Origin of the sequence: Comamonas aquatilis, from assembly GCF_965139575.1 — a bacterium.
GTDB lineage: Bacteria > Pseudomonadota > Gammaproteobacteria > Burkholderiales > Burkholderiaceae_C > Comamonas > Comamonas aquatilis.
In genome coordinates this window covers 19440-75088 of sequence record NZ_CBCSIW010000003.1, presented here as the reverse complement: position 1 = coordinate 75088, position 55649 = coordinate 19440, and the positions used below count along the sequence as shown (strand labels likewise).

General features: G+C 61.3%; 56 protein-coding genes and 1 tRNA gene (1 of these 57 only partly in view). 19 read left to right on the top strand and 38 right to left on the bottom strand.

Going from position 1 to position 55649, the window contains the following annotated elements; translation table 11 throughout:
• The 3 genes in view from ACNAZA_RS05405 to ACNAZA_RS05395 are tightly spaced (at most 22 nt apart) and all read right to left on the bottom strand, a layout consistent with a single transcriptional unit that may run on beyond the window.
• On the bottom strand, window positions 1-3084 hold the 5' portion of the coding sequence (locus tag ACNAZA_RS05405; RefSeq protein ID WP_415795430.1) for an efflux RND transporter permease subunit. Its footprint begins 39 nt before the window's first position; only the first 3084 of its 3123 coding nucleotides appear in the window; it begins with the start codon at window positions 3082-3084; its stop codon lies off the left edge, out of view.
• 14 nt (window positions 3085-3098) lie between these two features.
• A complete protein-coding gene (locus ACNAZA_RS05400; RefSeq protein ID WP_415795429.1) occupies window positions 3099-4430 on the bottom strand; it encodes an efflux RND transporter periplasmic adaptor subunit in 1332 nt (443 codons plus the stop codon).
• A 22-nt stretch (window positions 4431-4452) separates the two neighbouring features.
• Complete coding sequence (locus ACNAZA_RS05395) at window positions 4453-5706, bottom strand: TolC family protein (protein WP_415795427.1); 1254 nt, start codon at window positions 5704-5706, stop codon at window positions 4453-4455.
• 148 nt (window positions 5707-5854) lie between these two features.
• Here ACNAZA_RS05395 and ACNAZA_RS05390 point away from each other — a divergent pair, with 148 nt between their 5' ends.
• The 4 genes from ACNAZA_RS05390 (at window position 5855) to ACNAZA_RS05375 (ending at window position 8949) form a co-directional block, all read left to right on the top strand.
• Window positions 5855-6550, top strand: a complete 696-nt coding sequence (locus ACNAZA_RS05390; RefSeq protein ID WP_415795425.1) for a heavy metal response regulator transcription factor — start codon at window positions 5855-5857, stop codon at window positions 6548-6550.
• Window positions 6551-6553: 3 nt separating this feature from the next.
• Entirely contained in the window at window positions 6554-7918 is a 1365-nt protein-coding gene (locus tag ACNAZA_RS05385; protein WP_415795423.1) for a heavy metal sensor histidine kinase, read from the top strand.
• 116 nt (window positions 7919-8034) lie between these two features.
• Window positions 8035-8460, top strand: coding sequence for a hypothetical protein (locus ACNAZA_RS05380; protein ID WP_415795422.1), 426 nt, complete (start codon window positions 8035-8037; stop codon window positions 8458-8460).
• 45 nt (window positions 8461-8505) lie between these two features.
• Window positions 8506-8949: a hypothetical protein gene (locus ACNAZA_RS05375; RefSeq protein WP_415795421.1), complete on the top strand. Its 444-nt coding sequence runs from the start codon at window positions 8506-8508 to the stop codon at window positions 8947-8949.
• 102 nt (window positions 8950-9051) lie between these two features.
• On the opposite strand, the gene ACNAZA_RS05370 is transcribed toward ACNAZA_RS05375, so the two are convergent.
• Window positions 9052-10365 carry a DUF445 domain-containing protein gene (locus tag ACNAZA_RS05370; protein WP_415795420.1) on the bottom strand — a complete coding sequence of 438 codons (1314 nt, stop codon included), beginning with the start codon at window positions 10363-10365 and terminating at the stop codon, window positions 9052-9054.
• A 142-nt stretch (window positions 10366-10507) separates the two neighbouring features.
• On the opposite strand from ACNAZA_RS05370, the gene ACNAZA_RS05365 reads away from it, so the two are divergent.
• Window positions 10508-10753: a DUF3297 family protein gene (locus tag ACNAZA_RS05365; protein WP_120971931.1), complete on the top strand. Its 246-nt coding sequence runs from the start codon at window positions 10508-10510 to the stop codon at window positions 10751-10753.
• A gap of 56 nt (window positions 10754-10809) precedes the next feature.
• Here ACNAZA_RS05365 and hmpA read toward each other — a convergent pair whose 3' ends face one another.
• Complete coding sequence (gene hmpA, locus ACNAZA_RS05360; protein WP_415795419.1) at window positions 10810-11988, bottom strand: NO-inducible flavohemoprotein; 1179 nt, start codon at window positions 11986-11988, stop codon at window positions 10810-10812.
• 149 nt (window positions 11989-12137) lie between these two features.
• Here hmpA and norR point away from each other — a divergent pair, with 149 nt between their 5' ends.
• A complete protein-coding gene (norR, locus tag ACNAZA_RS05355; protein ID WP_415795418.1) occupies window positions 12138-13730 on the top strand; it encodes a nitric oxide reductase transcriptional regulator NorR in 1593 nt (530 codons plus the stop codon).
• A gap of 31 nt (window positions 13731-13761) precedes the next feature.
• On the opposite strand, the gene ACNAZA_RS05350 is transcribed toward norR, so the two are convergent.
• The 5 genes from ACNAZA_RS05350 to ACNAZA_RS05330 form a co-directional block, all read right to left on the bottom strand.
• Window positions 13762-14172 (bottom strand): FKBP-type peptidyl-prolyl cis-trans isomerase, encoded by a 411-nt coding sequence (locus ACNAZA_RS05350; RefSeq protein WP_415795417.1) that lies wholly within the window; start codon window positions 14170-14172, stop codon window positions 13762-13764.
• Window positions 14173-14233: 61 nt separating this feature from the next.
• Complete coding sequence (locus ACNAZA_RS05345; protein ID WP_415795416.1) at window positions 14234-14671, bottom strand: hypothetical protein; 438 nt, start codon at window positions 14669-14671, stop codon at window positions 14234-14236.
• Between the two features lie 2 nt (window positions 14672-14673).
• The gene (locus ACNAZA_RS05340) at window positions 14674-15822 is read right to left on the bottom strand and encodes an aminotransferase class V-fold PLP-dependent enzyme (protein WP_415795415.1); all 1149 of its coding nucleotides are present in this window, start codon (window positions 15820-15822) and stop codon (window positions 14674-14676) included.
• A 219-nt stretch (window positions 15823-16041) separates the two neighbouring features.
• Entirely contained in the window at window positions 16042-19338 is a 3297-nt protein-coding gene (locus tag ACNAZA_RS05335) for an acetyl-CoA carboxylase family protein (protein WP_415795414.1), read from the bottom strand.
• A 55-nt stretch (window positions 19339-19393) separates the two neighbouring features.
• The gene (locus ACNAZA_RS05330) at window positions 19394-20992 is read right to left on the bottom strand and encodes an AMP-binding protein (RefSeq protein WP_415795413.1); all 1599 of its coding nucleotides are present in this window, start codon (window positions 20990-20992) and stop codon (window positions 19394-19396) included.
• 183 nt (window positions 20993-21175) lie between these two features.
• Between ACNAZA_RS05330 and ACNAZA_RS05325 the strand changes: the two genes are divergently transcribed.
• Window positions 21176-21925, top strand: coding sequence for a TetR/AcrR family transcriptional regulator (locus ACNAZA_RS05325; RefSeq protein ID WP_415795412.1), 750 nt, complete (start codon window positions 21176-21178; stop codon window positions 21923-21925).
• A 96-nt stretch (window positions 21926-22021) separates the two neighbouring features.
• On the top strand, window positions 22022-23269 hold the full coding sequence (locus ACNAZA_RS05320; protein ID WP_415795411.1) for a branched-chain amino acid ABC transporter substrate-binding protein: 1248 nt from the start codon (window positions 22022-22024) through the stop codon (window positions 23267-23269).
• 132 nt (window positions 23270-23401) lie between these two features.
• On the opposite strand, the gene ACNAZA_RS05315 is transcribed toward ACNAZA_RS05320, so the two are convergent.
• The gene (locus ACNAZA_RS05315) at window positions 23402-24133 is read right to left on the bottom strand and encodes a YggS family pyridoxal phosphate-dependent enzyme (protein ID WP_415795410.1); all 732 of its coding nucleotides are present in this window, start codon (window positions 24131-24133) and stop codon (window positions 23402-23404) included.
• 37 nt (window positions 24134-24170) lie between these two features.
• On the opposite strand from ACNAZA_RS05315, the gene ACNAZA_RS05310 reads away from it, so the two are divergent.
• The 3 genes from ACNAZA_RS05310 (at window position 24171) to ACNAZA_RS05300 (ending at window position 27451) form a co-directional block, all read left to right on the top strand.
• Window positions 24171-25214, top strand: coding sequence for a type IV pilus twitching motility protein PilT (locus tag ACNAZA_RS05310; RefSeq protein ID WP_120971745.1), 1044 nt, complete (start codon window positions 24171-24173; stop codon window positions 25212-25214).
• 168 nt (window positions 25215-25382) lie between these two features.
• Window positions 25383-26519 carry a PilT/PilU family type 4a pilus ATPase gene (locus ACNAZA_RS05305; protein WP_120971746.1) on the top strand — a complete coding sequence of 379 codons (1137 nt, stop codon included), beginning with the start codon at window positions 25383-25385 and terminating at the stop codon, window positions 26517-26519.
• A 20-nt stretch (window positions 26520-26539) separates the two neighbouring features.
• On the top strand, window positions 26540-27451 hold the full coding sequence (locus ACNAZA_RS05300; RefSeq protein WP_415795409.1) for an NAD(P)-dependent oxidoreductase: 912 nt from the start codon (window positions 26540-26542) through the stop codon (window positions 27449-27451).
• A gap of 58 nt (window positions 27452-27509) precedes the next feature.
• Here ACNAZA_RS05300 and ACNAZA_RS05295 read toward each other — a convergent pair whose 3' ends face one another.
• The 3 genes from ACNAZA_RS05295 to ACNAZA_RS05285 all read right to left on the bottom strand — a co-directional run bounded on the left by ACNAZA_RS05295 (window position 27510) and on the right by ACNAZA_RS05285 (window position 29277).
• Window positions 27510-28163, bottom strand: a complete 654-nt coding sequence (locus tag ACNAZA_RS05295; RefSeq protein ID WP_415795407.1) for a BON domain-containing protein — start codon at window positions 28161-28163, stop codon at window positions 27510-27512.
• A complete protein-coding gene (locus ACNAZA_RS05290) occupies window positions 28160-28768 on the bottom strand; it encodes an SIS domain-containing protein (protein ID WP_120971749.1) in 609 nt (202 codons plus the stop codon). Before ACNAZA_RS05290 ends, ACNAZA_RS05295 begins: the two co-directional genes overlap by 4 nt.
• Before the next feature lie 104 nt (window positions 28769-28872).
• Entirely contained in the window at window positions 28873-29277 is a 405-nt protein-coding gene (locus tag ACNAZA_RS05285) for a YraN family protein (RefSeq protein WP_415795404.1), read from the bottom strand.
• Here ACNAZA_RS05285 and rsmI point away from each other — a divergent pair.
• Complete coding sequence (rsmI, locus tag ACNAZA_RS05280) at window positions 29277-30200, top strand: 16S rRNA (cytidine(1402)-2'-O)-methyltransferase (protein WP_415795403.1); 924 nt, start codon at window positions 29277-29279, stop codon at window positions 30198-30200. The two genes, ACNAZA_RS05285 and rsmI, sit on opposite strands and share 1 nt — an antisense overlap.
• Window positions 30201-30305: 105 nt before the next feature.
• Here rsmI and ACNAZA_RS05275 read toward each other — a convergent pair whose 3' ends face one another.
• The 20 genes from ACNAZA_RS05275 to ACNAZA_RS05180 form a co-directional block, all read right to left on the bottom strand.
• A complete protein-coding gene (locus tag ACNAZA_RS05275; protein WP_415795402.1) occupies window positions 30306-31559 on the bottom strand; it encodes an Hsp70 family protein in 1254 nt (417 codons plus the stop codon).
• A 197-nt stretch (window positions 31560-31756) separates the two neighbouring features.
• Window positions 31757-31833: transfer RNA gene (locus ACNAZA_RS05270), tRNA-Met, on the bottom strand.
• A 39-nt stretch (window positions 31834-31872) separates the two neighbouring features.
• Window positions 31873-32259 carry a 50S ribosomal protein L17 gene (gene rplQ, locus ACNAZA_RS05265; RefSeq protein ID WP_415795401.1) on the bottom strand — a complete coding sequence of 129 codons (387 nt, stop codon included), beginning with the start codon at window positions 32257-32259 and terminating at the stop codon, window positions 31873-31875.
• Between the two features lie 107 nt (window positions 32260-32366).
• Window positions 32367-33365 carry a DNA-directed RNA polymerase subunit alpha gene (locus tag ACNAZA_RS05260; RefSeq protein WP_120971754.1) on the bottom strand — a complete coding sequence of 333 codons (999 nt, stop codon included), beginning with the start codon at window positions 33363-33365 and terminating at the stop codon, window positions 32367-32369.
• 112 nt (window positions 33366-33477) lie between these two features.
• A complete protein-coding gene (rpsD, locus tag ACNAZA_RS05255; protein ID WP_120971755.1) occupies window positions 33478-34101 on the bottom strand; it encodes a 30S ribosomal protein S4 in 624 nt (207 codons plus the stop codon).
• An 88-nt stretch (window positions 34102-34189) separates the two neighbouring features.
• On the bottom strand, window positions 34190-34594 hold the full coding sequence (gene rpsK / locus ACNAZA_RS05250) for a 30S ribosomal protein S11 (RefSeq protein WP_120971756.1): 405 nt from the start codon (window positions 34592-34594) through the stop codon (window positions 34190-34192).
• Between the two features lie 17 nt (window positions 34595-34611).
• Window positions 34612-34977 carry a 30S ribosomal protein S13 gene (gene rpsM / locus ACNAZA_RS05245; protein WP_120971757.1) on the bottom strand — a complete coding sequence of 122 codons (366 nt, stop codon included), beginning with the start codon at window positions 34975-34977 and terminating at the stop codon, window positions 34612-34614.
• A gap of 22 nt (window positions 34978-34999) precedes the next feature.
• Window positions 35000-35113: a 50S ribosomal protein L36 gene (gene rpmJ / locus ACNAZA_RS05240; protein ID WP_003050535.1), complete on the bottom strand. Its 114-nt coding sequence runs from the start codon at window positions 35111-35113 to the stop codon at window positions 35000-35002.
• A 134-nt stretch (window positions 35114-35247) separates the two neighbouring features.
• Window positions 35248-36561, bottom strand: a complete 1314-nt coding sequence (gene secY, locus ACNAZA_RS05235) for a preprotein translocase subunit SecY (RefSeq protein ID WP_120971758.1) — start codon at window positions 36559-36561, stop codon at window positions 35248-35250.
• 24 nt (window positions 36562-36585) lie between these two features.
• Entirely contained in the window at window positions 36586-37017 is a 432-nt protein-coding gene (gene rplO, locus ACNAZA_RS05230) for a 50S ribosomal protein L15 (protein WP_120971933.1), read from the bottom strand.
• An 11-nt stretch (window positions 37018-37028) separates the two neighbouring features.
• Window positions 37029-37211, bottom strand: a complete 183-nt coding sequence (gene rpmD, locus ACNAZA_RS05225; RefSeq protein ID WP_120971759.1) for a 50S ribosomal protein L30 — start codon at window positions 37209-37211, stop codon at window positions 37029-37031.
• Between the two features lie 14 nt (window positions 37212-37225).
• Complete coding sequence (rpsE, locus tag ACNAZA_RS05220) at window positions 37226-37747, bottom strand: 30S ribosomal protein S5 (protein WP_415795399.1); 522 nt, start codon at window positions 37745-37747, stop codon at window positions 37226-37228.
• A 16-nt stretch (window positions 37748-37763) separates the two neighbouring features.
• Window positions 37764-38129, bottom strand: a complete 366-nt coding sequence (gene rplR, locus ACNAZA_RS05215; RefSeq protein ID WP_099735459.1) for a 50S ribosomal protein L18 — start codon at window positions 38127-38129, stop codon at window positions 37764-37766.
• Between the two features lie 11 nt (window positions 38130-38140).
• Entirely contained in the window at window positions 38141-38674 is a 534-nt protein-coding gene (gene rplF, locus ACNAZA_RS05210; RefSeq protein WP_120971761.1) for a 50S ribosomal protein L6, read from the bottom strand.
• A gap of 24 nt (window positions 38675-38698) precedes the next feature.
• On the bottom strand, window positions 38699-39094 hold the full coding sequence (gene rpsH, locus ACNAZA_RS05205) for a 30S ribosomal protein S8 (protein WP_120971762.1): 396 nt from the start codon (window positions 39092-39094) through the stop codon (window positions 38699-38701).
• 20 nt (window positions 39095-39114) lie between these two features.
• Window positions 39115-39420 (bottom strand): 30S ribosomal protein S14, encoded by a 306-nt coding sequence (gene rpsN / locus ACNAZA_RS05200; protein WP_120971763.1) that lies wholly within the window; start codon window positions 39418-39420, stop codon window positions 39115-39117.
• An 8-nt stretch (window positions 39421-39428) separates the two neighbouring features.
• Window positions 39429-39968, bottom strand: a complete 540-nt coding sequence (gene rplE, locus ACNAZA_RS05195; protein WP_066541321.1) for a 50S ribosomal protein L5 — start codon at window positions 39966-39968, stop codon at window positions 39429-39431.
• A gap of 10 nt (window positions 39969-39978) precedes the next feature.
• Entirely contained in the window at window positions 39979-40296 is a 318-nt protein-coding gene (gene rplX / locus ACNAZA_RS05190; protein WP_120971764.1) for a 50S ribosomal protein L24, read from the bottom strand.
• A 12-nt stretch (window positions 40297-40308) separates the two neighbouring features.
• A complete protein-coding gene (gene rplN / locus ACNAZA_RS05185) occupies window positions 40309-40677 on the bottom strand; it encodes a 50S ribosomal protein L14 (RefSeq protein ID WP_120971765.1) in 369 nt (122 codons plus the stop codon).
• 455 nt (window positions 40678-41132) lie between these two features.
• Window positions 41133-42725 carry a glycerol-3-phosphate dehydrogenase/oxidase gene (locus ACNAZA_RS05180; RefSeq protein ID WP_415795398.1) on the bottom strand — a complete coding sequence of 531 codons (1593 nt, stop codon included), beginning with the start codon at window positions 42723-42725 and terminating at the stop codon, window positions 41133-41135.
• A 488-nt stretch (window positions 42726-43213) separates the two neighbouring features.
• Here ACNAZA_RS05180 and ACNAZA_RS05175 point away from each other — a divergent pair, with 488 nt between their 5' ends.
• From ACNAZA_RS05175 to glpK, 3 genes are read left to right on the top strand one after another with little or no spacing between them, the layout of a single operon-like run.
• Window positions 43214-43978, top strand: coding sequence for a DeoR/GlpR family DNA-binding transcription regulator (locus tag ACNAZA_RS05175; protein ID WP_120971767.1), 765 nt, complete (start codon window positions 43214-43216; stop codon window positions 43976-43978).
• Window positions 43975-44442: a GNAT family N-acetyltransferase gene (locus tag ACNAZA_RS05170; RefSeq protein WP_415795397.1), complete on the top strand. Its 468-nt coding sequence runs from the start codon at window positions 43975-43977 to the stop codon at window positions 44440-44442. Before ACNAZA_RS05175 ends, ACNAZA_RS05170 begins: the two co-directional genes overlap by 4 nt.
• Before the next feature lie 18 nt (window positions 44443-44460).
• Window positions 44461-45957 (top strand): glycerol kinase GlpK, encoded by a 1497-nt coding sequence (gene glpK, locus ACNAZA_RS05165; RefSeq protein ID WP_415795396.1) that lies wholly within the window; start codon window positions 44461-44463, stop codon window positions 45955-45957.
• A 128-nt stretch (window positions 45958-46085) separates the two neighbouring features.
• Here glpK and aqpZ read toward each other — a convergent pair whose 3' ends face one another.
• Complete coding sequence (aqpZ, locus tag ACNAZA_RS05160) at window positions 46086-46784, bottom strand: aquaporin Z (protein ID WP_120971770.1); 699 nt, start codon at window positions 46782-46784, stop codon at window positions 46086-46088.
• Window positions 46785-47016: 232 nt separating this feature from the next.
• Between aqpZ and proC the strand changes: the two genes are divergently transcribed.
• Window positions 47017-47850: a pyrroline-5-carboxylate reductase gene (gene proC / locus ACNAZA_RS05155; protein ID WP_415795395.1), complete on the top strand. Its 834-nt coding sequence runs from the start codon at window positions 47017-47019 to the stop codon at window positions 47848-47850.
• Window positions 47851-47949: 99 nt separating this feature from the next.
• Here the strand turns inward: proC and ubiA are convergent, their stop codons facing one another.
• The 3 genes from ubiA to recG form a co-directional block, all read right to left on the bottom strand.
• A complete protein-coding gene (gene ubiA, locus ACNAZA_RS05150; RefSeq protein ID WP_415795393.1) occupies window positions 47950-48843 on the bottom strand; it encodes a 4-hydroxybenzoate octaprenyltransferase in 894 nt (297 codons plus the stop codon).
• Between the two features lie 101 nt (window positions 48844-48944).
• Entirely contained in the window at window positions 48945-49910 is a 966-nt protein-coding gene (locus ACNAZA_RS05145; RefSeq protein WP_120971772.1) for a LysR substrate-binding domain-containing protein, read from the bottom strand.
• Between the two features lie 284 nt (window positions 49911-50194).
• Window positions 50195-52477 (bottom strand): ATP-dependent DNA helicase RecG, encoded by a 2283-nt coding sequence (gene recG / locus ACNAZA_RS05140; RefSeq protein ID WP_415795392.1) that lies wholly within the window; start codon window positions 52475-52477, stop codon window positions 50195-50197.
• 250 nt (window positions 52478-52727) lie between these two features.
• Between recG and queA the strand changes: the two genes are divergently transcribed.
• The 3 genes from queA to ACNAZA_RS05125 form a co-directional block, all read left to right on the top strand.
• Complete coding sequence (gene queA / locus ACNAZA_RS05135) at window positions 52728-53828, top strand: tRNA preQ1(34) S-adenosylmethionine ribosyltransferase-isomerase QueA (RefSeq protein ID WP_415795391.1); 1101 nt, start codon at window positions 52728-52730, stop codon at window positions 53826-53828.
• 84 nt (window positions 53829-53912) lie between these two features.
• Window positions 53913-54812 carry a Wzz/FepE/Etk N-terminal domain-containing protein gene (locus tag ACNAZA_RS05130; RefSeq protein ID WP_415795389.1) on the top strand — a complete coding sequence of 300 codons (900 nt, stop codon included), beginning with the start codon at window positions 53913-53915 and terminating at the stop codon, window positions 54810-54812.
• A gap of 270 nt (window positions 54813-55082) precedes the next feature.
• On the top strand, window positions 55083-55649 hold a 567-nt coding region (locus ACNAZA_RS05125; protein WP_415795387.1), incomplete at its 3' end, for a DMT family transporter.

Genomic DNA, 55649 nt, shown 5'->3' with positions numbered 1-55649 from the left:
CAGCACCAGAAGCGTCAGCACCGTAGACGACAAAATGCCGCCAATCACCACCGTGGCCAGAGGGCGCTGCACCTCGGCCCCGGTGCCCGTGGCAATCGCCATGGGTACAAAGCCCAGCGAGGCCACCAGCGCCGTCATCAGCACGGGGCGCAAGCGGGTCAGCGCACCTTCGGTCACGGCCTGCTCCAGGCCCATGCCCTGCTCGCGCAGCGAGCGGATATAGGAAATCATCACCAGACCGTTGAGCACGGCCACGCCGCATAACGCAATAAAGCCAATGGCTGCCGAGATGGACAGCGGAATGCCCCGCAGCCATAGCGCCACAATCCCGCCGGTCAAGGCGAACGGAATGCCGGTAAAGACAATCAGCCCGTCCTTGATGTTTCCGAACATGGCAAACAACAACGTGAACACCAAAGCCAGCGCCACGGGTACGACGATTTGCAGGCGCTTGCGAGCCGACTCCAGGTTCTCGAAGGTACCGCCCCAGCGCGTCCAGTAGCCGGCGGGCAGACTCAGGCCTTCCAGCTCTTTTTGCGCCTGCGCCACAAACGAGCCCATGTCGCGCCCGCGCACATTGGCGCTGACGACGATGCGGCGCTTGCCATCCTCGCGGCTGACCTGATTCGGGCCGGGCGCCAGCGCCATCGTGGCAATCGACGACAGCGGCACAAAGCCCAGGCGCCCATCAACGCCGCGCGGCAGGGCAATCGGCAGACGTCCTATGGACTCCATGTCGTTGCGAATCGCTTCAGGCAGGCGCACCTGAATCTCGAAGCGCCTGTCGCCCTCAAACACCGTGCCTGCTTGGCGCCCGCCCAAGGCCGTGCCAATGGCGTCCTGCACATCGCCCATGTTCAGCCCGTAGCGCGACGCCTTCTCGCGGTCTATCTGTATGGTGAGCATGGGCAGGCCCGTGGTCTGTTCTACCTTGACTTCCGAAGCCCCGGCAATGTTTTGCAGCATGGCCGCCACACTTTGTGCCGATTTTTCCAGCACCTGCATGTCGTCGCCAAAAATTTTGATCGCCACATCGCTGCGCACGCCCGAGATCAGCTCGTTGAAACGCAGCTGGATCGGTTGCGAGAACTCATAGTTGCTGCCCGGAATCTTTTCCACCACCGCCTGTACCGCAGCCAGAAGATCGTCGCGCGAGCGGGCCTGGTCAGGCCATTGATCGCGGGGCTTGAGCATGATGTAGCCGTCCGAGATATTGGGCGGCATGGGGTCAGAGGCAATCTCGGCAGTGCCCGTGCGCGCGAACACGCGCTCGATCTCGGGGAACTGCGCCTTCAGCGCCCGCTCCAGCTGCATCTGCATCTCCAGCGACTGCGTGAGGCTGGTTCCGGGAATACGCAGTGCCTGAATCGCAAAGTCCCCTTCATTGAGATTGGGCGCAAACTCACTGCCCATGCGCGTGGCCAGCAACAAGCTCAACGCCACCACCACGCCGGCGGCAGTCAGCACCACGGCCGGCGCCCGCATGACCTTGGCCAGCACCGGCGCATAAGCGCGGCGTGCCCAGCCCATCAGACGGTTTTCCTTCTCGCCCACCTTGCCGCCCATAAAGAGCGCAATCGCGGCGGGAATGAAGGTGATGGACAGCAGCATGGCCCCCAACAGCGCAATCACCACCGTCAGCGCCATGGGGTGGAACATCTTGCCCTCCACACCGGTCAACGCAAAGATGGGCAGGTAGACCACCATGATGATGAGCTGCCCGAACAGCAGCGGGCGGCGCGCTTCCTTGGCCGCGGAAAACACCTCATCAAAGCGCTCCTTGCGTGTAAGGGCGCGGCCCATGGTCGCCTGCGCATGGGCCAGCCGGCGCACGCAGTTCTCCACAATCACCACCGCACCGTCGATGATGATGCCGAAGTCCAGCGCCCCCAGGCTCATGAGATTGGCACTGACGCGAAACTGCACCATGCCGGTAAAGGTGAACAGCATGGACAGGGGAATGATCATCGCCGTGATCAACGCCGCCCGCAGATTGCCCAGGAACAGAAACAGGATGACGATGACCAGGGCCGCGCCTTCCAGCAGGTTTTTCTTGACGGTGGCAATGGCCTTGTCCACCAGATTCGTGCGGTCGTAAACCGTCACAGCCTTCACGCCGGGCGGCAGGCTTTTGTTGATCTGCTGCATGCGCGCATCCACGGCCTGCGACACGGCGCGGCTGTTCTCGCCAATCAGCATGAAGACGGTGCCCAGCACCACCTCGCGGCCGTTGTCGGTGGCGGCGCCCGTGCGCAACTCCCGACCCAGGCCCACATCGGCCAGATCGCGCACCCGTATGGGTTCGCCTCGCGCCGTGCCCACGATCACTTCACGAATATCGGCCATGCCGTGCACCTGGCCCGGGGCGCGAATCAGATACTGCTCGCCCTGGCGCTCTATATAGCCGGCGCCCACATTGGTGTTGTTGCGCTCCAGCGCCGTGACGATATCGCTCAGCGTAAAACCATAGGCCGCCAGTTTCTCTGGCTGCGGCGCCACCAGATACTCCTTGGCAAAACCGCCAATGGAATTGATCTCGGTCACCCCGGCCACGTTGCGCAGCTGGGGCTTGATGACCCAGTCCTGAATCTCGCGCAAATCCATGGGCGTATAGAGCGAGCCATCGGCCTTGGTCGCACCATCTTCGGCCTCCACGGTCCACAGATAAATCTCGCCCAGGCCGGTGGAAATCGGGCCCAGCGTGGGCGTAACACCGGCGGGCAGGGCATCGCGCGCCTGCTGCATGCGCTCGTTGACCAGCTGGCGGGCAAAGTAGATGTCCGTGCCGTCCTTGAACACCACCGTCACCTGAGACAGGCCGTAGCGCGACAGCGAACGAGTCTGCTCCAGATTCGGCAGACCGGCCATCAGCGTCTCCACCGGAAAGGTCACGCGCTGCTCCGTCTCCAGCGGAGAATATCCGGGTGCCGAGGTATTGATCTGCACCTGGACATTGGTGATGTCGGGCACGGCGTCGATCGGCAGACGCTGGTAGTTGTAGATGCCAAGGCCTATCAGAGCCAGGGTGGCCAGCATGACAAACCAGCGCTGGGCAATGGCTATGCGGATGATGCGCTCAAACATGGTGCTTCAGTCCTTCAATGCACGTGCTCTGCCGTGGCCTTGCCCAGCTCGGACTTGAGCACAAAGCTACCGCCTGCCACATAGCTCTGGCCGGCACTCAGGCCTTGCAGCACCTCGGTGTTTCTGGCATCTGCCTTGCCAAGCTTCACACTCTGGGCCTTGAAGCCACCCTCCACGGGAACAAAAACCACGGGCTTGTCGCCCTCGATTTTCTGGATCGCCGCCGTGGCCACAGCCACAGCCGCCTGTTGAGACGAAGCCGTGAGGTCCACATTCACGAACAGGCCCGGACGCCAGATGCCCTCAGGGTTGTCCAGCGTGATGCGGGCGGGCGCGGTGCGGGTTTCCTGGCCAATCAGCGCGCCCACATAGGCCACGACTCCCGTGGCCTTCGACTCAAAGGCCGTGGCATGCACCACGGCTTTCTCACCCACGCGCACAAAGGGCAGATCGGGAGCAGATACCTTCATCTCGGCCCAGACCGAGCGCAGATCCGAGATGGTGAAAACCGCAGTGCTGTCCTGCACGGCTTCGCCAACGGACAGATGCTTTTCCACGATCACACCATCGAAGGGAGCGCGCAGCTCGAAGCGGTTGAGCGCGCCCGCAGAGCCCGCTCCCGCACCAATGGCTGCCAGTTTCTGCTGGGCATTGGCGGCGGCGATTTCGGCCTCGCGCAAAACCTGCTGGGCCTGCAGATAGTCTTGCTCTGCCGAGATTTTTTCCTGCCACAGCTGTTTCTCACGCTGATAGGTGGTGCGCGCCAGTGCCAGGCGCTTTTGCGCAGCCATCAACTCGCTGCGCTGCTCGGATACGGCCGGACTGGTCAGCGTGGCCAGCAACTGCCCTTTCTTGACCATCTGCCCCAGATTGGCCGCCACGCTCTCGGCCACTCCGGCCACGCGCGGTACCACGTGTGCCGTCTTGTCTTCGTTAAAGCGAATCTCGCCAGGCAGCTGCAGCGTGCTGCCGATGGCAGCAGGCCCGGTAGTGGCCAGCGTCACGCCGGCCGTCTTGGCAGCAGCGGCATCCAGCTTGAGCAGGTCTTGCTGCGGCTCATTCGCTGCATGCGCTCCGCCCTCATGGCTGTGCTCGCCCTGTGGCTCGTCGCCGTGGTCGTCATGGGCTTGCTCCTTGCCATGCGCATGCTGGCCCTCTGGCTTGTCTTCGTGCTGGTGCTCGCTCTTGCCCCCGCTTTTTTCTGCGCCAGCATGGGCATGGCTGTCCGGTTTGGTGGCGGCAGGCTCGGTGCCGCGCAAAATCGCGAAAGCGCCAGCGGCGCCCAGAACAAGAATGACGGCAATCGCAACCGCCGTGCGGCGCGATGAGGTAGTGGGTGGGTTCATGGCGTTCATCGGATTCGCAGATTCATTCAAGACCGGGGACGTCGCCGAGCTGGCGGGTGATATCGGCTGCCGCGCTGTGGGTGGCGACCAGTTGCTCCAGATACAGGCTTCGTGCCTCGGCCAGCGTACGCTGCGCATCCAGCACATCGAGGTAGCTGAACTTGCCCAGGGCAAAGCCCTTGGCTGCCACCTCATAGGCCGACTGGGCTGCAGGCAGCACCTGGCGATTCAGCTGCTCGGCCTGGGCGCGGCTGGTTTGCAGCAGCTCATGGTTTTGCAAAAGCTGGGCCTGCAACTGCTGGCGCGTGGCGGTCAGCTCATCCTCGGCCTTGTCGGCTAGGCGCAGGGCCTGCAGCTGGTTGCCACGGTTGCTGTCCAGAATGGGCAAGGGCACGGAGATACCCATCACCAGCTGGTTGCGCCCCACTTCCTGGGCGCGTTTCATGCCCAGGCTGACGGTGGGATCGGGCAGACGCCGGGCGCGCTCCAGATCCGCAGCTGACTTTGCCTGAAAAACCGCTTGCTGCGCCCGTACCAATTGCGGAGATTGCTCTATTTTTTCTAGCAAAACCGTTTGTTCGGGAACGCTGGGCAGGCGGCCCACTTCGCCGATAGCCGGGCCCAGCGCTGCTGCCGTCCCACCCCACAAAGCCGCCAGTTGCTGGCGCGCCACGCGCTGACCCGATTGCGCCTGAGCCAGCGCCAGCTGGGCACTGGATTCTGCCACCCGCGCCTTGGTCTCCTCCAACGGTGCGATCTTGCCCGCCTGCACCCGCTTGGCCGCCGCATCGCGCGCCTGAGCCGCGATCTCCAGCGTTTTCTCGTTGAGCTGCACACGCTGCTGGGCCGCCAGCAGATTGACAAAAGCAGCACGCACATCGGCACGCAAACTGGCACGCGCGGCATCCAGTTCAGCCTGAGCCAGCTCGCGGCCATGCTCGGCCACCTTGATGCGGGCCGCACGCTTGCCGCCGATCTCCAGGGGCTGGTTCCATTGCAGCGTCATCGAACGCGTCTCGCGCCGCGTGTCCTCCTGCGAGTAAGCCAGCTCGGGATTGGGCCGTGCCTGGCTTTGCAATACCGCGCCTTCACTGGCCGCCAGCGCCTGACTGGCGGCGCGCAGCGTGGCATTGCGCTCCATGGCCAAAGCCAAGGCTGCCGACAAGCTGATGGGCTCTGCGCCATAGGCCACTGTGGGCTGTTGAGCCCAGGTCACCTGCCCTATCCCAGCAGCGCCGACCAGCAGCGCTGCGATCAGCTTCGAGGAAAAATACATAGCCGTCTCCACCCGGCAAGCCGCTGCACGATTGCAAGGCCTATCTGGGGCCTTGGCACTGTAATCAGCGCACAGCGACACGGTTCTGACTTCAAGATGACAAATTCGTCATCTTCGCCAACCCGAGCTTTGCAGGACAATCAATGCCATGAAGCTTTTGGTCATTGAAGATGAAGTCAAGCTGGCCGAGTACCTGCAAAAAGGACTGGGCGAAGAAGGCTTTGTGGTGGACATCACCCACAACGGCATTGACGGTCTGCATCTGGCAACCGAACAGGCTTACGACCTGATCGTGCTCGACGGCATGCTGCCCGGCATTGACGGGCTGGCCGTGCTGGCGGCACTGCGCCAGTCCAGGCAGACGCCGGTGATCATGCTGACGGCCCGCGCCCAGGTGGAAGACCGCGTCAAGGGCCTGCAAGGCGGCGCCGATGACTATCTGGTCAAACCGTTTGCCTTTTCGGAACTGGTGGCCCGCATTCATGTGCTGCTGCGACGCGGATTGCAACAGCAAAACACCCCAGAAGCCACGCTGTTGCGCATGGCCGATCTGGAGCTGGACTTGATACGCAGACGCGCCACCCGCGCCGGCCAGCGCCTGGATCTGACTGCCAAGGAATTCAATCTGCTGAGTCTGCTGCTGCGCCGCCGGGGCGAGGTGCTGTCGCGCACCGATCTGGCATCCCAGGTCTGGGACATGAACTTCGACAGCGAAACCAATGTGGTGGAAGTGGCCGTGCGCCGCCTGCGCCTGAAGCTCGATGCGCCGTTCGACACCGCCTTGCTGCACACGGTACGCGGCATGGGCTATGTGCTGGAGCTGCGTGCTGCTACGCAGGGCTAAAGCATGACACCCAGCATTCCCCATCTGGGCAAGCGCCTCTCGCGCTCTCTGGCGCTGCAGACCATGCTGGGCCTGGGCTTTGTGTGCCTGGCCGTTTACTGGGTCACCGCCATCATGCTCACCCAGCGCCAGCAAGACAGCCTGCTGCACAAGCAGCGAGCAGTAGAGCATTTGCTGCAGGAAGGCCGCGCCGCCCATACGCCAGACATGCTGATGCATATGCTGGACGATTTTCTGACCGGGCACGACGAACTCTCGCTGCGCATCACGGACGCCAGCGGTCAGCTGCTGTTTGAAAAATTGCGCCAGCCCTTGAACGACCCACGCAGCGAGCGTCTGAACTTCAGCGTGGAATTGCCTGGTGTGCTCAGCGGCGCACCCAGCCAGACGGCACAAAGCGTACAGGTCGCGCTAATGCTGGACAAACACCCCGACGACGCGATGCTCAGCAAGCTGGCCTGGACGCTGGGCCTGGCTTCCATCGTCGGCGCTCTGCTGGTCTCGCTGTTCAGCAACTGGCTGGTACGCCGTGGATTGGAGCCTCTGCATTTGCTGCTGGAGCAAACCCGCCAGCTCACCGAGCAGGACCTGACGCGCGAATGGAAAAAACGGCTGGACGACAGCGGGCAACCCCAGGAGCTACGGCCCCTGATTGCACAGTTCAACTCGCTGCTGGCCAGACTGGCCGTGGCCTACCGGCAAATGGAAGCTTTCAATGCCGATGTGGCGCACGAACTCAATACCCCGCTGACCACGCTGATCAGCAGTTGCGAGCTGGCCTTGCGCAAACCACGCAGCGCCGAAGAGCTGCGCGACATTCTGGCCTCCAATCTTGAAGATCTGCAGCGCATGGCTGCCATTGTGGCCGACATGCTGTTTCTCTCGCATGCCGACCGTGGCGAAGGGGCACGCCGCACAGCGGTGGACAGTCTGGCAGCCCTGGCCTGCGAGGTGACGGAGTTTCACGAAGCAGCACTGCAGGAAGCGCAGGTGCAGGTGCGCATCGATGGCGATGTCAGCGCACAGGTCGATGCCCGCCTGCTGCGCCGGGCACTGTCCAATCTGCTGGGCAATGCCACGCGCTATGCAGTCAAGGGTTCGACCATCGTGGTGCAGATCACGCACAGCACGCCGCCTTGCGAGCTGACACTGGCCGTGCACAACACCGGCCCCGAGATCGATGCCGAAAATCTGCCGCGGCTGTTCGATCGCTTCTACCGCTCGGATGCAGCCCGCAGCCAGGCAGACCGCAACCACGGCCTGGGGCTGGCGATCGTGGCGGCCATTGCGCGCATGCATGGCGGTCAGGTGTTTGCCCAATCCGGCAACGGCAGCACCTGCATAGGCCTGCGTTTGCCATTGCAGTAACCGCGCCAGGCCGGTTCGGGCCCACAGGCGCTTGCAAGCCTTGCCGACATGCGTGGCATCTCTCGCAGTTCACCATGAAGGCCGGGCGCATGGGCGCTCTTTGATCGGAGACGCGAATGTACCTATACACCACCCATCCATCGCTGCGCAGCCGCCTTTTGACGGCCTTGCTGGGTGCAGCAAGCTTGACGGCATCGGCCGTCTTTGCTGCAGATGAAGCACCAGCCATGCGCGAGCAAGGCGCGCTGCAATACCGCTGCGGCGGCATAGGCAAGGATGAATCCACCGCCATGCGCTCGGCCATGAAAGACTATCCGCTGTCGCTGCTGTTTGCGGCCAAGGATGGAGAGTATCTGGCCGATCTCACCGTCACCATAGAGGGCGGTAAACAAACCCAGACATTCACGGCCAGCGGCCCGGTTTGCCTGCTCAAACTGCCTGCGGGTAGCTACACCGTGAGCGCCACGACCAAGGACGGTCAGAGCCAAAAGCGGCAGGTTCGCGTGGGCGCCAAACACCAGAGCCTGGACTTGCGCTTCTAGCCCCCCACGCGCACAAGCGGGAAGAATTTTGGCGACAATCGCTGCATGTCCCAAGACAGCAACTCCTCCAGCTACTCCACCCATTTGCAAGCCGGCAATGCCCTGGTCGCGCAGGCCCAGTCGGTGGCAACCCAAGACTTCAACCAGGCACGTGCACTGTGGCAGGCCGCCGGCAAGGAGTTCTACCTTGCCCACAAGGCCGACATGGACCAGCCCGATGCCGCATTCCGCCTGGCCCAGGCCTGGATGGCCGAAGCCCATGCACTGCAAAAAGAAGGCTCGGCCAACGCAGCCGTCATGTGGGCCAATGCCGCCGCCCAGTGCGAACTGGCCTTTGATCTGAACCAGGAAGATGGCCGCGTGGCCATGACGGCCGCCAGCTGCCATCAGTTTGCCGGCGAGCACGATGCCGCCAAGGCTTGGCAGCAGATCGGCATGCATTTGCTGCAACCCGATACCGCGCCAGACCAGGGCTCAGCAGCCAGTTGATAGCGGCTGAATCTTTGGCAGCCTGCGCTCGGCTGCCAAAGGTCGGCAAAACATCCATGCAAGCCGGACGAGAAACGGCATACTGCTACAAAACAAATAGCATTATTTAGCCATCGTACCCAGGCTGCGCACGATGGCGCCTGCATGCGAAATCACAAACAGCAGCAGGCCTATGGCGCCGCCCACCAACGTGCCGTTGATGCGTATGTATTGCAAATCCTTGCCTATATGCGCCTCTATCAGTTCGGACAGCTGTTGCGAATCCCAGCGTTTGACAGTGTCGGCAATATGCAGACCGATGAACTGCGAGACATCGGGCGCCAGCGAGCCGGCCCAGCGCTTGAGACGCTCGTTCATGGAGGTGCGCAGCGCCTCGTCGTGTGCCAGGGAATGGCCCAGCCAGCGGCCCATGGCCGTGGTCTTGCGGGCCAGGGCCGAATGCTCGTCGGCCAGATCTTTTTCCAGCTTGGCGCGCAGGCCCAGCCATAGTTCGCGCAGATAGCTGGCCAGCTTTTCGTCATGCAGCAGATAGTGGCGCAGCTTCTCCACCCGCTGCTCATACTCGGGGTCATGCTGCAGCCGCTCGATCAGGCGATGCACCGAGGCATCAAAGGCCTCGCGCATGCGGTGCTCGGGGTTGGTGGCAATGTCCTGCAGCATGCTGTCCATGGCCGCCGCAAACACGCTGGCGCCTTTTTCGCTGAGCCAGTCGGTGGGCAGCATTTTTTCCTTGAGCGGATGCTCGCGCTTGAGCCAGGAGACTATGGTGTGCGCAATCAGCACATGGGTCTGCTCGGTGCGCAGCACACTGCTCAGGCGGGCCAGCACATCGTCGAGCACGGCCTGATGGCGCCCGCCCTGGGTCAGACCCGTGAGCAGCGAAGCCGCCGTACCCGAGAGATTGAGCTGGGACAGCACCGCCTTGAGAGAGTGGCTGAGAAACTTCTCCACCTGCTTGTCCTGCACCATCTCCAGAGCGGCCAGCGCCATGCGCGCCACCTGTTTGCCCAGCAGCTGACTGTTGGCGGGCGTGGTCAGCCAGTCGCTCAGGGCTTGTGCAGGGTTGTTGCGCTCGATCAGCGCCATCAGCGAGGGAGCATCGAGAAACTTGTCGCGCACGAAGACGGCCAGGTTCTCGCCGATGCGATCCTTGTTGCGCGGAATGATGGCCGTGTGGCGCCCCACCAGGGGCAGCGGTATGGGGCGAAACAGCGCCGTCACAGCAAACCAGTCGGCCAGCGCCCCCACCATGGCGGCCTCGCAAATCGCGCGCAGACAGACCAGCCACAAGGGGACGATCTCCCAGCGTGCACCCGCCACTGCCGTGGCAATGAATCCGGCGGTCACCAGCAGCAAAAGCACCAGAGGCAGGCGCTTGGCCTGCTGCAATGTCAGGCGTTGTTCGGATGTGAGCATGGGCCAAGCATAGGGCAGGCCCAGGGCTGCGCCAAGGCGCAACGGACCCTAAGCCTCTCATCCGGCATTGATGCGGCCCCTGGCAGGCCTTTGCGATTGCGCAGACAATGCCGGTTTTGAGTCTTTTGCAACCCAGAACACCATGACCGACGCCATCCGCCCCGAACTGCCAGACCACCTGTCCATCGACCCCCGCAGCCCCCACCATGTGGCCGCCGTGTTCGAGCACGACATCGGCATCCGCTTCAACGGCAAGGACCGCTTTGACGTGGAGGAATACTGCGTCAGCGAAGGCTGGGTGAAGGTACCAGCCGGCAAGACCCTGGACCGCAAGGGCAAGCCCCTGCTGATCAAGATCAAGGGCACGGTGGAAGCCTACTACCGCTAAAAAACAGCTTGAAGCGCTTGATGAACATGCGCTTCAAGCTATTGATCCGATAGCAATCAGGCCAGCGCTTCGGCGGGGCCGAAGAACTCGTAATGCACCTGCGCCTCGGGCACACCCAGCTCGCGCAGGGATTGCTTGACCGAGCGCATGAAAGCCTTGGGGCCCAGGAAGTACACATCGGCATCGCGCGACTCCGGCAGCCACTGGCCCAGTTGCGCGGCACTCAGATGGCCTTGGGCATCCACACCGTCATCGGCCTGCACCGTCTCATAGCAGTAGTGGCGCGTCAGCTGCGCATGCTCGGCGGCCAGCGTATCGATGGCATCACGGAAAGCATGAACCTTGCGCTCGCGTGCGCAGTGGATGAAGGTGATGGAACGGCCAGTGGGCAGCGCAGCCTGCAACATGGGCAAGGTGGGCGTGATGCCCACGCCGCCACTGATCAGCACCAACGGCTTCTCGCCATCCTTCAGCGTGAAATGGCCTGAGGGTGCGAACAGCTGCAGCACATCGCCCACCTTCACGGCATCGTGCAGGTAGCTGGAAACCTTGCCACCCTCTTCGCGCTTGACGCTGATGCGATAGCTCTTTCCATTGCTGGCCGCAGACAGCGAGTAGTTGCGGCGCTGCTCCACGCCATCGATCACCAGGCGCATGCCTATGTACTGACCGGGTTGATGCGCCATGACGGCGCCGCCATCCACAGGCTCCAGATAGAAGGAGCTGATCTCGGCGCTTTCCGCCACCTTGTGGCTGAGCTTGAAATCGCGCGCACCGCGCCAGCCGCCGGGCGCGGCTGCGGTTTGCTCGTACACGCTGCGCTCGGCTCCGATCAGGATATCGGCCAGCTGCTGATAGGCAGCGCCCCAGGCTGCCAGCACTTCGTCGGTGGCGATTTCGGCACCCAGCACTTCGCGGATGGCACGCAGCAGGCAGGCACCGACCACCGGGTAGTGCTCGGCCTGCACCTGCAGCGCTACGTGCTTGTTGATGATTTGCGCCGGCAGATTGCCCAGACCTTCCAGGCGATCGATATTCTTGGCATACATGAGCACGCTATGGGCCAGCGCGCGCGGCTGGGAGCCGCTTTGCTGATGGGCCTGATTGAACAGCGGACGCACCTCGGGGTGACCGGCCAGCATGATTTGATAGAAATGCGTGGTCAAAGCCTCGCCGCCGGTTTCCAGCAGCGGCACGGTGGAACGAACAATTTCACGTTGGCGATCGGTCAGCATAGAGGTTTCCTTGTTTCTCATGGAGGTTTGACCCCATATCTGCAAAGACCATGCCAGCTAACGCAAGCTGAAAAAACAAGGACTTGCAGCAAGTAGTGTCAAATTGACTCTACAAGAAAGCAGTCTTACTGACTGCATACAATGTCGATATGACCGCAACCAAGATACTTCACGCCGTCATCCCGCTGGTGGCCGATCTGGCACAGGACCTGCCCGAGCGCGAGCGCCTGCGCCGCCTGCTTGCCGCCCTGCGCACCTTGCTGCCGGCCGATGCCGTGGCCCTGCTGCGCCTGGAAGGCGAATGGCTGCGCCCGGTGGCCATAGACGGCCTGGTGCCCGATGCGCTGGGCAGGCGCTTCAGACTGGCCGAACATCCCCGGCTGGCCCAGTTGTTGGCGGCGGGCCAGGCCATGCGCTTTGAACCCGACAGCTCTCTGCCAGACCCTTATGACGGCTTGATCGCCCATCACGGCCCGCTGGACGTGCACGACTGCATGGGCTGCGTGCTGCAAACCGGCGGCCTGAGCTGGGGTCTGCTGACGCTGGATGCACTGGAGCCCGGCCGCTTTGCTGATGCCGCCGCGCTGGACATGCTGCAGGCCTTCAGCAACCTGGCCGCAGCCACCGTGGCCACCGCCGAGCGCGTGCAGCAACTCACCCAGATGGCGCGCGAGGGCGCTCATCCCACTCTTACCGAATCGAACCGCTCCGAGCCCGAGATGCTGGGCCACAGCCCCGCCATGCGCCAGCTCAAAAAAGACATAGGCTTGGTGGCTGCCAGCGATCTGAGCGTGCTCATTACCGGCGAAACCGGCACCGGCAAGGAGCTGGTGGCACAGGCTGTGCATGCCCAGTCCGCCCGCGCAGACAAGCCCCTGGTCAGCATCAATTGCGCGGCCCTGCCGGACAATCTGGTGGAAAGCGAGCTTTTCGGCCATGTACGCGGCGCTTTCACCGGCGCGCAAAGCGAGCGGCGCGGCAAGTTCGAGCAGGCCGATCAGGGCACGCTGTTTCTCGATGAAGTGGGGGAGCTCTCCTTGCCCGTGCAAGCCAAGTTGCTGCGCGTGCTGCAAAGCGGGCAGCTGCAGCGACTGGGATCCGACCGCGAGCACCATGTGGATGTGCGCGTGGTGGCCGCCACCAACCGCGATCTGGCCGAAGAAGTGCGGGCCGGGCGCATGCGGGCCGACTTCTATCACCGGCTCAACGTCTATCCGCTGCAGGTGCCGGCGCTGCGCGAGCGCGATAGCGATGTGCTGCTACTGGCCGGATATTTTCTGGAAGAGAACCGCTCCCGCCTGGGCCTGGGCGGCTTGCGCCTGGATGCGCAAGCACAGTCGGCCCTGCTGCTACAGCCTTGGCCGGGCAATGTGCGCGAACTGGAGCATCTGATCAGCCGCGCCGTGCTCAAGGCCCTGAGCCGTCAGACCACGGCGGCAAGCAGCGACAGCCAGGCAAAGCGGCCGCGCATGGTCAGCATAGGGGTACAGGATTTATGGGAAGAATCGCCGGCCTCCGGGCCTGCGCCAGCGTCCTCTTCGGCCGTACCCAAAGAGCTGCCCGTGCCCGAGGCAGCTGACGATACCGGTCTGCGCGAGAGGCTGCAGAGCTATGAGCGCCAACTGGTAGCCGATGCGCTGACCCGCCACCAGGGCAGCTGGGCCGCCGCAGCGCGCGAGCTGCAGATGGACAGGGCCAATCTGCAGCGCACTGCCAAGCGGCTGGGCATTGAACGCTCCTGAATCAAGAGCATTCAGCCTTTATCAAGTTCTTTTAGCGCCCCTTGACGGCCAGCAGCTCCACATCAAACTTCAGCGTGGCATTGGGCGGAATCGGACCGGTCCCACGGCTGCCATAGGCAATGCTGGCCGGGCAGGTCAGCGTGGCCTTGCCACCGACCTTCATCTTCTGCACGCCTTCGGTCCAGCAGGGAATCACGCCGTTGAGCGGAAAATCGATGGGCTGCTTGCGTGCATAGGAGCTGTCGAATTCCTTGCCCGTCTCGGGAAAATAGCCGCGGTAATGCACCGTGACTTTGTCCGAGGCCTTGGGGCTGGCACCCGTGCCTTCGGTCACGCTCTGGTAGATCAGGCCGCTGGCCGTGGTCACGGGTTCGGCGGCTTGCGCTGCCAAGCCGAAAGCCAGTGCGGATGCGGCCACCAGGGCCTGTGCAATCGTGTTCATTTGCTGATTCGCTTTTCTTCAAACAAAGCGCCATACGCGATGACGCAAATACCGGTGGAAATTAACGCGCCGTCGTATCGCCACGCGATGGACGGCCCGTCCAGGGCCAGCTGTCACCCACCACATTGCTGGCCTGGCCCTTGAGACTGCCATCACTTTGCAGCGTACCCATGTAAACGGCGTAACTGTCGTTAAAGCGCAGGATGAGGTACTTGCCCTTGGCCTCCCAGCGATCGTTGTCGTGGGTTCGGTCATTGGGATCGGTATTGATCATGCGGCCGCCGCCATGCAGCTGCACGTCATACATGCGCTCGCCTTCGCCGGCGTTGTAACTCACGGCCCAGCGCGAGCCTTCAAACAACTTGCCGGCTGCAGCCTCGGCGGGCAGTCTGACCGAAGTGGGCGCACGGCTCACGCTCTCGGCCCGGGCCATGGGCCCAGACAACAGCAGGGCCGCAGCCATCACGACGGGCAGCACGCCCATGCGCGGCAGCTTCATGCTCAGGCCTTGGCAGCCGGAATGCCGATATCGTCCAGCGCCTTGGACAAATGCCCCACGCTGCGATCCACGTCATGCCATTTTTCCAGGCCGAACAAGCCCAGACGGAAGGTCTTGAAATCGGGGCCTTCATCGCATTGCAGCGGCACGCCGGCAGCGGTTTGCAGGCCTACCTTCATGAAGGCGCGGCCGCTTTGAATTTCGGCATCGGTGGTGTAGCTGACCACCACGCCCGGCGACTTGAAACCTTCGGCCGCCACGCTGGGGAAACCGCGCGACTGCAACAGGGATCGCACCTTGGTACCCAGCGCAATCTGCTCCTCGCGCACCTTGGCAAAGCCGTAGGCACGCGTTTCCAGCATCACATCGCGCAGGCGCAGCAGGGCATCGGTGGGCATGGTGGTGTGATAGGCGTGCTGGCCTTTTTCATAGCCCTCGGCAATCTGCATCCACTTCTTCAGATCGCAGGAAAAGCTGGAGCTTTTCGTGTCTTCAATCGCCGTGCGGGCGCGCTCGGACAGCATGACCATGGCGCAGCAAGGCGAGCTGCTCCAGCCTTTTTGCGGCGCAGAAATCAACACATCCACACCGGTGCTTTTCATGTTCACCCACATGGCACCCGAGGCCACGCAATCGAGCACGAACAGCGCGCCGACTTCGTGTGCGGCATCGGCCACGGTACGCAGATATTCATCGGGCAGCAAAATGCCGCTGGCCGTCTCCACATGTGGAGCAAACACCACCTTGGGACGCTCCGTGCGAATGGTCTCGGCCACCTCGGCGGCGGGACATGGTGCCCAGGGGTCCTGAGCGCCCTCTCCCTGTTTGCGCGCCTTGCAGACCACGGAACCGCCGCCCAGGCCGGCATCGGCGTCGAAAATCTGCGTCCAGCGGTAGCTGAACCAGCCGTTGCGCACGATGAGCACCTTCTCGCGATTCGCGAACTGGCGCGCCACGGCTTCCATGCCGAAAGTGCCGCTGCCGGGGATCAGCACGGCCGTGTGGGCGTGATAGACCTCTTTGAGCGTGACCAGAATGTCCTGCATCACGCCCACAAACTTCTTGGACATGTGGTTGAGCGCTCTATCGGTGTAGACCACCGAGAACTCGAGCAGGCCATCGGGATCGATATCGGGAAGCAGTCCGGGCATGAATCATCTCCAGTCAAAAAGGCCGCGCCCCTGCACATCAAGGGCGCGGTCGGCAGCACCGTGCATTGCCGGGCTGCTCATTGGGAACATCCAGCTTAGCATGGGCTGCGGCCATGCACGGGCGGCCCGGCCACCGGTAAAAACACAGGTGACAGCGTTTCAAAACACGCGCTATCCCCGTGCATTCATGGCAGCTTTTTGAAGGCGCGCAGCGCCGGCTCACCAGGTGTCTATGAAGCCCCCCACGCTCTCGCGCACCTGGCTGCCGGCCAGGCCGCGCACCAGCCAGGCCCGCGTGTCTGCGGGGTCGATAACGGCATCGATCTCCAGCGTGGCCGCCATATGCATGGCTTCGCCGTGGGCATAGGCCTTGTCCAGCAGTTTCTGGAACAGAGCATCACGCGCTGCACCCTCGGGCAAGGCTTCAAGCTCCTTGCGAAAGCCCAGGCGCACCGCGCCTTCCAGCCCCATGGCGCCGAACTCGCCCGTGGGCCAGGCCACGTTGAAGATGGGCGCATGAAAGCTGCCCGCTGTCATGCCCATGGCACCCAGCCCATAGCCTTTGCGCAGCACCACGCTGAAATACGGCACGCGCAGCTTGGCGGCGCTTACAAACAAGCGGCTGACATGGCGTACCTGCGCCATTTTTTCCACCTCCGGGCCGACCATAAAGCCCGGCGTATCCACCAGGCTGACGATGGGCAGTCCATGGGCGTTGCACAGCTGCATGAAGCGCGCTGCCTTGTCGGCCGCATCGGCGTCAATGGCTCCGCCCAGATGCAAGGGGTTGTTGGCCATCAGTCCCACGGGCCTGCCCTGGATGCGCGCCAAGGCGGTATGAATGCCCAGACCAAAGCCGGTGCGCAGCATGAGCAAGCTGGCTTCATCCACCAGGCCTTGCATGGCGGTGCGCGTGTCGTAGGCGCGCAGACGATTCTCTGGCACCACATGGCGCAGCATGCGCGTATCGGGCTCCGACCAGGCCTGCGTGCGCCCCTGAAAAAAAGAGAGGTAATGCCTGGCTGCCACCACGGCCTGCGCTTCGTCCTCCACCAGAATATCGATCACGCCATTGGGGTGCTGCACGCCGACCGGGCCTATCTCCTCGGGCTTGAAAACCCCGAGGCCGCCGCCCTCGATCATGGCCGGCCCGCCCATGCCGATATGGCTGCTGCGCGTGGCAATGATCACATCGCTACAGCCCAGCAACGCGGCATTGCCCGCAAAGCAGCGGCCGTGGGTGATGCCCACCACGGGCACCTGGCCCGAGAGCGCGGCATAGGCGGCAAACGTATGGACATGCAGGCCGGCCACCACGGGAATATCGGTATCGCCGGGTCGGCCGCCGCCGCCTTCGGCAAACAGCACCACGGGCAGCTTTTGCTGCAGGGCAATGCCCAGCATGCGATCCGTCTTGGCATGGTTGCGTGCCCCTTGCGTACCGGCCAGCACCGTGGCGTCATAGGCCATGACAACGGCGCGCGATGGCTGCTCGCCAAATTCAGCGGCATTGATGGAGCCAATGCCCGTCACCATGCCGTCCGCCGGTGTGTTGGCCACCAGGTCTTCCAGACTGCGGCGACGGCTTTGCGCTGCAATCGCCAGCGCGCCGTATTCGATAAAGCTGCCGGCATCGCAAAGATCGGCAATGTTCTCGCGGGCACTGCGAGAACCCTGCGCATGGCGCTTGTCCATGGCCTGGGGCCGCGCCGCATCCAGCGTCAAAGCGTGTCTGTCCTTGACCCGCTGCAGGTCGGCACGAATATGCTCCGGGTCCTGCGCCTGTCCGGCCACTTCGGCCTGCGCCGCATCACCGACGGCAGCCTGCAGCACCAGCAGCGGCTGGTCTTGCACCACATAGCTGCCGGACTCGGCCAGCAAGGCCTGGACCGTGCCGGCCTGCTGGGCCAAGAGCACGTGCTGCATCTTCATGGCTTCGAGAATGCCCAGCTCCGCGCCTTTGGCGACCGTCTCACCCGCAGCGACAGACCATTGCACCACTCTGGCCGGCATGGGCGCCAGCACAGCATTTTCAGGAGCATCTTGCGCTTGATTGGATTGGATTTCAGCCGAGTTAAGCGCTGAATTCTTTTGAAAATTAGCGCTGTCTGCTATCTTTTCAGCAGCACCCACCAACTGCGGCAGGACTTCTTCCAGCCAGCGCGTATGCACGGCCTGGCTTTGCATCTCGGGCCGCTCGGCAAGCGCCTGCAGCAGCGGCAGATTGGTGGCGAATCCGGCAATCCGGCACTCGGCCAGAGCGCGCTGCGAGCGGCGCAGCACATCCTCAAAACGCGGCGCGTTGCTGTGCACTATGAGCTTGGCCAGCAAGGTGTCGTAATGCGGCGATGGGCTGGCGCCCTGTTGCGCATGGCTGTCGATGCGAATGCCCGGGCCTTGCGGCCAGCGCAGCTCTGCAATACGGCCGCTTCCCGGACGGGAGTTGCCTTGCCCATCCAGCGTTTCGGCATTGATACGCCATTGCACGGCATAGCCGCGCGGCTGCGGCGGCCGGTTCGCGTCCAGGCCCAGATCGGCAAAGTGATCGCCTGCCGCCAGGCGGATCTGTGCCTGCACCAGATCCACACCAAACACCTCTTCGGTAATCGTGTGCTCCACCTGCAAGCGCGGGTTGGCCTCGATGAACACATAGGGCAAGACCGTGGAATTCAGATCCACCAGAAATTCAAACGTGCCCAGGCCTTCATAGCGGATATCGCCGGCCATGCGCAGCGCGTCCTGGGTGATGCGTGCACGCAGCTCCTGGGTCAGGCTCGGGCTGGGCGCGATTTCCACCAGCTTCTGAAAGCGCCGCTGCAGCGTGCATTCACGCTCGCCCAGCGCCATCGGCCATTCGCTGCCGTCGCCCAGAATCTGCACCTCGATATGGCGTGCACCCGTCATCAGGCGCTCCACATACACGCCGTCCACGCCAAAGGCGGCGCGGGCTTCGCTGCAGCAGCGCTCATAGGCGGCAGCCACCTCGTCGGCCTCCATCACGGCACGCATGCCGCGCCCGCCGCCGCCGCCAATGGCCTTGATCATGATGCCCGTAGCACCGCCGGCTTTCTGGGTTGCAAAAAAATCCTGGGCCTGGGCCAGCGTGACGGCCTTCAGGCTGCCCGGCATCAGCGGCACGCCGCTTTGCTGCGCCAGCGCACGGGCGCGCGCCTTGTCGCCCAGCAAGGCCAGCTGCTCCGGCGTGGGGCCGACAAAGCGCACGCCGGCTGCGGCGCAGGCCTTGGCAAAGTCTGCGCTTTCGCTCAAAAACCCATAGCCCGGATGCAGGGCATCGCAGCCATGGCGCTGCGCAATCTGCAGCAGCCGCGCGCCGTCCAGATAGGCCGACGGTCCGCTGGCATCCAGCGCCACAGCCTCGTCCGCTGCAGCCACATGCGCGGCAGCTGCATCGTCTTGCGCATACACGGCCAGACTGGACACACCCAGCTCCTGCAGCGCGCGCACCACGCGCAAGGCGATCTCGCCGCGATTGGCGATCAGGACTTTTTCAAACATAGAACTCTCAATTCAATAGCTATAAGCGATTGCCATATATGCGTCACGGCCCATTTCAAGCCATATCCCGCAGCAGGCGACGCAAGACCTTGCCCGCGCCCGTGGCCGGCAGTGCGTCAATAAAGCGCACCTCGCGCGGTGCCTTGTAATTGGCCATGTTCGCCTTGGCCCAGCTCAGCAGCTCATCGACCTCCAGGCTTTGCCCCGGCTTGCGCACGATGAAGGCGCGCACGATCTCGCCTTTTTGCGGATCGGGCATGCCAATCACCGCCGCCTGCGCAATCGACGGGTGCTTGATCAGCAGTGTTTCCACCTCCTCCGGAAACACGCTGTAGCCCGAGACCTTGATCATTTCCTTGAAGCGACCTATGAAGGTCAGATAGCCATCGGCATCGATCCTGCCCATGTCGCCCGTGTAGACCCAGCCGTCCTTGAGCGTCTTGGCCGTGGCCTCGGGCTTGTTCCAGTAGCCCTTGAAGTTGCCGGGGCCGCGAATGATGATTTCGCCCACCTCGTCGGCGGCCAGCTGCCGGCCGGTTTCCGGATCGACGATGCGGATCTCGTTGCCCGGCACCGGCTTGCCATGCGTGCCCCAGCGTATGGCGTTGCCGGGCATGGTGGTGTCCATGGTGTGGGTCTCGCTCAAGCCGTAGGCGGCCTCGCTGGAGACGCAGTTCGGCGTGTAGCGCCGCCATTGCTCGGCCAGCTCCTGGGTATAGGTAATGCCGAAGCTGGTGACCGTGTTGCGCCGCAGCGATGTGAGGTCCATCTTCTCCACGCCAGGGACTTGCATCAGCGCCACGTTCATGGGCGCGATGCTGTACCACCAGCTCACGCGATAGCGCTCTATGGCCTGGGCCACGGCCAGCGGATCAAAGCGGTGCAGCAGCACGCAGGGCGCACCGCTGTGCACGGGAATATTCACCCCCATGGACATGCCGGCAATGTGATAGAGCGGCGCCACGGCCAGCAACATGTCCTGGCCCGAGACATCGGAAGACTCGGCCGCTGCAGCCGTCTTGTGTGCGGCACTGCCAAAGCTGAGCATGGCTCCCTTGGGCAGACCGGTGGTGCCCGAGGTATAGGTCATCAGCGCCACATCGTCCATGGCTACCGCCACCGGCTGCGGCCTGGCGCCGCTGTGCATCACATCCCAGAACGAGATCACAGAGTCAGGCAGAGGTTGCATGGGCTGCTGCAGCTCTGGCGGCAGCGGCAAAGTGGCGTGCGATGGCAGCCATTCGGCATAGCGCACGGCCAGCACATGTTGCAAGCGGGTGCTGGCGCGCACCTTGTCCACTATCGGCAGCAAGCTGTCGGCGGCAATGATGATGCGGGCCTGCAAATCGTTGAGCTGGTAGTCCAGCTCATGCTCCTTGTTCAGCGGGCCGCAGGGGCAGACGATGGCGCCGATTTTCTGGATGGCGTAGTGCGCCACGATGTACTGCGGGCAGTTGTTCATGAACAAGGCCACCGGCTCGCCTTTTCTCACTCCCAGGCCTTGCAGATACGCGGCCACGGCATCGCTGCTCTCATCCATCTGTCGCCAGCTGATGTGCTGGCCGTACCAGAGGTAGGCATCACGCTCGGGATGGTTGCGCGCGTTGCGGCGCAAGACCTCATGCAAGGGAATGAGGGACGCAGAATCAGCCATGGTTTGTCTCCTAGGTGTCTGTTGCAAATCAAGCCCTGGCGCGGTGTTTCCCGCGATCTCAGGGATTGTCTTGAGTGAATGCAGGACTTGATGTCTTGCAAATATATACCCGCTGGTAGAACAATACTACCCATCGGTATAACCATCGCGACACGCGAAAACCCGCAGCCAAACGCCCCAGAAATGAAAGAGAAAGCACCTTCTGCACCGGCAGCGCCCAAGGGCCGCCAGCGCCTGCCCACAGCAGGCTCGGACGAGAAACGCGAACGCATACTCAAGGCCGCCGAAGCCCTGTTCGACCGCAATGGCTACGCCAACACCACCATCGAGCAGATCGTGCAGGCGCTGGGGGTGACCAAGCCTTTTGTCTATTACTACTTTCGCAACAAGCAGGAAATTTTCGAGACCCTGTGCTGGTCGCCCACCGAGGCCTGCTTCACGGTGCTGGACTTTGCGGCGGACGATCCGCGCCCGGCCCATGAGAAAGCCGTGGACGGGCTGCAGCGGCTGATTGCGGCCACGATTGCGCATTACCCGGCCGGCTTTTTCCCCTACCGCGAACCGCAGGCTTTCAGCCCCGCCTATCTGAAGGCATCGCGCGCCGTAGCCCAGAAGTTCTACAAGGAGTTCTGCGCCCTGCTGGAGCAAGGCCGGTCCAGCGGGCATTTCGACTTTCGCGAAACCCGCATCACGGCCCAGGCGGCCTGCAGCCTGCCCGGTTTTCTCTACAACTGGTACCGCCCCGATGGACGCCTGGGCACGGCCGAGATGGTGACCGAGCTGACCGAGCTGGCCACCCGCGTGCTGGGGCTGACTCCGGCCGCAACAACCATGGCGGCCGGCAAAGCCGTGAAAAAACATCGTGCGGCAGCGAAGAACAAGGACCGCGCCACACCGCCAGAGACGGTGCCCAAAAAAGCCGCCAAGAGCTAGATACGACCGTTAGAAGTGTCTGTCGGACACCAGTAAGACAGGCCGCAACCGCCGGTGGACGACGGCCGCCCGCTCACCACTCCAGGAGACCCATCCATGCCCCCTCGCTTCACCGCTCTTGCCGCAGCCGCAGCGCTGTGCTCAGCCACGCTTTCAGCCCAGGCTGCAGAGCCTTTCAAGATGGCTTTTATCGATCCGCTCTCCGGCCCGTTTGCCAATGTGGGCGAGGTGATGCGCAACCATGTGCTGTACGCGGTCGACGATGTGAATGCCCAAGGCGGCTTGTACAACGGTGCCAAGTTGCAGCTGCTGCAGTTCGACAGCAAGCTCTCGGCACAGGAAAGCCAGAGTGCGCTGCAAGCGGCCATCGACCAGGGCGCTCGCGTGGTGGTGACGGGTGGCTCGGGCTCTTCCGTGGTCACGGCGCTGGTGCAGGCGGCTGCGCGCTACAACCAGCGCAATCCGGGCAAGGAGGTGCTGATACTCAACCACTCCTCCATCGATCCCGAACTCACGGGCAAGGCCTGCAGCTTCTGGCACTTCATGTTCGATGCCAACACTGCCATGCGCATGCAGGCGATCGCCAACTACATCAAGAGCCAGTCCGAGATACGGAAAGTCTTTCTGCTCAACCAGGACTACGCCCACGGCAAGCAATGGGCCAATTACGGCCGTCAGATGGTGGGCCAGGCCAGACCCGATATCCAGTTTGTAGGCGAGACACTGCACCCCATGGGGCGCATCAAGGACTTTGCCCCCTATGTCTCCAAGATGAAGGAGCTGGGCACGGACTCGGTCATTACCGGCAACTGGGGGCAGGATCTGACGCTGCTGCTCAAATCCGCCGGCGATGCCGGCTACAAACTGCGCTATTTCAACCACAGCGCCGGCGGCTTTCCGGGCACGGTGACTTCCATCTCCCAAGCCAAGATCAGTCAGGTGACCTGGGTGGCCGAATGGCACCCCGGCATGGCGGATCGGACCCAGGCCGATGCCCGCGCCAAGGAGTACAAGGCCAGGATGAATCAGGATTTTCTGGCTCCGCGCATGGATCTCGTGCCGCGCATGCTGGCCGCCGCCATGGCCAAAGCCCAGTCCACCGAACCCGTGAAGATTGCCAAGGCCATGGAAGACATGTCCATGGACACCGTCTTCGGCCCCGTGAAGATGCGCGGCAAGGATCACCAGCTGCTGCTGCCCCAGGTGGTCAACACCATCGCGCCGGTGGACGGCAAGCTGGTCAAGACCGGATGGGAAGGAACGAACTACGGCTTCAGAACCGATGCTATTTATTCAGCCCAACAGGTGGATTTACCAACGGAATGCCAGATGAAGCGGCCTTGAGCGAAGCTGCAACACAGCCGCTAACGCCAACACCGGCGCGGCCCAAGTCAGAAACGCCGAGCAAGGGCCGCCCCGCAGCGAGGGCGTTGTCCCCCTCCCGCTAAGCGAGAGAGGGGGAAGGCGTGCAGCGCCTCAGGGGGTGGGCGTACCGTAGGTACGCCTTCCAAATATCCCGCTACCCACCCGCACCATGGTGCTGCCTGCGGCCACGGCAGCCTCCAGGTCACCCGTCATGCCCATGGACAGGGTGTCGAACTGTTCAAGCCCCGGCAGCGCACTGCTTTTTATGCGCTCGAACAAGACTCTAGCCTTTTCATGTACTGCGCATTGCGCTTCAAAATCAGGAGCATCATCGGGAATACTCATGATGCCGCGCAACACCAGACCGGGCAGCGCGGCGACGGCCTGGGCCAAAGCCAGCGCGTCGGCAGGTGCCACTCCGGACTTGGTTTCGCCGCCATCGACATTGACCTGAATGCAAATCTGCAGCGGCTTCATGCCTGCAGGCCGCTGAGCCGACAGGCGCTCGGCAATCTTGAGCCTGTCCACGGTCTGGGCCCAGTCGAAATGCTCGGCCACCAGCCGCGTCTTGTTGCTCTGGATAGGGCCTATGCAATGCCATTGCAGCTCGGCGCCGCTCGGCAGCTGCATGGCACGCACGGCGGCGATCTTGTCCACCGCCTCCTGAATATAGTTTTCGCCAAAGCTGCGCTGGCCGGCCAGTACGGCCTCGCGCACCGCGTCTGCGCCAAAGGTTTTGGAGACTGCTAGCAGCTGCACATGCTCAGTCTGGCGGCCGGCTTGTGCACAAGCCGTGGCCATACGGGCACGAATCTGCCCCAGATTGTTTTCAATCGTCGTCATAATTACCGCCAGAGTATCAAATACGAGGGGGCTTTCCGTGGACATCACGCAATTGCTGGCTTTCAGCGTAAAGAACAAGGCTTCGGACTTGCATTTGTCCGCCGGCCTGCCGCCCATGATCCGAGTCCACGGCGATGTACGCCGCATCAATGTGGACGCGCTGGATCACAAGACCGTACATGCCATGGTCTACGACATCATGAGCGATGCCCAGCGCAAGGCCTACGAAGAGTTTCTGGAAGTGGACTTTTCCTTCGAGATCGAAGGTCTGGCCCGTTTCCGTGTCAACGCCTTCAACCAGAATCGCGGCGCCGCGGCAGTCTTTCGTACCATCCCCAGCAAGATCCTGACACTGGAGCAGCTCAACGCGCCCAAGATCTTCGGCGATCTGGCACTCAAGCCTCGCGGCCTGGTCCTGGTGACCGGCCCCACAGGTTCGGGCAAATCGACCACGCTGGCCGCCATGGTCAACCACCTCAACGAGACCGAGTACGGTCACATCCTGACGGTGGAAGACCCTATCGAATTCGTGCACGACTCCAAGAAGTGCCTGATCAACCAACGCGAAGTCGGCCCCATGACGCGGTCTTTTGCTGCGGCGCTGAAATCTGCGCTGCGCGAAGACCCGGATGCCATCCTGGTGGGTGAAATGCGCGACCTGGAAACCATTCGCCTGGCCATGACGGCGGCGGAAACCGGTCACTTGGTATTTGGCACCCTGCACACCTCAAGCGCGGCCAAAACCATAGACCGTATCATCGACGTCTTCCCGGCCGAGGAAAAGGAAATGGTGCGGGCCATGCTGTCGGAGTCGCTGCAGGCCGTGATCTCCCAGACGCTGTGCAGAACCAAGGACGGTCAGGGCCGCATTGCGGCACACGAGATCATGCTGGGCACCAGCGCCATCCGCAATCTGATCCGCGAGGCCAAGGTGGCGCAGATGTACTCCACCATCCAGACCAGCCAGAACGTGGGCATGCAGACTCTGGACCAGAATCTGACCGATCTGGTGCGCCGCAACGTCATCACCTCGGCCGAGGCCCGCAGCAAGGCCAAGATCCCAGATAACTTCCCGGGGTGAGATGCCCCCTGAGTCGCTTCGCGCCTTCCCCAAGGGGACGACGGCCTTTGCTGGGGCAGCCCACGCTGCGGGGCGGCCCTTGCTGGCCGTCTCTCGCTTGGATTGCGCCAGTTTTATGCAATGCTGATGCCGCGTAGTGCGATGAATCACTGACACTCAAGGAACATCATGGAAAGAGATCAGGCCAGCAAATTCATCAACGATCTGCTCAAACTCATGGTCAGCCGAAACGGCAGCGACCTGTTCATCACGGCAGAATTTCCGCCTGCCATCAAGATTGACGGCAAGGTCACCAAGGTATCGCCCCAGCCGCTGACGGCGGTGCACACGCTGACACTGGCACGCGCCATCATGAGCGACAAGCAGACCGCCGACTTCGAGCTGACCAAGGAGTGCAACTTCGCCATTTCGCCTGCCGGCGTGGGCCGTTTTCGGGTCAATGCCTTCCTGCAGCAGGGCAAGGTAGGCCTGGTGCTGCGGACGATTCCCACCGTCTTGCCCACCATCGACGGTCTGGGCGTGCCCCAGGTGCTCAAGGAAGTGGCCATGACCAAGCGCGGTCTGTGCATTCTGGTCGGTGCCACCGGCTCGGGCAAATCGACCACGCTGGCTGCCATGGTGGACTGGCGCAATGAAAACTCCTTCGGCCATATCGTGACGGTGGAAGATCCGGTGGAGTTTGTGCATCCGCACAAGAACTGCGTGGTCACCCAGCGCGAGGTGGGCCTGGATACCGACAGCTGGGAAGCGGCACTCAAGAACTCGCTGCGCCAGGCACCCGACGTGATCATGATGGGCGAAATCCGCGACCGCGAGACCATGGAGCATGCGATTGCTTTCTCCGAAACCGGTCACCTGTGTCTGGCCACGCTGCACGCCAACAATGCCAACCAGGCCTTGGATCGCATCGTCAACTTCTTCCCCGAAGAGCGCCGCCCGCAGCTGCTGATGGACTTGTCGCTGAACCTGCGCGGCATGATTTCGCAGCGCCTGATTCCCAAACAAAACAGCAAGGGACGCGTGGCCGCCATCGAGGTGATGCTCAACTCGCCGCTGATTTCCGATCTGATCTTCAAGGGCGAAGTGGCCGAAATCAAGGAGATCATGAAGAAAAGCCGCAATATCGGCATGCAGACCTTTGACCAGGCGCTGTTCGACCTGTTCGAATCCAATCTCATCACCTATGAAGACGGGCTACGCAATGCGGACTCCGTCAACGACTTGCGCCTGCAGATCAAGCTCAACAGCCAGCGCGCCCGCGCACAAGATCTGGCCGCAGGCACCGAACACCTGACCATCGTGTAATTCAATCTGGGTATCGCGCCATGAGCACCACCTCCATCCATCCCCGCAGCTACGCCCCGACCTCCGCCCTGCCCGTGGCATTTCTGGGCCTGGGCGTCATGGGTTCGCCCATGGCCGGACATCTGGCACAGGCCGGCCATCAGGTCACCGTCTACAACCGCAGCCCGGCCAAGGCCCAGAGCTGGCAGGAAGAGTTCCGCTCCGGCCACAGCGCCGTCACGCCCCGCGAAGCTGCAGCCGGTGCACAGATGGTGTTTTGCTGCGTGGGCAATGACGATGATTTGCGCGCCGTGACCCTGGGCGACGACGGCGCTTTCGCCGGCATGCAGCCAGGCGCCATTTTTGTGGACCACACCACAGCCTCCGCCGAAGTGGCGCGCGAGCTGTATGCCGAAGCGCAAAAGCGCGGCCTGCACTTCATCGATGCGCCGGTGTCCGGCGGCCAGGCCGGTGCGGTCAACGGCCAGCTCACGGTGATGTGTGGCGGCGATCAAGCAGCCTTCGAGCGGGTCGCTCCCGTGGCCGAAGCTTTCTCGCGCGCCTTTACCTATATGGGCGAAAGCGGCGCGGGCCAGCTGACCAAGATGGTCAACCAGATCTGCATTGCCGGACTGCTGCAAGGTCTGTCCGAAGCCGTTGCCTTTGGCTTGCGCGCCAACCTGGACATGCCCAAGGTGCTGGACGTGATCGGCAAAGGCGCGGCACAGAGCTGGCAAATGGACAATCGCGCCCAGACCATGGTGGTGGGCAAATTCGACTTCGGCTTTGCCGTGGACTGGATGCGCAAGGATCTGGGCCTGGTTCTGGCAGAGGCCAAGAACAACGGGGCCCGCCTGCCGGTCACGGCCCTGGTCGACCAGTTCTACGCCGATGTGCAGGACATGGGCGGCAACCGCTGGGATACCTCCAGCCTGATCCAGCGCCTGCGCTGATCCGCGAAGGCATGAAAAAAGCCGGACCTATGTCCGGCTTTTTGATGTGTTGGCGCGCTTACTTGTTGGCCGTATCGTCTTCGATGACCGGTGCCGGCTTGGTCTGCATGGCAGCCAGCTCGTCTTCGGAGATCACTTCAAACAGGCGCACCACCTTGGTCACATCATTCACGCCGCGCGCAATTTCGGCAGCACGTTTGGCTTCGCGCGGAGTCACGATGCCCATGAGGTAGACCGCATTGTTCTCGGTCACCACCTTGATGGCCGAGGAACTGATGTCCTTGGCATTCACCAGGCTGGCCTTGACCTGGCCGGTGATCATGGTGTCCTTGGAGCGCTGGCTCAGCGTGGCCGTGAACGGCAGCACCTCCACTTCGTTATAGACCTGGCGCACCGTCGGCTGTTCGCGCACCAGCTTCTCTATGGTTTGCTTGTCCGTGGCATTGCCGGCCTGACCGGTCAGCAACACCACGCGGTTGTAGCTGGTCACGCTGACACGGGCCTTCTCGCCCATCACTTCATTGATGCGGTTATCGGCGCGCAGCTCGATGCCCTGATCTTCGACTTGCGAGCCTGTGGTCCGGCGATCCAGGGCCGACATGCCGGCCACGGCAGCTCCGCCACCCACCAGGGCCACGCAACCGCCCAGAGCAGCACTCAAAGCCGCTGCCGTCAGCGCAGCACATGCCACACGGGTCCACTGAAACTTCATAAAGGCATCTCCTGGTCACCAAGTAGTTGGGCGTCCACACCGTCGGCCAGACAGTGCAGGATCAAGGTATGGGTTTCGCGCACGCGTGCCGCACGGTCGTGGGGCACGCAGATCAGCACATCGGTCTCGCGCACCTGGACGGCCAGATTGCCACCGCTGCGCCCGCTCAGCACCACCACCATCATGTCGCGCTCGTGGGCTGCTTCCACCGCATCTTGCACCGCAGCATCGTTGCCGCTGACCGACATGGCCAGCAGCAGATCGCCGGGCTGACCCAGAGCCCGCACCTGGCGTGCCAGATATTGCGTGGCATTGCCCCCCGAGCCCGTGGCCCCCACGGTGCCCAGCAGGCCGCCATCGGAGACCAGCGCAATGGCTGCCAGCTCGGGGCGGGCACGCTCAAAACCGGTCACACAAAGGGAAGCGAACAATTGCGCATCACTGGCGGAAATACCTGCACCGCAGGCCAGCACCTTGCCACCACCGGTCACGCAAGCCAGCATGGCCTGAACGGCAGATGCAATGGGCTGGCTCAGCGCTTGTGCGGCCTGATACTTCAGGTCGGCGCTGTCGATGAAATGCTGTTGAATTCGTTGCTCTAGCATGGAAGCCCGATGATACCTGCCAGCTGTTATCTCTTTCGTAGCGAACCGTTATTTACGCATCAGTGTTACAGCCGCATTTTGCATATAAGACTATGACGCTGGAACTACAGGGCATCAAAGGCGGCCTTGAGCCATTGCACGCGGTTTTGCGCACCCGATGTATCCACCAGCACCACATCGAAGCGGCACGGCGGCGGCGCGGCAAACTTCAACAGATAGTGGCGGGCGGCCAGCACAATGCGCTGCTGCTTGGACTGGCCTATGCTGGCCGCCGCGCCGCCAAAGCGCCCGGTGTTGCGGCTTCTGACCTCGACAAACACCAGAGACCCGTCGCGATCGCGCACGATTAGATCGATTTCACCCCCGCCGCGGCCCGGCGTTCGATAATTGCGCTCAATCAGCTTCAGGCCTTGCGCCTGTAAATGCCTGAGCGCCTGCTCTTCGGCCCACTGCCCGCGCTGTGTGCTGGTGGTCGCCACTGTGGCGCTTTTGCTTCCAAGGAAATCCATTGACTACCTCTTTCGCCTCTGCACTGACTGCCGCACATGATGCGGCTGCGTCCCAGCATTATCCGCAGGGAGCCCTGTATGTGGTGGCGACGCCGATTGGCAATCTGGCCGACATCAGCCTGCGCGCCCTGCATGTGCTCAAAACCGTGGACTGCATTGCCTGCGAGGACACGCGCCACACGCAAGGTATGCTGCGCAGCTACGGACTGGAGCGCCCGGGCAACCAGATGCTGGCCGTGCACCAGCACAACGAGGCCGAAGCCGCCCAGCAAGTAATAGAGCGCCTGCAGCAAGGCCAGCGCATTGCCTATGTCAGCGATGCCGGCACCCCGGGCGTGAGCGATCCCGGTGCCCGCCTGTGCGCAGCCTTGCAGGCCGTGGGTCTGCGCAGCATTCCCCTGCCCGGAGCCAGCAGCGTGACATCGGCCATCAGCGTGGCGGGAGCCGTCACCCCGGCTCAGGGTGAAAGCGGTTTTGTCTTTGCCGGTTTTCTGCCCACCAAGAATGCAGAGCGCTTGTCCGCCGTGCAAAAGCTGGCCGGCGAATCACGCTGCACGGTGCTACTGGAAGCGCCGCACCGCATCATTGATATGGCGCAGGCCCTGGCCACGCTGGGTGCGCGCCCGGTCACGCTGGCGCGCGAGATCACCAAGCAGTTTGAAGATATTGCCACCATGCCCGCCAGCGAGCTGGCCGCCTGGCTGCAGGCCTCGCCCCAGCGCGTGAAAGGCGAATTCGCCATCGTGCTACACCCCGTTGCCGTGCCACAGGAATCGGGCGAAGCCGAGCGCGTGCTCAAACTGCTGCTGGTCGAGCTACCCACCAAGACCGCCGTCAAACTGGCCGCCGAGATCACGGGCACCGGCCGCAACACGCTCTATGAGCGTGCCCTGGAACTCAAGCGCGAAGCGGACAGCAACTAAGCATCAAACCGGGCACAGGCCAAGCCAGGGCGCCGAGCAAGGGCCGCCCCGCAGCGATGGCGTCGTCCCCCTCCGGGGGAAGCGGCGCAGCCGCTCAGGGGGCATTCACGCATAGGCCAGCCCGGTGGCAACGCCGCCGAACAGATCGCCTTCGACCTGAGGCGTATCCGGGAAGGCCTGCTGCAGCGCATCGCGCAGGGTGCGTAGTGCCGAAGAGCCACCCGTCAGATAGATCGCATCGGGCTTGTCCATGCCGGCCAACTGCACGCATTCCTGAGCGCAAGCCACCACCTGCAGCAGCAGATGCTGCAACTGGCTGTGCAGCACCTCGGGAGAGATCTGGGCCGCCAGACCAGCCTCCAGCCAATCGAGCTCCAGGGCCGCCGCCGCACTGGTGCTGGATGCGGCAATCTTGGCCTGCTCCACGGTGTTGGCCAGCCTGTGGCCTTCGCGCCATTCCAGCACCTTCATCAAGCGCTGGTGGAGTTGCTGATCGCGGTAATCGCTCTTGAGATTGCGCGCCCCGGCCAAGGCCTTGGGCGAATACAGCCACTGAATCAGATGCCAGGTGGACAGATCGAAGAACACACCGCTGGGCACTTCACGCCCGGTGGGGCCTATATGCCTGTAGCCCAGCAGCGGCATGACCTGCTCCACGTTGAGGCGGTGGTCAAAGTCCGTACCGCCGATGTGCACGCCGGTGGTGGCCAGAATGTCCTGCTTGCGATCGGCATGCAGCGCCTGCTGCGGGCCCAGTCGCACCACGGTGAAGTCGGAGGTACCGCCGCCGATGTCGACCACCAGCACCACAGACTCGGCCTGCAGACGCTGCTCGTAATCCAGCGCTGCAGCAATCGGCTCCAGCTGAAAACTCACCTCGCCCAGGCCGGCCGTACGCGCCGCGGCAGCCAGGGATTCCTGGGCCTGGCGATCGCGCTCGGGGTGGGCATCCACAAAATGCACGGGACGGCCCATGACGACGCGCTCCGGCAGGCGGCCGTCGAGCGCCGTGCGGGCTTTTTCAGCCACATGCTTCAAAAAGATGGCAATGATGTCCTCATAGCTCATCAGCTTGTCGTGTACCGCCGTCTTTTCCTGCAGCAAGGCGCTGCCCAGCAGGCTTTTGAGCGAGCGCATCAAGCGGCCCTCTTCACCCTCCAGGTACTGGCCCATGGCGGCACGGCCGAAATAGGTTCGGTGCTCTTCGGTGTTGAAGAACAAGGCCGTGGGCATGCCGGTGGCAGCCCCCTCCAACGGTAGCAGACGCGCAGTCTGGCCGGGCAGACGGTAGGCTGCAGCCGAGTTGGAGGTTCCGAAGTCAATGCCCAGCGTACCGGGAACAGTCAATGCGTCAGCCATGAGAAAAGCAAAAACAGGAGCAACTAGCACCGGTTTAAAAATGACTTCAAAGCATATTCACACTGAAGTTCAAATGAAAAAAGCGCAAGCAGCTCACTTTTTAAGTGATAGGTAGTCAGCAAAAACAGCCATAGCGCACAAGATGTGCGGGCCACAAAAACAAAAACGCCCGCTGTTGTCAGCGGGCGTTTTCAATTTGGTTGCGCGAGAAGGATTTGAACCTCCGACCTTTGGGTTATGAGCCCAACGAGCTACCAGACTGCTCCATCGCGCGGTATTCCAAATTATAGCAGGCTTTGGGGCCTGCTAGAGCTTATTCAGCCTTGGCTGCTGCAGCTTCTTCAGCAACTTCCACCAGTTCCACGAAGGCCATGGGAGCGTTGTCGCCCACGCGGAAGCCCATCTTCAGGATACGGGTGTAGCCGCCAGGACGCTTGGCGTTACGGGGACCCAGCACGTTGAACAGCTTGGTCACGCTGTCGCGGTCGCGCAGACGGTCGAAAGCCAGACGGCGGTTGGCAACGGTGTCAACCTTGGCCAGAGTGATCATGGGCTCGATGACGCGGCGCAGTTCCTTGGCCTTGGGGACCGTGGTCTTGATCGCTTCGTGTTCGATCAGCGAGTTCATCATGTTTTGCAACATCGCCTTGCGGTGAGACGAAGTGCGATTCAGTTTGCGGAGGCCGTGACCGTGACGCATGGTGCTTTCCTTTGATCCGTAGATCTTTTTAAATTAAATCAGGCAGCCGTATCAGGTACTGCCCGAGGCACTGTTCCACCCTAAAGCGGAACTCTCAATTATAGCGATTAACGCTTTTCCAAGCCAGCAGGTGGCCAGTTTTCGAGCTTCATGCCCAGCGTCAGACCGCGGGAAGCCAAAACTTCCTTGATCTCGTTGAGCGACTTGCGACCCAGGTTAGGAGTCTTGAGCAGCTCGTTTTCGGTACGCTGAATCAGGTCGCCGATGTAGTAGATGTTCTCTGCCTTCAGGCAGTTGGCCGAACGCACGGTGAGTTCCAGCTCGTCCACGGGACGCAGCAAGATTGGATCAAAGGCGGTAGCGGCACCACGGTTGCCTGCAGGAGCATCAAACACGCTGGCGATATCGCCGCCGTCGAGCTGAGCAAACACAGCCAGCTGCTCCACCAGAATCTTGGCGGAAGCGCGCACTGCGTCTTCTGCGGTGATGGCACCGTTGGTTTCGATTTCCAGAACCAGCTTGTCCAGGTCGGTACGTTGTTCCACACGAGCGGATTCGACAGCGTAGCTCACGCGCTTGACGGGCGAGAACGAAGCGTCGAGCACGATACGGCCGATCGACTTGGTCGATTCGTCACCGTAGCGGCGCACGTTACCGGGCACATAACCGCGACCCTTTTCCACCTTGATCTGCATGTCCAGCTTGCCGCCTTGCGACAGGTGGGCGATCACATGATCAGGGTTGACGATTTCCACGTCATGGGGAGTCTGGATATCACGAGCCGTGACAACACCTTCACCATCCTTGCGCAAGCTCAGGGTGACTTCGTCACGGTTGTGCAGCTTGAACACCACACCCTTGAGATTCAGCAGAATGTTGACTACATCTTCCTGGACACCATCGATCGAGGAGTACTCATGCAGCACTCCAGCAATCGTTACTTCCGTCGCTGCGTAACCCACCATGGAGGAGAGCAGGACACGGCGCAGGGCATTGCCCAGCGTATGGCCGTAGCCGCGCTCAAACGGCTCCAGAACAACCTTGGCACGATTGTGGCCAAGCTGTTCGACATTGATTGTCTTGGGCTTCAGCAAATTCGTTTGCATGCAGACTTCCTCTCAATACCCTCGGCTCGTTACACCGGTAAGGCTGGTGAAGCACCCACGGCGCGATGCCTCGCGCCGTGGGGACGGTTTACAGAAATGTCGCTGCTAACGATTAACGCGAGTACAACTCAACGATCAGAGATTCGTTGATGTCGGCTGCGAATTCGTCGCGGTCAGGAGACTTCTTGAAAGTGCCTTCAGCCTTGTCGGCAGACACTTCAACCCATGCGGGGAAGCCCACTTGGCCGGCCAGTTGCAGAGCTTCGACAACGCGAGCTTGCTTCTTGGACTTTTCGCGCAGAGCGATCACGTCGCCGTCCTTCACGGAGAAGGAAGGAATGTTCACGGACTGGCCGTTCACGGTGATAGCCTTGTGCGACACCAGCTGGCGTGCTTCAGCGCGTGTGGAGCCAAAGCCCATGCGATACACCACGTTGTCCAGACGGCATTCCAGCAGCGACAGCAGGTTGGCACCAGTGTTGCCACGCTTGCGATCAGCAGCTTCGAAGTAACGGCGGAATTGCTTTTCCAGCACGCCGTACATGCGCTTGACCTTCTGCTTTTCACGCAGTTGCAGACCGTAGTCGGAAGTGCGCTGACCCGAAGTGCGGCCATGTTGACCAGGCTTGGTGTCGAACTTAGCCTTGTCAGCGATGGAGCGACGAGCGCTCTTCAGGAACAGATCGGTGCCTTCACGGCGGGAGAGTTTGGCCTTGGGGCCGATATAGCGTGCCACTTGATTTCCTTTGTGTCATCTACCGTGCGCAAACACGGGAGCCGCCCGCGATGCTAATGCATCTGGGCGGCGGTGGGCTTGATTTGGATTAGATACGACGGCGCTTTTGAGGGCGGCAGCCGTTGTGGGGAACCGGTGTCACGTCCGCGATGGAAGTGATACGGATGCCCAGAGCACCCAGGGCGCGAACCGAAGATTCACGGCCGGGACCGGGACCCTTGATTTCGACGTCCAGGTTCTTGATGCCCTGTTCGATCGCTGCGCGACCAGCCACTTCCGATGCGACCTGAGCTGCAAAAGGAGTCGACTTACGCGAACCCTTGAAGCCTTGGCCACCCGACGAAGCCCACGACAGAGCGTTGCCTTGACGGTCGGTGATAGTGATGATCGTGTTGTTGAACGAAGCGTGCACGTGTGCAATGCCGTCCGAAATGTTCTTACGGACTTTCTTGCGAACGCGAGCAGCTGCGTTGTTTGCGGGAGATTTAGCCATAGTGATCTTTCAATCTCTTATTTCTTCAAAGCCGCTGCACCCTTGCGCGGACCCTTGCGGGTACGGGCATTCGTGCGGGTACGCTGACCACGCATGGGCAGACCACGACGATGACGGAAACCGCGGTAGCAACCAATGTCCATCAAACGCTTGATGTTCATGGTGGTTTCGCGACGCAGATCACCTTCCAAGGTCATTGGATTCAGGAAGTCACGGATCTTTTCCAGATCAGCGTCCGTCAGGTCTTTGACCTTCTTGGAATACTCGATACCGCAAGCTTCGCAAATTTTGCGAGCTGTTGTACGACCGACGCCAAAGATGGCAGTCAGGCCGATTTCAGCATGCTTGTGCGGTGGGATGTTAATGCCAGCAATACGTGCCATATTAGTCCTCTAATGCTTTCAATCAACCTTGGCGCTGTTTGTGGCGCTGGTCCGTGCAGATCACGCGCACAACACCTTTGCGGCGGATGATCTTGCAGTTACGGCAGATTTTCTTGACCGAAGCCGAAACTCTCATTTCATTCTCCTAAAACTCTACATCCATTCGGCCTATCGACCGGGAAACAATGCCCGCGATAGATCGATGGGCGTCTACTAACTATTAGCAGGCAGCCTTCGCGCCACTTCGGCACAGAAGGTCTGCCTTTTTCATCAAATACCAGCTTTGAAGTTCGCCTTTTTCAAGAGCGACTCGTACTGCTGCGACATCACGTAGTTCTGCACTTGGGCCATGAAGTCCATGGTCACCACCACAATAATCAGCAGCGATGTACCACCGAAGTAGAACGGAACGTTGTACTTCACGATCAGGAATTCCGGCAACAAGCACACGAAGGTGATGTAGATCGCGCCAGCCAGGGTCAGGCGAACCAGAATCTTGTCAATGTAGCGTGCGGTCTGATCACCAGGACGGATCCCGGGGATGAACGCGCCGCTCTTCTTCAGGTTGTCGGCAGTTTCCCGGCTGTTGAAGACCAGGGCCGTGTAGAAGAAGCAGAAGAAAATGATCGCGGCAGCATAAAGGATGACATAGATCGGCTGACCAGGGGTCAACGTACTCGCAATATCCTTCAGCCAGCGCATGGATTCCCCTGCACTGAACCAATTCACCACAGTCGCAGGCAGCAAGATGATCGAGGAAGCGAAGATGGGAGGAATCACACCTGCCATGTTCAACTTCAGTGGCAAGTGCGAAGACTGACCACCATACACCTTGTTTCCGACCTGACGACGTGCGTAGTTCACCAAGATCTTGCGCTGGCCTCGTTCAACAAACACGACGAAATACGTCACGGCTGCCACAACGAGGACAATGAAGATCGCAGCCAGGATGCTCATGGCACCGGTGCGCACCAGTTCCAGCAGACCTCCAATAGAGCTTGGCAAGCCTGCAGCGATACCGCCAAAAATCAGTATCGAGATACCGTTGCCCAGACCACGTTCAGTAATCTGTTCACCGAGCCACATCAGGAAGATAGTACCGGCCGTGAGGCTGACCACCGCTGTGAGGCGGAAGCCGAAACCCGGGCTCAGAACCAGACCTGCTTGGCTTTCCAAAGCTACGGCAATACCCAAGGACTGAAAAATCGCCAGTGCCAAAGCACCGTAGCGGGTGAACTGGGTAATCTTGCGACGACCCGATTCACCTTCTTTTTTCAGCTGCTCGAACTGCGGGAGGACATAAGTCATCAGCTGCATGATGATCGATGCCGAGATGTACGGCATGATCCCCAGTGCGAACACTGTGAAGCGCGAAAGCGCTCCACCCGAGAACATATTGAACAGATTGAGAATGCCGCCCTGCTGGCCATTGAACAGCTGCTGCAGCTGCGCTGGGTCGATGCCCGGAACGGGGATATGTGCCCCGATACGGTAAACGACCAGCGCGAGCAACAGAAAAACCAGACGACGACGTAGATCGCCGAACTTACCGGTTTTTGCAATTTGAGCTGCGCTAGTAGCCACGGATGTCTTCTTTCAGAACATTAATCAGGCGATGCTGCCACCGGCAGCTTCGATGGCAGCCTTGGCACCGGCAGTAGCGCCGATACCGCTGAGCTTGACAGCCTTGCTGATTTCACCGCTCTTGATGACCTTGACCACCTTAGCGATTGAACCAACCAGACCGGCTTGCTTCAGAGCAGCCAGATCCACTTCGGCCAGGCCGAGCTGTTCCAGCTCGGACAAGCTCACTTCTGCATTGAACTTCAGCAGATGCGACTTGAAGCCACGCTTGGGCAGGCGACGCTGCAAAGGCATTTGACCGCCTTCGAAGCCTACCTTGTGGTAGCCACCCGAACGCGATTTCTGACCCTTGTGACCACGACCGGCGGTCTTACCCAGACCGGAACCGATACCGCGGCCAACGCGACGCTTGGCGTGCTTGGCGCCGTCTGCAGGCTTGATGCTATTGAGTTCCATCATCAATCCTTTCAGAGGACCTTGACCAGATAGCTGATCTTGTTGATCATGCCGCGCACTTCGGGCGAGTCCTGCAGTTCGCTGATGCTGTTCAGCTTACGCAGGCCCAGGCCACGAACGGTAGCGCGGTGCGATTCTTTGGTGCCAATAGGGCTGCGCACCAGTTGCACCTTGACGGTTTGTTGCGTTGTCATGTTCTTGACTCCGATCAGGCCGCGAAGATGTCTTCGATCGACTTGCCACGCTTTGCTGCCACTTCCGAGGGGGTTGTGGAGTTCTTCAAAGCGTCGAAAGTTGCGCGGACCATGTTGTAGGGGTTCGAGGAACCGTGGCTCTTGGCCACGATGTCGGTGATACCCACCACTTCAAAAACAGCACGCATTGGGCCGCCAGCAATAATGCCGGTACCCTTGGGAGCTGGATGCAACTCCACGAGTGCTGCGCCGTGATGACCCTTCACCGAGTGGTGAATGGTTCCGCTCTTGAGCGAAACCTTCATCAGGTTGCGACGGCATTCTTCCATCGCTTTTTGCACGGCAGCAGGCACTTCCTTGGACTTGCCCTTACCCATGCCAACGCGGCCGTCACCGTCGCCAACCACGGTCAGTGCAGCGAAGCCGAGAATACGACCACCCTTCACAACCTTGGTGACGCGGTTAACCGCGATCATTTTTTCGCGCAGACCGTCGTCATTGCCTTGGTCTTGCACTTTGGGGGAAAACTTTGCCATTTTCAATCCGCTCCGCTTAGAACTGCAGGCCCGCTTCGCGAGCGGCCTCTGCCAAAGCCTTCACGCGGCCGTGGTATGCAAAACCGGCGCGGTCGAAAGCGACTTTCTCAACGCCAGCAGCCTTCGCCTTTTCAGCAATACGCTTGCCGATCAGTGTGGCGGCTGCCACGTTGCCACCCTTGCCAGCGGCGCCGATTTGGGCGCGCACTTCGGCTTCTGCAGTGGAAGCCGAAGCCAGCACCTTGGTGCCGTCTTCCGAAACCACGGAGGCGTAGATGTGGAGGTTCGTGCGGTTCACGCTCAAACGCGCCACGCCTTGCTGTGCAATGCGGATACGTGTTTGACGCGAACGGCGCAGACGCTGCTCTTTCTTGGTCAACATAATGCAGCTCCTTACTTCTTCTTGGTCTCTTTGATCACGACCTTCTCATTCGCATAGCGAATGCCCTTGCCCTTGTAAGGCTCGGGAGGACGAACGGCGCGGATCTCAGCAGCCAGCTGACCCACCACTTGGCGGTCAGCACCCTTGATCACGATTTCAGTCGGAGTGGGGGTAGCAACGGTGATGCCGGCAGGCATCTCGAAGTTAACGGGGTGAGAGTAGCCCACTGCCAGGTTCAGCTTGGAACCCGATGCAGCAGCCTTATAGCCCACGCCAATCAGCGTCAGCTTCTTCTCAAAGCCCTCGGTCACACCCTTGACCATGTTGTTGACCAGCTGGCGGAAAGTACCGGCCAGAGCGTCAGCTTCACGGGAATCATTGGAAGGTGCGAACGACAGCTTGCCGTCGTTGTTGCTGATGGCCACCAGAGCGTTCAGAACCAGGGACAGATCGCCGCCCTTGCCCTTGACCTTGATGGAGTCAGCGTTGATAGACACATCCACGCCAGCGGGGATGGTCACAATAGCTTTTGCTACGCGAGACATTTCAGTATTTCTCCTTAATGTCCGTTAGGCCACATAGCACAGCACTTCGCCGCCGACACCGGTAGCACGTGCTTTGCGATCAGTCATCACACCTTGAGGAGTGGTGACGATGGCCACGCCCAGGCCGTTTTGGACCTGAGGAATTGCGTTACGACCCTTGTAAACGCGCAGGCCGGGGCGGCTAACGCGCTCGATACGTTCGATCACAGCGCGACCGGCGTAGTACTTCAGGGTAATTTCGAGTTCGGACTTGCCGTCTTCGGTCTTCACTTGGAAACCGTCGATATAGCCTTCATCCTTCAGCACTTGTGCGATGGCAACCTTGACCTTAGAGGAAGGAGCCGACACGGTGGCCTTGGAGACCATTTGTGCGTTGCGGATGCGGGTCAGCAAGTCAGCGATGGGATCACTCATGCTCATGTTTAATCTCTCCTGCTTGCTTACCAGCTGGCCTTGGTGATACCGGGGATATCACCTGCAAAGGCCAATTCACGCACTTTGGCGCGGCCCAGACCGAATTGACGGAATGTGCCACGAGGACGACCGGTGATTTCGCAACGGTTGCGTTGGCGAGTGGGGTTCGCGTTACGGGGCAGCTTTTGCAGGCCCAGACGTGCAGCGTCGCGCTCTTCGTCGGAACGCTTTGCGTCGCCGGCGATTGCCTTCAGTTCTGCGTACTTGGCAGCGTACTTGGCTGCCAGCTTTTCGCGCTTCAGTTCGCGCTGGATCAATGCTACTTTAGCCATGCGCTACCTCAGTTCTTGAAGGGGAACTTGAACGCTGCGAGCAGTGCCTTGCACTCTTCGTCGTTCTTTGCCGATGTCGTGATGCTGATGTTCAGACCACGCAGAGCATCCACTTTGTCGTATTCGATTTCAGGGAAGATGATCTGTTCTTTGACGCCAACGTTGTAGTTGCCGCGGCCATCGAACGAACGGCCGGAGATACCACGGAAGTCACGCACGCGGGGCAGAGCCACGGTAACGAAACGGTCCAGGAATTCGTACATCTGAACGCCACGCAGGGTCACCATGCAGCCAATGGCTTGGCCTTCACGGATCTTGAAACCAGCGATAGCCTTCTTGGCCTTGGTCACCACAGGCTTCTGACCAGCAATCTTGGTCAGGTCAGCCACGGCGTTGTCCATCACCTTCTTGTCGGCCACGGCTTCGCTCACACCCATGTTCAGGGTGATCTTGGTCAGGCGGGGCACTTCCATAGCGGAGGTGTAGCCGAACTTTTCCTTCAGTTCAGCCGCGATCTTTTCGCGATAGAGTTTTTGCAGTCGTGCCATGTGTTACTCCTTAGGCGGCGATTTCAGCGCCATTGGACTTGAACACGCGAACACGTGCGCCATCGGCGTTCACCTTGATGCCCACGCGATCGGCCTTGCCAGTCGCTGCATTGAAGATAGCCACGTTGGATTGGTGGATAGGCATAGCCTTTTCCACGATGCCGCCGGTGGTGCCCTTCATGGGGTTTGGCTTGGTGTGCTTCTTGACCAGGTTGATACCGTCCACGATAACGTGGGAGTCATCCTTGCGCAGAGAAACCACGCCACGCTTGCCCTTGTCACGGCCGGTCAGCACGATAACTTCGTCGCCCTTGCGAATCTTGTTCATGGTGCTATTCCTTTAGAGAACTTCAGGGGCCAGCGACACGATCTTCATGAACTTTTCAGTACGCAGTTCACGAGTCACGGGGCCAAAGATGCGGGTGCCGATAGGCTCCAGCTTAGCGTTCAGAAGAACTGCGGCATTGCCGTCGAACTTCACGAGCGAACCGTCTGCACGACGGATGCCCTTAGCGGTACGCACCACCACAGCACTGTAAACCTCGCCTTTTTTGACGCGGCCACGGGGTGCTGCTTCCTTGATGCTCACCTTGATGATGTCGCCAACACTTGCATAGCGGCGATGAGAACCGCCCAGTACCTTAATGCACTGGACAGACTTCGCGCCGGTGTTGTCGGCAACCTCTAACCGAGATTCTGTTTGGATCATTTCAATATTCCCAACTTGCTCCAGCAACGCCCGACAGCCCCAGAGTCTTCTCAAGGGCCGATCAAGAGCAGCCAGTCAGTCTTGGGCCCGTCGTCCACCTCTCGGACCATTCCGAAAGGCTTCCACTGGGCAGAACACTTCACAGTTTTTACATGTGAAGCCATAGATTGTCGCAGGAATCCCGTTTCGCGTCAAGCGCTTAGCCAACAAAGACACCTCAAATGCACGAAGCCAGCGCGCCTTGCAACACAGCCGCCCCAGCAACTCCTAAAACAATAGCTTAAATCGCAATCAAATTATTGATATCAATGGATATTTATCACTTCCAAATCACCCAAACTGATCGCCAAAGTCATCCACGCCCCGCTTATTCCCATGGGCCGCAATGTGGGCTTTTGGCACAAACAAAAACGCCAGAACCTGGGCTCTGGCGTTTTTCTAACGGCTTATCCGCTTCAGACTGCTGGCAGATACTGCTTGGCCAGAACCAGGAAGTCGTCGAGCTGGGCATCGCACTCCAGCTCCTCGTTCAGGATGGCCGCCACGCGCGGCGCCACCTCGGCGGCCTTGCGGGCATCCAGGAAAAGCAGACGGCTGCGGCGCGCCAGCATGTCCTCCACCGTACGGGCGTATTCATAACGGGCGGCAAAGCGCACCATGGCTTCGGACAGACCTTCAGTCAGCCAGACGTCCGCACCCGGCAAGGCCTGGACGGTAGCGCCTTCGGTGCCATAGGAGTGCACGCCCTGGGTCTGATTCATGCGGTGCTTGACTTGCGCTTGCGCCGGAGCACCCATTAGAGGCAGGTGCACGGTCACGCCAGCGGGGCGACTGGGCAGGCGGCCGATGTCGAAGCACTCGGTCAGCACGTCCTCGGCCATGGCACGGTAGGTGGTCCACTTGCCGCCAGTCACCGTCACCAAGCCGGTCTTGCTGGACATAACGGTGTGCTCACGGCTGATCTTCTTGGTGTTCGCGCCATCGTCATCCTGGGGCTTGACCAGGGGACGCAGACCCACCCACATGCTGCGCACATCGGCCAGCGTGGGCTGGCGGTTCAGATATTTGCCGGCCTCGGAAAGAATGAAGTCCAGCTCCTGAGGGAAAGGCAGCGGCTCGCGCGCCAGATCGTGGCGCGGTGTGTCCGTCGTTCCCAAAATGACCTTGCCCAGCCATGGCACGGCAAACAGCACGCGGCCATCGGCGGTCTTGGGTATCAGCAGAGCATGATCCGAAGGCAGGAAATCCCTGTCCACCACCACGTGCACGCCCTGGCTGGGCGCCACCATGGGCTTGACGGGCTTGCCCTGGGCCTGGGCATCCTGCTGGCGAAACAAGTCCACCCAGGGACCCGTGGCATTGACCACACATTTGGCATGTACGGTAAAGCTGCGTCCGCTTTCCGTGTCTTTGCAGATCACGCCGGCGACCTTGTTGTCTTCATAGATCAGCGTTTCGGCCGCGCAGTAATTGACCAGCAAAGCGCCCTTGGCGGCCGCTGTACGGGCTAGGGCCAGAGCCAGGCGCGCGTCGTCGAACTGACCATCCCAGTACTTCACGCCGCCCTTGAGGCTTTTTTGCTGCACCGTCGGCAGGTATTTCACCGTCTTGGCGGCAGACAGAAACTCCGTGGAACCCAGGCCCGCCTTGCCGGCCAGAGCGTCATACATCTTCAGGCCCACGCCATAGAACGGCGTATCGAGCAACTTGTAGGACGGCATCACAAAGGCTAGGGGCTGGGCCAAGTGGGGGGCGTTGTGCAACAGCGTGGTGCGCTCGTGCAGCGCCTCGCGTACCAGCGAGATATTGCCCTGGGCCAGATAGCGAACACCGCCATGCACTAATTTTGTGGCGCGCGACGAGGTTCCCTTTGCAAAGTCCATGGACTCCAGCAGCACAACCTTGAAACCGCGTGCGGCCGCGTCCACAGCCACGCCCAGACCTGTCGCTCCGCCACCAATGATGGCCAGATCATAGGTTTCGAGCTGGGCCAGACGCGTGAGCAGATCTGCGCGTGCAGTGGACAAGGGGGATGGAGCGGCAGACATGGACACCTCTTAAAACATCGACAACACCAGAACCCAGGCGCGAAGACGGCTTCAGCCTCCCTGCGTTCTTATAGCCAGTACCTGCAAACCACGCAATCGAACTGACGAAGCGGCGATTTTCGCTCTTTTTTCAAATTTCTACATAGTTTCTGGTTTTTTCTTTTCGTTTTAGTTCGATACAGACCCACTATCCATGCAAAAACCTGGGCTGCTTCACCTTGCCTGTATCTTGCGGCGCCTTAATGACTAAACACATTTCACGCACAGCAGATGTAGGCCAGATGCAACGAATGCAGACGGCTGCAAGCGACATGAAATTCCAGCACGACCCAGCCGAACACCTGTGAAATAGCTGCGTGCAGCCGGCATCCCAAGCCAAACAGGCGTGGGGCCAATTGCTTCCTTTGTTTTCGGTTTACATTCCACACTGCCGCGCCTGGGCTCTGTATTGCGCCCATGGACTTTTTCACCCTACTCCATCTGACGCCGTGAACTCCAACCCCCGCCAATTGCAGCTTGTCGAAGAAGTCCGCGCCCGCCAGTCCACTTCGGTGGAGCAACTGGCGGAGACGCTGGGAGTCACCCTGCAAACCGTGCGCCGAGACATTCAGAAGCTGGCCGATGCCGGCTTGCTGGTGCGCTTTCACGGCGGGGTGCGGGTGCCCAGCGCCACGGTAGAGAATCTGGCTCATCCTCAGCGTCAGGTCATGCACGCCGAAGGCAAGACCCGCATCGCCCGCGCCGTGGCCGACGCCATTCCCAACAACTGCTCGCTGATTCTCAATATCGGCACCACCACCGAGGCGGTGGCCCAGGCCCTGCTCAAGCATCGCGGCCTGCGCGTGATTACCAACAACCTCAACGTGGCGGCCATCCTCAGCAGCAATGCCGACTGCGAGGTCATCGTGGCCGGTGGTCTGGTGCGCACGCGCGACCGCGGCATCGTGGGCGAGGCCGCCGTGGACTTCATCCGCCAGTTCAAGGTCGATATTGCCTTGATCGGCATTTCGGCCATCGAGCCCGACGGCAGCCTGCGCGACTTTGATCTGCGCGAAGTGAAGGTAGCCCAAACCATCATCGGCCAGTCGCGCGAAGTCTGGCTCGCCGCCGATCACAGCAAATTCAGCCGCCAAGCCATGGTGGAGCTGGCACGCCTGAACCAGATCGACCGCTTGTTCACCGACGCCCCGCCGCCCGCACCCTTCGATGCGCTGCTGCGCGATGCCGAAGTGCAGTGCATAGTCGCGCAATGAGCACCATCACAGTCTTCAGCGCGCAGACGCAGGATGCAGCAGCCATTGCCGCCCTGCTCAAAGGCGTAGGCTGGTTCAAGGCTCACGAGCGAGCTACGGACGAGCAAGCCCTGCAGGCCGTTGCAGCACTGATTGCGGCGCCCCACTCCAGTCTGCTGCTGGTGGCCGAGCATGCCAGCCAAGGCCTTTGCGGCTACTGCGCCGTTCACTGGCTGCCTTCGGCCGTTCTTCTAGGCTGGGAAGCCTATGTCAGCGAGCTGTTTGTGGCCGATAGCGCACGAGGCCTGGGCGCTGGCACCCTCCTGCTCAACGCCGCAACCCAGGCGGCTCGCGAACGCAGCTGCCAGCGTATCTGGCTGGTCAACAACCGAGAGCGCCCGTCGTATCAGCGCGGCTTTTATCAACAACAGGGCTGGACGGAGCAAGCCGAGATGGCGCGCTTTGTTCTGCCTCTGAATAACTGAATAGAAAACGAGTAAGCCATGACGACTTACCTGCTTGCCCTGGACCAAGGCACTTCCAGCTCCCGCAGCATTGTGTTTGACGCCCAGGGCCGCCTGGTGGCCTCGGCACAAATGGAGCTGCCGCAGATTTATCCACAGCCCGGTTGGGTGGAGCATGACCCGCTGGAAATCTGGCGCACCCAGCTGACCACGGCCAAGGAAGCCTTGAGCAAAGCCGGTCTTGGCGCCCGCGACATCCGCGCCGTGGGCATTACCAACCAGCGCGAAACCACCGTGGTCTGGAACCGTGCCACGGGCAAGCCGATTCACCACGCCATCGTCTGGCAGGACCGTCGGGCAGAACCCATTTGCGCCGCCTTGCGCGACGCAGGCCTGGCCGACAGCATCCAGCAAAAAACCGGCCTGCTGATCGACGCTTATTTCTCGGGCACCAAGCTGCAATGGCTGCTGGACCATGTCCCCGGCGCCCGCGCGGCTGCCGAGCGCGGCGAATTGGCTTTCGGCACCGTGGATTGCTGGCTGATCTGGCAGCTGACGGGCGGCAAGCGCCATGTAACCGACGTTTCCAACGCCAGCCGTACCATGCTGTTCAACGTCCACACCAACCAGTGGGACGAAGAGCTGCTGGCTGCCCTGCATATTCCCAAGAGCCTGCTGCCCGAGGTCCTGCCTTCGGCCGCCGACTTCGGCAAGACGGCGGAGCATGTGCTGGGCGGCGAAATTGCCATTGGCGGCGTGGCCGGCGACCAGCAAAGCGCACTCTTCGGTCAGGGCTGTTTTGAAGCCGGCATGGCCAAGAACACCTATGGCACGGGCTGTTTCATGCTCATGCATACGGGCGGACAGTTCCAGACCTCGGCCAACGGCATGCTGACCACCTCGGCAGCACAAGCCTCGACCCAGCCGCAATTCGCGCTCGAAGGCAGCGTCTTCGTCGGTGGCGCCGTGGTGCAGTGGCTGCGCGACGGCCTGCAAGCCATAGAGCACAGCGGTCAGGTGCAACAACTGGCAGAAAGCGTGCCCGATTCGGGCGGCGTGATGATGGTACCCGCCTTTACCGGCCTGGGCGCGCCCTACTGGAAGCCCGATGCCCGCGGCACCATCACCGGCCTGACGCGCGGCACCACGATTGCCCACATCGCCCGCGCGGCGCTGGAATCGATTGCCTACCAAAGCGCGGCCTTGCTGCTGGCCATGAGCCGCGATGCCGTGGCCAATGGCGGCCGCCCGGTCAGCGAGTTGCGCGTGGACGGCGGTGCCTGCGTGAACAATCTGCTGATGCAATTCCAAGCCGATCTGCTGGGCATTCCCGTGGTGCGCCCGGCCTGCGTGGAAACCACGGCCCTGGGCGCCGCCTATCTGGCCGGTTTGGCCACCGGCGTGTACCAGAGCACCGAGGAGCTGTCTGCCCTGTGGAAGGCCGAACGCCGCTTCATGCCCACGCAGGACAAAGCCCGCGCCGACGAGCTGATGCAACGCTGGGAGCTGGCCGTGCGCCAAACCACATCACTATAAATAGATGAGCTATTAGCGCTTATACATAAAGGGCCAAAGCCCAAAAACCCATAAAAAAACGGGATGCGCCACCAGCACGCATCCCGTTTCTTTTTTGCCCCAGCCAAGCCGGGGCAACCGCATTGCGCTTACTCCTCGTCGCCCAGCAAGGCCTTGTGGATCAGCGCGCCGATGATAGCGCCCACGATGGGGGCCAGCCAGAACAACCACAATTGCTCCACTGCAATTGCCGGGCCAAACAGGGCCGGGCCGGTGCTGCGCGCGGGGTTGACCGAGGTATTGGTCACGGGAATCGAGATCAGGTGGATCAGCGTCAGGCACAGGCCTATGCTCATGCCGGCAAAACCGGCCGCCGCCTTCTTGGTGGTCGAACCCAGGATCACCAGCAGGAACACGGCCGTCAGCACCACCTCGGTCACCAGCGCGGCCAACATGTTGAACTTGCCGGGCGAATGCTCGCCAAAACCGTTGGTGGCCAGATCGGTGACATTGGCGCCGGCCTTGCCGGTGGCGATCACATACAGCACGCCGGCAGCAACAATCGCGCCCAGCACCTGGGCAATGATGTAGCCCGGCAACTCGGACGCCTTGAAGCGGCCCGCCACCATCAGCCCCACCGACACCGCCGGGTTGAAATGCCCGCCCGAGACCGGACCAAAGGCATAGGCCCCCGTCAACACGGTCAGTCCGAAGGCCAGAGACACACCCAGCAGGCCGATGCCTACTTCGGGAAACGCTGCGGCCAGTACCGCGCTGCCACAGCCACCGAAGGTGAGCCAAAAAGTCCCCAGAAACTCTGCCGACCATTTTTTGACATTGGATGCCATGATGTTCTCCCGCTCTTGGAGCAATGCAGTCCCTGCCGCACAACGCGGCACAGAGCGCACTGCGCGTGAATCTTAGAAACGCTTGGGTGATGTGCACAAGTCATGAATGTGAACAATCTGCGACACCGCAGTCCATGCCCGTGGCTTCGGCACGAGAAGGACCAAGCCACAGGCCGATGCGCCGCAGGTTTATAGTCATCATCCACTTCCATTCGCCATCCGTGAGCCGACCATGAGCCAGAACGCAAGCACCACCTTTCCTCCCATCGCCTTTATCGGCGGTGGCAATATGGCCAGCGCCATCATTGGCGGCCTGATCGCTCAGGGTGTTCCTGCCGCCAACATCATCGTGGTCGAGCCCTTTGAGGCGGCCCGTACCGCCCTGCACAGCCACTTCGGCATCAGAGCGCTGCCCGAAGCCACGGCCGCACTGCAAGCGGCCGGCCTGGTGGTCTGGGCCGTCAAGCCCCAGACCTTCAAGGATGCAGCCGCTGCAGCCGCCCCGTTTACCCAGGCCGCCCTGCATCTGAGTGTGGCCGCCGGCATCAACACCGACAGCATTGCCAGCTGGACCGGCAGCCGCCGCATCGTGCGCGCCATGCCCAATACGCCCGCGCTGGTGGGCAAGGGCATGACGGGACTGTTTGCCCGCCCCGAGGTGGAAGCCGCCGGCAAGGCCCTGATCGAGGCGGTGATCAGCAGCACGGGCCAGATCAGCTGGGTGAACCAAGAGGAGCATCTGGATGCCGTGACCGCCCTCTCAGGCTCGGGCCCGGCCTATGTGTTTCTGTTCCTGGAAGCCATGACCCAGGCCGGCGTGGACATGGGCCTGAGCCCCGAACAGGCCTACAAGCTGTCGGTCGCCACCTTCCAGGGCGGCGCGGAACTGGCAGCCCGCTCCACCGAGAGCGCCGAAGTGCTGCGCCAGCGCGTGACCAGCAAGGGCGGCACCACCTACGCCGCCATCACCCATATGCAGGAACAAAAGCTGCCCGAACACTTCATCGCCGCCATGCGCAAGGCCGAAGCCCGCGCCAAGGAACTGGCGACCGAGTTCGGCCACTGAGGCCGCGACGACATGAAAAAACCGGCCTAGGCCGGTTTTTTCATGCTTTTGAGCCGTCAAGCCCAATTGGATAAAGCACAAGCAGCTATCAAAACAGGATTACTTGAGCGCAAAGCCCAGCAACACGCCCGCAAAAATGCTGGCGCCTATCCAGTGGCTTTTGCTAAAGGCCACAAAACAACCCTCACGTGTGCGGTGCCTGATCAGCGTGAAGTGCCAGACGATCTGCGCAGCCGCCACGCCCATACCCAGCCAGAAAGGCCAGCCCAGCTGATACGGAGCCAGCACCCAGGCCGTCAGCCCCCAGCACAGCGCAAAAAACGCCATGATGGCGGCCACATCCCAGCGGCCCAGGGTGATGGCCGAGGTCTTCATGCCGATCTTCAGGTCGTCGTCACGATCCACCATGGCGTATTCGGTGTCGTAGGCCAGAACCAGAAATATATTGGCCAGCCACAGCGTCCATGCCGTGGCGCTCACATCACCCGTCACGGCAGCAAATGCGATCAGGATGCCGAAGTTGAACGCAATGCCCAGAAAAGCCTGGGGCATGGCAAAAAAACGCTTGGTGAATGGGTAGATGATGGTGAACAGCACGGCCGGCACGGACCAGGCCACGGCCTCCCAGCGGGTGGAGAGCACCAGAGCGAACGCGATCAGCGTCAGCACCAGGCCCACCATGGCCGCTTCCTTGACCGAGACCTGGCCGCTGGTGATGGGGCGCAGCTTGGTGCGCTTCACATGCTTGTCGAAGTCGCGGTCGGCAATATCGTTGATGGTGCAGCCCGCGCTGCGCATCAGCACCGTGCCCAGCACAAAGACAATGAACAGATGCCAGCCCGGAAAACCATTACCCGCCACCCACAGCGCCACCAGCGTGGGCCAGACCAGCACCAGCCAGCCGGCGGGGCGGTTAAAGCGGATCAGGTCCAGATACAGCGAGAGGCGGCTGCGCCGAACAACGGGCGCAGGAGAAGTGGGAGAAGAAGTCATGGCAAAAGAGTGGGATGCGGCCAGCATCTATTGTGCGCCAGGCGCTACAGGCATAAAAAAGGCCGCTGCATAGCGGCCTGGGTGCCTACGCGCGGCGCGGCTTAGTCCGTCAGGCGGGTTACGCCGGGCAAAGGACAGGCGTACACCGCATTGCGCAGCGCAGCAATCGCTTCATAGCGGGTAAAGCTGCGGCGCCAGGCCAGCACCACGCGGCGCGAAGGCGGGGTAATGCCGTCTTCGTCATGAATCGGCAGATAGCGGATATGGGGCTCGTCGGACTTGCGGCGGCGCTCGCTATTGAGCGCATCGGCTGGCACGGACAGGCGGGGCACCAGGGTCACGCCCATGCCCGCAGCCACCATGTGCTTGATGGTCTCCAGCGACGAGCCTTCGAAAGTGCGGCGAATGCCTTCGGAATTGCTGGCATAGCGGGCAAATTCGGGGCAGACCTCCAGCACGTGATCGCGAAAGCAATGGCCGGCACCCAGCAGCAACATGGTCTCGTTCTTGAGATCCGTGGTCGAGAGGCTGTCTCGTTCCGCCAGCGGGTGGCCGCTGGGTACGGCGGCCATGAAAGGCTCGTCATACAGCGGTGCCAGGGCCAGACCCGTATCGGGGAAAGGTTCGGCCATGATGGCGCAGTCGATCTCACCGGTGCGCAGCATCTCCAGCAGCTTGATGGTGAAGTTTTCCTGCAGCATCAGCGGCATCTGGGGCGTGTTGCGAATGGAGTTGCGCACCAGCTCGGGCAGCAGATAGGGGCCGATCGTGTAAATCACTCCCAGGGTCAGAACGCCGGACAGCGGATCCTTGCCGCGCTTGGCGATTTCCTTGATCTCGTTGGCCTGCTCCAGCACGCTTTGCGCCTGGCGCACGATTTCCTCGCCCAGCGAAGTCACGGTCACCTCGCCGGCGCTGCGCTCGAACAGCTTGAGATCCAGCTCTTCTTCCAGCTTCTTGATCGCCACGGACAAGGTGGGCTGAGACACGTAACAGGCTTCGGCAGCGCGTCCAAAGTGCTTTTCTCTGGCCACGGCCACGATGTATTTCAATTCGGTGAGGGTCATGCAACTCTTTGGTGAGGGCCTGGGAAAGCTCAGTGATTTCGCAATCCTTGCGGGCCGGCCTGTAATAGTCAAATGCTATTAAAACTGAAATGGAATGATTCGGCCACACCCATTTCGGCTCGAAAATGCGTTGTATCAATCACGCATCGTGTTGATGCGACCTGCACAAGCCGTTGATTTTTAATAAAAATAGCAGCAACAAATGCTTGATGCAGAGCATCTATGGCGATAGCAAGCAACCGGATTGAATCAAATACTTACGTTTTAAAACAATATTCTGAACGTCAAGCCTTTAGATATTCGGCCTTGCCACCCAGCCAGCGGCTGACATGGCGCACTGCCAGTGCAGGAAAGCGCTCCAGCATGCGCGGAGCCAGTTCTCTGGCCCAGTCCAGCAGCAGCACATCCAGCTCCAGATCGGCAAAGCGCAGCATGGCGGCGCCTGACTGGCGAGCGCCCAGGAATTCGCCAGGGCCACGGATTTCCAGATCGCGTCTGGCAATCTCGAAGCCGTCATTGGTCTCGGCCATGGCGCGCAAGCGCTCCTTGCCGGTATCGGACAACCGCCCGTTATCGTTGACCGAGTACAGCAGCACGCAGGCCGATGCCGCCGCACCGCGCCCCACCCGGCCGCGCAGCTGGTGCAGCTGCGACAGGCCGAAGCGCTCGGAGTGCTCGATCACCATCAGCGAGGCATTGGGCACGTCCACCCCCACTTCGATCACGGTGGTGGAGACCAGCACTCCCATCACACCGGCGGAAAACAGCTCCATCACGGCTTTTTTCTCGGCCCCAGGCATGCGCGAATGCAGCAGGCCGACCATGACGCCGGGCAGCATCTCGCTCAGGTACGCATGCGTGGCCGTGGCATTGGACAGGTCCAGCGCCTCGCTTTCTTCGATCAGCGGGCAGACCCAGTACACCTGACGGCCGCTGAACACCTGGGCGCCTATGCGTTCAATCACCTCGTCCTTGCGGCTGTCGGCGATCAGCTTGGTGACGATAGGCGTGCGCCCGGGTGGCAGCTCGTCAATGGTGGAGACGTCCAGATCGGCGTAATAACTCATGGCCAGGGTGCGCGGAATGGGCGTGGCACTCATCATCAGCATATGCGGCTCAAGCCCGGTAGCAGCCAGCTTTTGCCGCAGCGCCAGGCGCTGGGCCACGCCAAAGCGGTGCTGCTCGTCAATCACGGCCAGCGCCAGATTCTTGAACTGCACCTGGTCCTGAATCACGGCATGGGTACCGACCACCAAAGCCGCCTCGCCGCTTGCCACCAGCGCCAGCATGGCCGTGCGCTCTTTCTTTTTCTGCGCACCGGCCAGCCAGGCCACCTTCTTGCCCAGCGGGGCCAGAATGGGCTCCAGCCAGCCCACCAGCTTGCCAAAGTGCTGCTCGGCCAGAATCTCGGTGGGCGCCATCAGCGCGCACTGCCAGCCCGCTTCGATGCAAGCCACGGCGGACAGGGCGGCCACCACGGTTTTGCCCGAACCCACATCGCCTTGCAGCAGACGGTGCATGGGAACGCTGCGCTCCATGTCGGCACGGATTTCGGCCACCACGCGTTGCTGGGCACCGGTCAGGCCAAAAGGCAGCTGGGCCAGAAACTGCTCGGTGAGATCGCCAGCCTCATTGGCCGCACGCAGCAACGGAGCCCTGAGTCGTGCGCGCTCGCGTTTGGCCTCGTATTGCGACAGCTGCTGGGCCAGCAACTCTTCGGCCTTCAGGCGCTGCCAGGCGGGATGACTGTGATCCTCCAGGGTGGCCAGTGCCACATCGGGCGTTGGATGATGCAAAAATATGAGCGCATGGCGCAGATCAAACAAGGGCTGTATGCCATTTTGACCATAGGTCTGCACCACCGGAGGGCGTTCACCCGGCGGCAGTGTCTCGGACAGATCGGCCCGCAGCAGCGCCGTGGCAATGGCGCGGCGCAGATAGGGCTGGGGCAGGCTGGCCGTGGTGGGATAGACGGGAGTCAGCGCCGTGGGCAGCTCGCCTCCCGCTGCACGAAAAGCCGGGTGCATCATCTGCCGCCCCCAGAAGCCGCCCTTGACCTCGCCTCGTATGCGCAGCCGGGTACCCACGGCCATGGTTTTCTGCTGGGAAGGATAGAAGCTGAAAAAGGTCAACACGCACTCGCCCGTGCCGTCATCCACCGTGACCTTGAGCATGCGCCGGGGCCGCAGCTGAATCTCGTTATGCGTCACCGTGGCCTCGATCTGCACGGTGTCGCCATCCCGGGCATTTTTCAGCGGCGTGATGCGTGTCTCGTCCTCGTAACGCAGCGGCAGATGCAGGGCCAGGTCGATATCGCGTTTGAGCCCCAGTTTTTGCAGCGCCTGCTGAGCCGGACTGGGAGCCGCCTTCTTGGGCTGCTCGCCCGCACCAGCACCGTCGGCCTGCACCTTGGCGCTGCGAGCGCGCTCGGGCTTGGCAGCTGTAGCCGCTTTGCCAGCGCTAGCAGCAGGTGGATTGACAGTCTCAGGCAATGCGAACTCCTCGGTACAGTTCAGCCGCCCGCATGCAGCGGCATGCGGGCGGCCGGGCACGAATAGTGTATGCATATACAGCAGTTCCGGCAGCATAGCAGAGGGCTAATAGTTCAAATCGCATCGCGACAGCGCTCGTGATCCAGACCGACATGTACCCTGCCCAAGGCTTTGCAGCCCGGGAGCGCACAGGGAACTGGTGGCGGCATAGCCTGAAATCACGGCAGCTCATCCCTGAAGCCCGCGCCCCTTATGCCAATTTGAGACAATTGCCGGCTTGTTTGATTGAACTTGGAACGGGCCTGGTTCGGCCCTCAAGCCCTGCATGTCTTCTAGCTCTCGTGAATTCACCCTCAGCGACTTCGACTTTGATCTGCCCGAAGCGCTGATTGCCCAGCACCCCACCGCCATTCGCAGCGCTTCTCGCCTGCTCGACGGCCGCAATACACCGCCCACGGATCGCATCTTCCGCGAGCTGCCAGATCTGCTGCAGGCAGGCGATTTGCTGATCTTCAACGACACCAAGGTCATCAAGGCCCGTGTCTTTGGCGAAAAAGCCAGCGGCGGCAAGATTGAACTGCTGGTCGAACGCGTGCTGCAGAACAACGAAGTCGTAGCCCATATGCGCGTGAGCAAAAAACCCTTGCCCGGCGCCAAGATTCATCTGTGCGGCGGGCTCAGGAATGGCGGCTTCGAAGCCCAGCTGCTGGGCCGCTGGCCCGATGAAAACGGTCAACTGTTCCATCTGTCATTCAAAGGCCTCAATGGCGAGACGCCCTATGAGCTGCTGGAGCAATTCGGCCATCTGCCCCTGCCGCCCTATATCGAGCGCCAGCAAAACGCCGAGCACGATCCTGACGAGAAAGAAGACAGCGAACGCTACCAGACCGTATTCGCCTCGCATCCAGGCGCCGTGGCAGCGCCCACGGCTGCCCTGCATTTTGACGAAACCGTGCTCGCGGCCCTGCAAGCCAAGGGGGTGGAGCGCGCCAGCGTGACCTTGCACGTGGGTGCTGGCACCTTCCAACCCGTCAAGACCGAAAACCTGGCCGAGCACACCATGCACAGCGAGTGGTATGACGTGCCGCTCGCCACCCTGGCCGCCATGGAACGCTGCCGCCAACGCGGCGGCCGTATTGTGGCCGTGGGAACCACGACGGTGCGCACGCTGGAGTCCTGGGCCAAATTCGGCAACACCACGGGCGATACCAAGATCTTCATCACCCCCGGTTTTCAATATCAGGTGGTGGATCTGCTGATCACCAACTTTCACCTGCCCAAAAGCACGCTGATGATGCTGGTCAGCGCTTTTGCCGGCTATGAGCACATCATGGACCTGTATCGGCATGCGATTGCGCAGCACTACCGTTTCTTCAGCTATGGGGACTCCATGCTGCTGGAGCGCAGCAAGACACCGGTCTGTTAAATGGCGGTGAAATCGGCCAGGCTGCTCACCTAAACTAGCAAATTCGGTCTTCGTCCTACATTTGTTCAGTGATAGATTCCCACGATGCAAAATAGCACCGCTGGCCAGACCAGCACGACAACACCCCAGATGGATACATTGAACCACCCTGACGATGAGCTGGATTTGCTCGATTTACTGCTCACCCTGGTCGAAAACTGGAAATTGCTGATTTTCGGCCCCCTCTTGGTGGGCATCATTGCCTTGGGCGTGAGTTTTGCTCTTCCCAAGACCTACCAAAGCAGCTCGACCCTGCAAGCCGAAACTGGAAGCTCGGGCTTTACCGCCAATGTGGCGGCCAGCTTGGCCATGTCGGCCGACGTGCTGACCCAGATCGCTCCCACGGCAGGGCTCGATGATCACCTCACCACCGAGGAGATCATCAATAAGCTCAGCAAGCGAATTTCAGTGACCGTAGGCAAGCAAGACAAGTTGTTGAATATTCAGACGCAGGCCAAATCACCAGAAGCGGCCCAAAAGCTCAATCAAGCCTTGCTGGATGCACTATTCCCCTTGAGTAAGCCCCGCGGCCTGGAGAAAAAACAGCTGGAGCAGCAGCTGGAAAGCGAAAAAAACCGTTTGCAGGAAGCCTCCAAGCTTGAGCACGATACAGCGGCCTCCATTGCTTCCGGCAAAGCTGTGACCGAAGCCACCAGCCGCCTCTATGGCGAGCTACTGTCTGCTAATAGTGCCCGGCAACGCGCCATTCTGGACATGGAACGCCGCCTGGGAGGCCTGGACAACGATGACATCGTTCAGATGCCTACCTTGCCCGAGCAGGCGATCAAACCCAAGAAATCGCTGGTCGCTGTGGGTGCAACCGTGCTGACGGGCTTTATCTTGCTACTGTTTGTATTTGCGCGCCAGGCTGTGCGCACGGCCAAGCAAAGCTCGCCAGAGCAAGCCGAAAAGCTGGCCAGAATCCGCCGCGCACTGCCCTGGTAAACAAGGCGACACCCCAAAGGCCCGCAGCGCTTGCTTGCGGGCTTTTTTGTTGCAGGCCACATCTACAATCGGGCCTTGGCTACATGCATGCCATGGCACAGCCCGCGGCTCGTGCAGTTTGTCTGCCCAATCTCAGCCTGCATTGATGCAGGCCTTCCCGCCGGCTACTCACCTGCTCTCCACTCCTCATTTTTTGCCATCACGGCCATTGCCCTGCACTCAGGTCTGAGCTGGCCTGCAGGAAAAGCACTGAAACAAAGCCGGAACGCCTTGAAGCCCATATCTGAATCGCGCAGCGCCACACCTTTGCTTGGCATTGTTCTGACGTTGGGAGCCTGCGCATCCTTCTCCGTGCTGGATGCCGGCGCCAAATATGTGGGAGCTGCCCTTCCCCTGTTGATGGCGCTCTGGCTGCGTTATGCACTGCAAACCAGCCTGACGCTGGGTTACGGCCTGTTTCGCCATGGGCTGAAGGTGTTTTGCACGGATCACTGGCGCTTCCAGCTGGTCAGAGCGCTGTTGTTTTGCCTGAGCAATGCCTGCGCCATGATGAGTTTGCGTTACCTGCCTCTGGCAGAGTTCACAGCCATTGTCGCCATGACGCCGCTGGCCATGACCTTGGTCGCTGCCCTGTGGCTGCGCCAGAGAGTCAGCCCGCTGCGCTGGGTGCTGGTCGCCTTGGGATTTACCGGCACGCTCATCATCGTGCGGCCCGGCGGCACGGCTTATTCAGGTGCTGCCTTGCTGTGGCCTTTGTTGCAATTGGCGGCCAATACCAGCTATCAGATCGTCAGCAGTCGCATGGCGGGCAAAGAAAAGCCCTTGACCACCCAGATC

Excerpts from the sequence above, each read along its gene's own strand:
- rpmJ (WP_003050535.1), bottom strand. The coding sequence starts at position 35,113 with ATGAGAGTTTCGGCTTCGGTCAAGAAAATCTGCCGTAACTGCAAGATC.
- rplR (WP_099735459.1), bottom strand. The coding sequence starts at position 38,129 with ATGTTGACCAAGAAAGAGCAGCGTCTGCGCCGTTCGCGTCAAACACGT.
- ACNAZA_RS05390 (WP_415795425.1), top strand. The coding sequence starts at position 5,855 with ATGAAGCTTTTGGTCATTGAAGATGAAGTCAAGCTGGCCGAGTACCTG.
- rplE (WP_066541321.1), bottom strand. The coding sequence starts at position 39,968 with ATGGCACGACTGCAAAAACTCTATCGCGAAAAGATCGCGGCTGAACTG.
- rplX (WP_120971764.1), bottom strand. The coding sequence starts at position 40,296 with ATGAACAAGATTCGCAAGGGCGACGAAGTTATCGTGCTGACCGGCCGT.
- glpK (WP_415795396.1), top strand. The coding sequence starts at position 44,461 with ATGACGACTTACCTGCTTGCCCTGGACCAAGGCACTTCCAGCTCCCGC.
- ACNAZA_RS05345 (WP_415795416.1), bottom strand. The coding sequence starts at position 14,671 with ATGAAGCTGCCGCGCATGGGCGTGCTGCCCGTCGTGATGGCTGCGGCC.
- ACNAZA_RS05180 (WP_415795398.1), bottom strand. The coding sequence starts at position 42,725 with ATGTCTGCCGCTCCATCCCCCTTGTCCACTGCACGCGCAGATCTGCTC.
- ACNAZA_RS05320 (WP_415795411.1), top strand. The coding sequence starts at position 22,022 with ATGCCCCCTCGCTTCACCGCTCTTGCCGCAGCCGCAGCGCTGTGCTCA.
- ACNAZA_RS05385 (WP_415795423.1), top strand. The coding sequence starts at position 6,554 with ATGACACCCAGCATTCCCCATCTGGGCAAGCGCCTCTCGCGCTCTCTG.
- ACNAZA_RS05350 (WP_415795417.1), bottom strand. The coding sequence starts at position 14,172 with ATGAACACGATTGCACAGGCCCTGGTGGCCGCATCCGCACTGGCTTTC.
- ACNAZA_RS05275 (WP_415795402.1), bottom strand. The coding sequence starts at position 31,559 with ATGGCTGACGCATTGACTGTTCCCGGTACGCTGGGCATTGACTTCGGA.
- recG (WP_415795392.1), bottom strand. The coding sequence starts at position 52,477 with ATGCATACACTATTCGTGCCCGGCCGCCCGCATGCCGCTGCATGCGGG.
- ACNAZA_RS05325 (WP_415795412.1), top strand. The coding sequence starts at position 21,176 with ATGAAAGAGAAAGCACCTTCTGCACCGGCAGCGCCCAAGGGCCGCCAG.
- hmpA (WP_415795419.1), bottom strand. The coding sequence starts at position 11,988 with ATGCTGACCGATCGCCAACGTGAAATTGTTCGTTCCACCGTGCCGCTG.
- queA (WP_415795391.1), top strand. The coding sequence starts at position 52,728 with ATGTCTTCTAGCTCTCGTGAATTCACCCTCAGCGACTTCGACTTTGAT.
- rpsN (WP_120971763.1), bottom strand. The coding sequence starts at position 39,420 with ATGGCTAAAGTAGCATTGATCCAGCGCGAACTGAAGCGCGAAAAGCTG.
- ACNAZA_RS05315 (WP_415795410.1), bottom strand. The coding sequence starts at position 24,133 with ATGACGACGATTGAAAACAATCTGGGGCAGATTCGTGCCCGTATGGCC.
- rplO (WP_120971933.1), bottom strand. The coding sequence starts at position 37,017 with ATGGAACTCAATAGCATCAAGCCTGCAGACGGCGCCAAGCACGCCAAG.
- ACNAZA_RS05375 (WP_415795421.1), top strand. The coding sequence starts at position 8,506 with ATGTCCCAAGACAGCAACTCCTCCAGCTACTCCACCCATTTGCAAGCC.
- rpsH (WP_120971762.1), bottom strand. The coding sequence starts at position 39,094 with ATGAGCATGAGTGATCCCATCGCTGACTTGCTGACCCGCATCCGCAAC.
- norR (WP_415795418.1), top strand. The coding sequence starts at position 12,138 with ATGACCGCAACCAAGATACTTCACGCCGTCATCCCGCTGGTGGCCGAT.
- ACNAZA_RS05335 (WP_415795414.1), bottom strand. The coding sequence starts at position 19,338 with ATGTTTGAAAAAGTCCTGATCGCCAATCGCGGCGAGATCGCCTTGCGC.
- ACNAZA_RS05305 (WP_120971746.1), top strand. The coding sequence starts at position 25,383 with ATGGAAAGAGATCAGGCCAGCAAATTCATCAACGATCTGCTCAAACTC.
- ACNAZA_RS05130 (WP_415795389.1), top strand. The coding sequence starts at position 53,913 with ATGCAAAATAGCACCGCTGGCCAGACCAGCACGACAACACCCCAGATG.
- rplQ (WP_415795401.1), bottom strand. The coding sequence starts at position 32,259 with ATGCGTCACGGTCACGGCCTCCGCAAACTGAATCGCACTTCGTCTCAC.
- ACNAZA_RS05145 (WP_120971772.1), bottom strand. The coding sequence starts at position 49,910 with ATGACCCTCACCGAATTGAAATACATCGTGGCCGTGGCCAGAGAAAAG.
- ACNAZA_RS05400 (WP_415795429.1), bottom strand. The coding sequence starts at position 4,430 with ATGAACCCACCCACTACCTCATCGCGCCGCACGGCGGTTGCGATTGCC.
- ACNAZA_RS05395 (WP_415795427.1), bottom strand. The coding sequence starts at position 5,706 with ATGTATTTTTCCTCGAAGCTGATCGCAGCGCTGCTGGTCGGCGCTGCT.
- ACNAZA_RS05380 (WP_415795422.1), top strand. The coding sequence starts at position 8,035 with ATGTACCTATACACCACCCATCCATCGCTGCGCAGCCGCCTTTTGACG.
- ACNAZA_RS05260 (WP_120971754.1), bottom strand. The coding sequence starts at position 33,365 with ATGCAAACGAATTTGCTGAAGCCCAAGACAATCAATGTCGAACAGCTT.
- rpsM (WP_120971757.1), bottom strand. The coding sequence starts at position 34,977 with ATGGCACGTATTGCTGGCATTAACATCCCACCGCACAAGCATGCTGAA.
- rplF (WP_120971761.1), bottom strand. The coding sequence starts at position 38,674 with ATGTCTCGCGTAGCAAAAGCTATTGTGACCATCCCCGCTGGCGTGGAT.
- ACNAZA_RS05295 (WP_415795407.1), bottom strand. The coding sequence starts at position 28,163 with ATGAAGTTTCAGTGGACCCGTGTGGCATGTGCTGCGCTGACGGCAGCG.
- ACNAZA_RS05290 (WP_120971749.1), bottom strand. The coding sequence starts at position 28,768 with ATGCTAGAGCAACGAATTCAACAGCATTTCATCGACAGCGCCGACCTG.
- ACNAZA_RS05365 (WP_120971931.1), top strand. The coding sequence starts at position 10,508 with ATGACCGACGCCATCCGCCCCGAACTGCCAGACCACCTGTCCATCGAC.
- ACNAZA_RS05330 (WP_415795413.1), bottom strand. The coding sequence starts at position 20,992 with ATGGCTGATTCTGCGTCCCTCATTCCCTTGCATGAGGTCTTGCGCCGC.
- aqpZ (WP_120971770.1), bottom strand. The coding sequence starts at position 46,784 with ATGGCATCCAATGTCAAAAAATGGTCGGCAGAGTTTCTGGGGACTTTT.
- ACNAZA_RS05170 (WP_415795397.1), top strand. The coding sequence starts at position 43,975 with ATGAGCACCATCACAGTCTTCAGCGCGCAGACGCAGGATGCAGCAGCC.
- proC (WP_415795395.1), top strand. The coding sequence starts at position 47,017 with ATGAGCCAGAACGCAAGCACCACCTTTCCTCCCATCGCCTTTATCGGC.
- ACNAZA_RS05300 (WP_415795409.1), top strand. The coding sequence starts at position 26,540 with ATGAGCACCACCTCCATCCATCCCCGCAGCTACGCCCCGACCTCCGCC.
- ubiA (WP_415795393.1), bottom strand. The coding sequence starts at position 48,843 with ATGACTTCTTCTCCCACTTCTCCTGCGCCCGTTGTTCGGCGCAGCCGC.
- rpsE (WP_415795399.1), bottom strand. The coding sequence starts at position 37,747 with ATGGCAAAGTTTTCCCCCAAAGTGCAAGACCAAGGCAATGACGACGGT.
- rpsK (WP_120971756.1), bottom strand. The coding sequence starts at position 34,594 with ATGGCTAAATCTCCCGCAAACAACGCAGCTGCTCGCGTTCGCAAGAAA.
- rplN (WP_120971765.1), bottom strand. The coding sequence starts at position 40,677 with ATGATCCAAACAGAATCTCGGTTAGAGGTTGCCGACAACACCGGCGCG.
- ACNAZA_RS05285 (WP_415795404.1), bottom strand. The coding sequence starts at position 29,277 with ATGGATTTCCTTGGAAGCAAAAGCGCCACAGTGGCGACCACCAGCACA.
- ACNAZA_RS05340 (WP_415795415.1), bottom strand. The coding sequence starts at position 15,822 with ATGCCCGGACTGCTTCCCGATATCGATCCCGATGGCCTGCTCGAGTTC.
- ACNAZA_RS05370 (WP_415795420.1), bottom strand. The coding sequence starts at position 10,365 with ATGCTCACATCCGAACAACGCCTGACATTGCAGCAGGCCAAGCGCCTG.
- rpmD (WP_120971759.1), bottom strand. The coding sequence starts at position 37,211 with ATGACAACGCAACAAACCGTCAAGGTGCAACTGGTGCGCAGCCCTATT.